The sequence below is a fragment of the Corynebacterium sp. NML120713 genome, assembly GCF_001875735.1.
Classification (GTDB): Bacteria; Actinomycetota; Actinomycetes; order Mycobacteriales; family Mycobacteriaceae; genus Corynebacterium; species Corynebacterium pseudogenitalium.
The window spans coordinates 342,863-400,533 of sequence record NZ_MLCR01000005.1; the positions used below are offsets into that span (position 1 = coordinate 342,863).

The 57,671-nt window shown below is 55.6% G+C and carries 57 protein-coding genes, 1 tRNA gene and 1 pseudogene (2 of these 59 running past the window's edge); 36 read left to right on the forward strand and 23 right to left on the reverse strand.

Annotated elements, in window-relative coordinates; all coding sequences use genetic code 11:
- From BJP06_RS01685 to secG, 18 genes and pseudogenes are all read left to right on the forward strand, one after another.
- A protein-coding gene (locus BJP06_RS01685; protein ID WP_071572593.1) for a primosomal protein N' crosses the window boundary here: on the forward strand, positions 1–528 show its final stretch. The gene continues 1,482 nt to the left of window position 1, outside the view; 528 of the gene's 2,010 nt are visible here — the last part of the coding sequence; its start codon lies off the left edge, out of view; its stop codon occupies positions 526–528.
- 42 nt (positions 529–570) lie between these two features.
- Positions 571–1,071: a peptide deformylase gene (gene def, locus BJP06_RS01690; RefSeq protein ID WP_071572594.1), complete on the forward strand. Its 501-nt coding sequence runs from the start codon at positions 571–573 to the stop codon at positions 1,069–1,071.
- Positions 1,071–2,003 carry a methionyl-tRNA formyltransferase gene (fmt, locus tag BJP06_RS01695; protein ID WP_071572595.1) on the forward strand — a complete coding sequence of 311 codons (933 nt, stop codon included), beginning with the start codon at positions 1,071–1,073 and terminating at the stop codon, positions 2,001–2,003. Before def ends, fmt begins: the two co-directional genes overlap by 1 nt.
- Positions 2,000–3,453, forward strand: a pseudogene (locus BJP06_RS01700) (RsmB/NOP family class I SAM-dependent RNA methyltransferase). Before fmt ends, BJP06_RS01700 begins: the two are co-directional and overlap by 4 nt.
- A 4-nt stretch (positions 3,454–3,457) precedes the next feature.
- Positions 3,458–4,123, forward strand: a complete 666-nt coding sequence (gene rpe / locus BJP06_RS01705; RefSeq protein WP_070362413.1) for a ribulose-phosphate 3-epimerase — start codon at positions 3,458–3,460, stop codon at positions 4,121–4,123.
- Positions 4,123–5,085 carry a bifunctional diaminohydroxyphosphoribosylaminopyrimidine deaminase/5-amino-6-(5-phosphoribosylamino)uracil reductase RibD gene (gene ribD, locus BJP06_RS01710; RefSeq protein ID WP_143110518.1) on the forward strand — a complete coding sequence of 321 codons (963 nt, stop codon included), beginning with the start codon at positions 4,123–4,125 and terminating at the stop codon, positions 5,083–5,085. Before rpe ends, ribD begins: the two co-directional genes overlap by 1 nt.
- Positions 5,085–5,672 (forward strand): riboflavin synthase, encoded by a 588-nt coding sequence (locus BJP06_RS01715; RefSeq protein ID WP_070362415.1) that lies wholly within the window; start codon positions 5,085–5,087, stop codon positions 5,670–5,672. The genes ribD and BJP06_RS01715 overlap by 1 nt, the downstream gene beginning before the upstream one ends.
- Before the next feature lie 11 nt (positions 5,673–5,683).
- Complete coding sequence (locus tag BJP06_RS01720) at positions 5,684–6,952, forward strand: bifunctional 3,4-dihydroxy-2-butanone-4-phosphate synthase/GTP cyclohydrolase II (RefSeq protein WP_071572674.1); 1,269 nt, start codon at positions 5,684–5,686, stop codon at positions 6,950–6,952.
- A complete protein-coding gene (gene ribH, locus BJP06_RS01725; protein WP_071572598.1) occupies positions 6,953–7,441 on the forward strand; it encodes a 6,7-dimethyl-8-ribityllumazine synthase in 489 nt (162 codons plus the stop codon).
- A 45-nt stretch (positions 7,442–7,486) separates the two neighbouring features.
- Positions 7,487–8,020: a PH domain-containing protein gene (locus tag BJP06_RS01730; protein WP_070362417.1), complete on the forward strand. Its 534-nt coding sequence runs from the start codon at positions 7,487–7,489 to the stop codon at positions 8,018–8,020.
- A 15-nt stretch (positions 8,021–8,035) separates the two neighbouring features.
- On the forward strand, positions 8,036–10,111 hold the full coding sequence (uvrC, locus tag BJP06_RS01735; protein WP_071572599.1) for an excinuclease ABC subunit UvrC: 2,076 nt from the start codon (positions 8,036–8,038) through the stop codon (positions 10,109–10,111).
- Between the two features lie 13 nt (positions 10,112–10,124).
- Positions 10,125–11,015: an RNase adapter RapZ gene (gene rapZ / locus BJP06_RS01740; protein WP_071572600.1), complete on the forward strand. Its 891-nt coding sequence runs from the start codon at positions 10,125–10,127 to the stop codon at positions 11,013–11,015.
- 37 nt (positions 11,016–11,052) lie between these two features.
- Positions 11,053–12,021 carry a uridine diphosphate-N-acetylglucosamine-binding protein YvcK gene (gene yvcK / locus BJP06_RS01745; RefSeq protein ID WP_070477072.1) on the forward strand — a complete coding sequence of 323 codons (969 nt, stop codon included), beginning with the start codon at positions 11,053–11,055 and terminating at the stop codon, positions 12,019–12,021.
- A 47-nt stretch (positions 12,022–12,068) separates the two neighbouring features.
- Positions 12,069–13,043 (forward strand): DNA-binding protein WhiA, encoded by a 975-nt coding sequence (gene whiA / locus BJP06_RS01750; RefSeq protein ID WP_070362421.1) that lies wholly within the window; start codon positions 12,069–12,071, stop codon positions 13,041–13,043.
- A gap of 381 nt (positions 13,044–13,424) precedes the next feature.
- A complete protein-coding gene (gene gap / locus BJP06_RS01755; protein ID WP_070976869.1) occupies positions 13,425–14,438 on the forward strand; it encodes a type I glyceraldehyde-3-phosphate dehydrogenase in 1,014 nt (337 codons plus the stop codon).
- 105 nt (positions 14,439–14,543) lie between these two features.
- On the forward strand, positions 14,544–15,761 hold the full coding sequence (gene pgk / locus BJP06_RS01760; protein ID WP_070362423.1) for a phosphoglycerate kinase: 1,218 nt from the start codon (positions 14,544–14,546) through the stop codon (positions 15,759–15,761).
- A gap of 24 nt (positions 15,762–15,785) precedes the next feature.
- Positions 15,786–16,568, forward strand: a complete 783-nt coding sequence (tpiA, locus tag BJP06_RS01765; RefSeq protein ID WP_070976872.1) for a triose-phosphate isomerase — start codon at positions 15,786–15,788, stop codon at positions 16,566–16,568.
- A 113-nt stretch (positions 16,569–16,681) separates the two neighbouring features.
- Positions 16,682–16,918 (forward strand): preprotein translocase subunit SecG, encoded by a 237-nt coding sequence (secG, locus tag BJP06_RS01770; protein WP_070362425.1) that lies wholly within the window; start codon positions 16,682–16,684, stop codon positions 16,916–16,918.
- A gap of 79 nt (positions 16,919–16,997) precedes the next feature.
- Here the strand turns inward: secG and pgl are convergent, their stop codons facing one another.
- The 5 genes from pgl to tkt all read right to left on the reverse strand — a co-directional run bounded on the left by pgl (position 16,998) and on the right by tkt (position 23,507).
- Positions 16,998–17,726, reverse strand: coding sequence for a 6-phosphogluconolactonase (gene pgl, locus BJP06_RS01775; RefSeq protein WP_071572601.1), 729 nt, complete (start codon positions 17,724–17,726; stop codon positions 16,998–17,000).
- 25 nt (positions 17,727–17,751) lie between these two features.
- On the reverse strand, positions 17,752–18,666 hold the full coding sequence (locus BJP06_RS01780; protein ID WP_071572602.1) for a glucose-6-phosphate dehydrogenase assembly protein OpcA: 915 nt from the start codon (positions 18,664–18,666) through the stop codon (positions 17,752–17,754).
- Between the two features lie 32 nt (positions 18,667–18,698).
- A complete protein-coding gene (gene zwf / locus BJP06_RS01785) occupies positions 18,699–20,237 on the reverse strand; it encodes a glucose-6-phosphate dehydrogenase (RefSeq protein ID WP_071572603.1) in 1,539 nt (512 codons plus the stop codon).
- Positions 20,238–20,249: 12 nt separating this feature from the next.
- Positions 20,250–21,335 carry a transaldolase gene (tal, locus tag BJP06_RS01790; RefSeq protein WP_071572604.1) on the reverse strand — a complete coding sequence of 362 codons (1,086 nt, stop codon included), beginning with the start codon at positions 21,333–21,335 and terminating at the stop codon, positions 20,250–20,252.
- A gap of 69 nt (positions 21,336–21,404) precedes the next feature.
- Positions 21,405–23,507, reverse strand: a complete 2,103-nt coding sequence (gene tkt / locus BJP06_RS01795; protein ID WP_071572605.1) for a transketolase — start codon at positions 23,505–23,507, stop codon at positions 21,405–21,407.
- A gap of 306 nt (positions 23,508–23,813) precedes the next feature.
- Between tkt and BJP06_RS01800 the strand changes: the two genes are divergently transcribed.
- A complete protein-coding gene (locus BJP06_RS01800) occupies positions 23,814–24,728 on the forward strand; it encodes a heme o synthase (RefSeq protein WP_071572606.1) in 915 nt (304 codons plus the stop codon).
- Here the strand turns inward: BJP06_RS01800 and BJP06_RS11790 are convergent.
- From BJP06_RS11790 to mptB, 5 genes are all read right to left on the reverse strand, one after another.
- On the reverse strand, positions 24,725–25,576 hold the full coding sequence (locus BJP06_RS11790; RefSeq protein WP_143110512.1) for a hypothetical protein: 852 nt from the start codon (positions 25,574–25,576) through the stop codon (positions 24,725–24,727). The genes BJP06_RS01800 and BJP06_RS11790 overlap by 4 nt on opposite strands.
- Positions 25,577–25,604: 28 nt before the next feature.
- The gene (locus tag BJP06_RS01815; protein ID WP_071572609.1) at positions 25,605–26,552 is read right to left on the reverse strand and encodes a heme A synthase; all 948 of its coding nucleotides are present in this window, start codon (positions 26,550–26,552) and stop codon (positions 25,605–25,607) included.
- 70 nt (positions 26,553–26,622) lie between these two features.
- Positions 26,623–27,384 (reverse strand): ABC transporter permease, encoded by a 762-nt coding sequence (locus BJP06_RS01820; protein ID WP_369822163.1) that lies wholly within the window; start codon positions 27,382–27,384, stop codon positions 26,623–26,625.
- Positions 27,385–27,386: 2 nt separating this feature from the next.
- A complete protein-coding gene (locus BJP06_RS01825) occupies positions 27,387–28,319 on the reverse strand; it encodes an ABC transporter ATP-binding protein (RefSeq protein ID WP_071572610.1) in 933 nt (310 codons plus the stop codon).
- A gap of 6 nt (positions 28,320–28,325) precedes the next feature.
- On the reverse strand, positions 28,326–29,972 hold the full coding sequence (gene mptB, locus BJP06_RS01830; protein WP_071572675.1) for a polyprenol phosphomannose-dependent alpha 1,6 mannosyltransferase MptB: 1,647 nt from the start codon (positions 29,970–29,972) through the stop codon (positions 28,326–28,328).
- A 141-nt stretch (positions 29,973–30,113) separates the two neighbouring features.
- Between mptB and BJP06_RS01835 the strand changes: the two genes are divergently transcribed.
- The 9 genes from BJP06_RS01835 (at position 30,114) to BJP06_RS01875 (ending at position 38,579) form a co-directional block, all read left to right on the forward strand.
- Entirely contained in the window at positions 30,114–30,821 is a 708-nt protein-coding gene (locus BJP06_RS01835; RefSeq protein ID WP_071572611.1) for a metalloregulator ArsR/SmtB family transcription factor, read from the forward strand.
- Positions 30,821–32,266 (forward strand): Fe-S cluster assembly protein SufB, encoded by a 1,446-nt coding sequence (gene sufB, locus BJP06_RS01840; RefSeq protein ID WP_070362436.1) that lies wholly within the window; start codon positions 30,821–30,823, stop codon positions 32,264–32,266. Before BJP06_RS01835 ends, sufB begins: the two co-directional genes overlap by 1 nt.
- Before the next feature lie 5 nt (positions 32,267–32,271).
- Positions 32,272–33,444: a Fe-S cluster assembly protein SufD gene (gene sufD / locus BJP06_RS01845; protein ID WP_071572612.1), complete on the forward strand. Its 1,173-nt coding sequence runs from the start codon at positions 32,272–32,274 to the stop codon at positions 33,442–33,444.
- A 23-nt stretch (positions 33,445–33,467) separates the two neighbouring features.
- A complete protein-coding gene (gene sufC / locus BJP06_RS01850; RefSeq protein WP_070362438.1) occupies positions 33,468–34,223 on the forward strand; it encodes a Fe-S cluster assembly ATPase SufC in 756 nt (251 codons plus the stop codon).
- Positions 34,223–35,494: a cysteine desulfurase gene (locus BJP06_RS01855; protein WP_070362439.1), complete on the forward strand. Its 1,272-nt coding sequence runs from the start codon at positions 34,223–34,225 to the stop codon at positions 35,492–35,494. Before sufC ends, BJP06_RS01855 begins: the two co-directional genes overlap by 1 nt.
- A 3-nt stretch (positions 35,495–35,497) precedes the next feature.
- Positions 35,498–35,941 (forward strand): Fe-S cluster assembly sulfur transfer protein SufU, encoded by a 444-nt coding sequence (gene sufU / locus BJP06_RS01860; RefSeq protein ID WP_071572613.1) that lies wholly within the window; start codon positions 35,498–35,500, stop codon positions 35,939–35,941.
- Positions 35,942–35,953: 12 nt separating this feature from the next.
- A complete protein-coding gene (locus tag BJP06_RS01865) occupies positions 35,954–36,346 on the forward strand; it encodes a metal-sulfur cluster assembly factor (protein WP_070362441.1) in 393 nt (130 codons plus the stop codon).
- A gap of 44 nt (positions 36,347–36,390) precedes the next feature.
- A complete protein-coding gene (locus tag BJP06_RS01870; RefSeq protein WP_070477088.1) occupies positions 36,391–38,019 on the forward strand; it encodes an ABC-F family ATP-binding cassette domain-containing protein in 1,629 nt (542 codons plus the stop codon).
- A gap of 317 nt (positions 38,020–38,336) precedes the next feature.
- Complete coding sequence (locus BJP06_RS01875) at positions 38,337–38,579, forward strand: PLDc N-terminal domain-containing protein (protein WP_070477090.1); 243 nt, start codon at positions 38,337–38,339, stop codon at positions 38,577–38,579.
- Here the strand turns inward: BJP06_RS01875 and BJP06_RS01880 are convergent.
- The 7 genes from BJP06_RS01880 to acnA all read right to left on the reverse strand — a co-directional run bounded on the left by BJP06_RS01880 (position 38,560) and on the right by acnA (position 45,810).
- Complete coding sequence (locus BJP06_RS01880; RefSeq protein WP_070477092.1) at positions 38,560–39,165, reverse strand: hypothetical protein; 606 nt, start codon at positions 39,163–39,165, stop codon at positions 38,560–38,562. The two genes, BJP06_RS01875 and BJP06_RS01880, sit on opposite strands and share 20 nt — an antisense overlap.
- Positions 39,158–39,856 (reverse strand): MerR family transcriptional regulator, encoded by a 699-nt coding sequence (locus tag BJP06_RS01885; RefSeq protein ID WP_071572614.1) that lies wholly within the window; start codon positions 39,854–39,856, stop codon positions 39,158–39,160. Before BJP06_RS01885 ends, BJP06_RS01880 begins: the two co-directional genes overlap by 8 nt.
- 49 nt (positions 39,857–39,905) lie before the next feature.
- A complete protein-coding gene (locus tag BJP06_RS01890) occupies positions 39,906–41,276 on the reverse strand; it encodes a PFL family protein (RefSeq protein WP_071572615.1) in 1,371 nt (456 codons plus the stop codon).
- Between the two features lie 12 nt (positions 41,277–41,288).
- Complete coding sequence (locus tag BJP06_RS01895; RefSeq protein WP_070477096.1) at positions 41,289–41,558, reverse strand: ACT domain-containing protein; 270 nt, start codon at positions 41,556–41,558, stop codon at positions 41,289–41,291.
- 39 nt (positions 41,559–41,597) lie between these two features.
- Positions 41,598–42,326, reverse strand: a complete 729-nt coding sequence (locus tag BJP06_RS01900; protein ID WP_070362445.1) for a glutamine amidotransferase — start codon at positions 42,324–42,326, stop codon at positions 41,598–41,600.
- A gap of 26 nt (positions 42,327–42,352) precedes the next feature.
- Positions 42,353–42,916 (reverse strand): TetR/AcrR family transcriptional regulator, encoded by a 564-nt coding sequence (locus BJP06_RS01905; protein ID WP_070362446.1) that lies wholly within the window; start codon positions 42,914–42,916, stop codon positions 42,353–42,355.
- Positions 42,917–43,029: 113 nt separating this feature from the next.
- Positions 43,030–45,810, reverse strand: coding sequence for an aconitate hydratase AcnA (acnA, locus tag BJP06_RS01910; protein WP_070477099.1), 2,781 nt, complete (start codon positions 45,808–45,810; stop codon positions 43,030–43,032).
- A gap of 288 nt (positions 45,811–46,098) precedes the next feature.
- Between acnA and BJP06_RS01915 the strand changes: the two genes are divergently transcribed.
- The 3 genes from BJP06_RS01915 (at position 46,099) to BJP06_RS01925 (ending at position 49,751) form a co-directional block, all read left to right on the forward strand.
- The gene (locus BJP06_RS01915) at positions 46,099–46,584 is read left to right on the forward strand and encodes a DUF6676 family protein (protein ID WP_141742142.1); all 486 of its coding nucleotides are present in this window, start codon (positions 46,099–46,101) and stop codon (positions 46,582–46,584) included.
- A 547-nt stretch (positions 46,585–47,131) separates the two neighbouring features.
- On the forward strand, positions 47,132–48,679 hold the full coding sequence (locus tag BJP06_RS01920; RefSeq protein ID WP_070477201.1) for an NlpC/P60 family protein: 1,548 nt from the start codon (positions 47,132–47,134) through the stop codon (positions 48,677–48,679).
- 19 nt (positions 48,680–48,698) lie between these two features.
- Positions 48,699–49,751 carry a ferrochelatase gene (locus tag BJP06_RS01925; protein ID WP_083433153.1) on the forward strand — a complete coding sequence of 351 codons (1,053 nt, stop codon included), beginning with the start codon at positions 48,699–48,701 and terminating at the stop codon, positions 49,749–49,751.
- Here BJP06_RS01925 and BJP06_RS01930 read toward each other — a convergent pair.
- Positions 49,741–50,490: a hypothetical protein gene (locus BJP06_RS01930; protein WP_071572617.1), complete on the reverse strand. Its 750-nt coding sequence runs from the start codon at positions 50,488–50,490 to the stop codon at positions 49,741–49,743. The two genes, BJP06_RS01925 and BJP06_RS01930, sit on opposite strands and share 11 nt — an antisense overlap.
- A gap of 33 nt (positions 50,491–50,523) precedes the next feature.
- Here BJP06_RS01930 and BJP06_RS01935 point away from each other — a divergent pair, with 33 nt between their 5' ends.
- From BJP06_RS01935 to BJP06_RS01945, 3 genes are read left to right on the forward strand one after another with little or no spacing between them, the layout of a single operon-like run.
- Positions 50,524–51,369 (forward strand): DUF3097 domain-containing protein, encoded by an 846-nt coding sequence (locus tag BJP06_RS01935; protein WP_070477105.1) that lies wholly within the window; start codon positions 50,524–50,526, stop codon positions 51,367–51,369.
- A gap of 26 nt (positions 51,370–51,395) precedes the next feature.
- Positions 51,396–51,827 carry an NfeD family protein gene (locus tag BJP06_RS01940; RefSeq protein WP_070477107.1) on the forward strand — a complete coding sequence of 144 codons (432 nt, stop codon included), beginning with the start codon at positions 51,396–51,398 and terminating at the stop codon, positions 51,825–51,827.
- Positions 51,827–53,032, forward strand: a complete 1,206-nt coding sequence (locus BJP06_RS01945; RefSeq protein ID WP_176754853.1) for an SPFH domain-containing protein — start codon at positions 51,827–51,829, stop codon at positions 53,030–53,032. The genes BJP06_RS01940 and BJP06_RS01945 overlap by 1 nt, the downstream gene beginning before the upstream one ends.
- On the opposite strand, the gene BJP06_RS01950 is transcribed toward BJP06_RS01945, so the two are convergent.
- The 5 genes from BJP06_RS01950 to BJP06_RS01970 form a co-directional block, all read right to left on the reverse strand.
- Positions 53,010–53,558, reverse strand: a complete 549-nt coding sequence (locus BJP06_RS01950; protein ID WP_070362453.1) for a MarR family transcriptional regulator — start codon at positions 53,556–53,558, stop codon at positions 53,010–53,012. The genes BJP06_RS01945 and BJP06_RS01950 overlap by 23 nt on opposite strands.
- 43 nt (positions 53,559–53,601) lie before the next feature.
- Positions 53,602–54,258, reverse strand: coding sequence for a TVP38/TMEM64 family protein (locus BJP06_RS01955; protein WP_070363517.1), 657 nt, complete (start codon positions 54,256–54,258; stop codon positions 53,602–53,604).
- A 68-nt stretch (positions 54,259–54,326) separates the two neighbouring features.
- A tRNA-Leu gene (locus BJP06_RS01960) sits at positions 54,327–54,412 on the reverse strand.
- 107 nt (positions 54,413–54,519) lie between these two features.
- Positions 54,520–55,629: a quinone-dependent dihydroorotate dehydrogenase gene (locus BJP06_RS01965; RefSeq protein WP_070362454.1), complete on the reverse strand. Its 1,110-nt coding sequence runs from the start codon at positions 55,627–55,629 to the stop codon at positions 54,520–54,522.
- A gap of 2 nt (positions 55,630–55,631) precedes the next feature.
- Positions 55,632–56,645, reverse strand: coding sequence for a hypothetical protein (locus BJP06_RS01970; protein WP_255365765.1), 1,014 nt, complete (start codon positions 56,643–56,645; stop codon positions 55,632–55,634).
- A 67-nt stretch (positions 56,646–56,712) separates the two neighbouring features.
- Here BJP06_RS01970 and BJP06_RS01975 point away from each other — a divergent pair, with 67 nt between their 5' ends.
- Positions 56,713–57,570: an undecaprenyl-diphosphate phosphatase gene (locus BJP06_RS01975; protein WP_071572676.1), complete on the forward strand. Its 858-nt coding sequence runs from the start codon at positions 56,713–56,715 to the stop codon at positions 57,568–57,570.
- Positions 57,571–57,634: 64 nt separating this feature from the next.
- A protein-coding gene (gene mshC, locus BJP06_RS01980) for a cysteine--1-D-myo-inosityl 2-amino-2-deoxy-alpha-D-glucopyranoside ligase (protein ID WP_071572677.1) crosses the window boundary here: on the forward strand, positions 57,635–57,671 show its start. 1,193 nt of this gene lie beyond the right edge of the window; only the first 37 of its 1,230 coding nucleotides appear in the window; its start codon is at positions 57,635–57,637; its stop codon lies off the right edge, out of view.

The following is a 57,671-nucleotide window of genomic DNA, read 5'->3' on the forward strand; positions in this document are numbered from 1 at the left end:
GTGCTGATGGATGCGTGGGCGCTGCTGCAACGTCCAGACTTGCGAGCGGCTGAAGAGACATATTCGAGATGGATAGCGGCTGCAGCGCTGGTTGAGCCCCATGAACGCGGCGGGGAGGTCGTCGTGACCGCTGATCCGGGAATTGCGGTTGTGCAGTTCTTCCTGCGCTGGGATCCGTCCGGCTATGCGGCGCTTGAGCTTGGACATCGAAGAGAGGTTTCGTTTCCGCCAGCTGCTCACGTAGCAGTGGTGGACGCACCACGTGTCGCTTTGGAAGATTTTTTCGCACATACGACGCTTCCTTTAGCTGCTGAGTTGTTGGGGCCTGTCGACTTACCGAGCGGGGTCTCATTACCTGGCACTTGGGACGAGCAGCAGTTCGGCCCTGCGCAGCGCATGCTGGTGAGGTGCGCAGTGCAAGAACGGAATGAGCTAGGTCGTGCTTTACGGGCTGGAGTGATCAGTAGAGCGACGCGCAAGCAGGATTTACCGCTGCGGGTGCAGGTTGACCCTCTGCATATTGGATAGTGTTGCGCCCGTGGAGCCGAGAGGTGGGTAGACTATCGATCCATGACAGTTCGCAGGCTTCGATTGCTCGGGGATCCTGTGCTCAATGAAGTAGCTCAAGAGGTTACTGAGTTTGGCGCTGGGATTCGCACGCTGGTCAATGACATGTTCGACACAATGGATAACGCAGGTGGTGTTGGCTTGGCTGCAAATCAGATTGGCCACAGCCTGAGGGTGTTCGTCTTCGATTGTCAGGGGCTTCGGGGACACATTGTGAACCCGTCGTGGTCGCCGCTTTCTGGGGATAGTCAGCTGGGTACTGAAGGGTGTCTGTCCATTCCCGGTATTAGGGCCGATGTGGAGCGATATCGCTCCGTAGTCTGCAACGGTGTCGACGCAGAGGGACATCCGTTGTCGATCCTGGGAACAGGACTCCTCGCGCGGTGCATTCAGCACGAGACTGACCACCTTGACGGCGTTGTGTTCTTGGAGCGTCTGTCTGCGGAAGAAAAGAAACAAGCTATGTCACAAGTTCGAACATCAACGTGGTGGAAGGAACGGTAATGCGTATTGTGTTTGCTGGGACGCCAGAACCTGCAGTCGTGGCGCTGGAGGCGTTGCTTCATTCAGAGCATGAAGTAGTTGCGGTGCTCACGCGCCCTGACGCGCCGAAGGGGAGAGGGCGGACGCTTCACCCGTCGCCGGTTAAGAAAGTTGCGCTTGAGCATGGCATTGAAGTACTTGAGCCGAGGACATTGCGTGGTAATGCAGAAATCGTCGAACGTCTACGTGCGATTGCTCCAGATGCGATTCCCGTAGTAGCGTACGGCAACCTTGTTCCACCTGAGCTGCTCGACTTGCCTCAGCACGGGTGGGTGAACCTCCACTTCTCGCTTCTGCCTGAGCTCCGGGGAGCAGCTCCAGTCCAGGCTGCAATCTTGTCGGGATTGACGGCGACCGGTGCCACGACATTCCGCATCGATGAGGGACTCGATACAGGTCCAGTTCTGGCTACGTTTGAGGAAGCGATTTTGCCTACCGATACCGCGGACGATCTCTTGACCAGGCTTGCGTACGAGGGTGCTGACTTGCTTGTTGCCACGATGGATGGTCTCGCCAGTGGCAGCATAGTACCGGAACCACAGCCCGTGGATGGCACATATGCCCCGAAAATTCAGAGCAAGGATGCTCGGATTCAGTGGGATTGTGACGCCGAAGTAGTTGATCGTACGATCCGCGCATACACGCCAGGACCTGGTGCGTGGACAATGCTCGGTGAGCAGCGTGTCAAAATCGGGCCGGTGTCGATTGGTGACTCGGATACGCTTGGCGCGGGCGAAGTGGCCGTCGAAAAGAATCGGGTGCGAGTTGGGACTGGGACAGTCGATGTGATCTTGCAAGAGATACAACCGCCTGGGAAGAAGCGTATGGCTGCAGATGCGTGGGGGCGCGGGCTCGCAACCGAGACTATTGAGGCAGGGGTGAAATTTGTATGAGCGGAGGGTTCCGATCCCGGTCTGCGGGGCGTCGTAAGCCTGCGACAGTAAGCAAGAAGACGGCGAAGGTTGCACAAAAGCGAACCAACCAGCAAGCGCCAAAGGTTGATATTGGTGACCCTGCTCGTGAGGCAGCGTGGTCGACGCTGATGCGCGTCGACATAGACGGGGCGTTCGCGAACTTGGTCTTGCCGGGAATACTCCGTGAACACAAGGTGCGTGGCAAGGATGCTGCATTTGCTACGGAGCTGACGTATGGAGCACTGCGATCGCTCGGTGTGATTGATGCGGTTCTTCAGGAGTGCTCGAGCCGCGCTATTGCTGATCTCGATGCTGAGGTACGCGCAGCTCTGCGATTAGGCGCTTACCAGTTGCTGTACACCAGAGTCGGGCAGCATGCCGCGGTTGATACTTCGGTGCGCTTGGTTATCGGCGCTGGGAAACAGGGCGCGAAAGGTTTTGTTAATGCGGTGCTGCGAACGATGAGCCGGCAACCCTCGAAGCACTGGATTGACACCTGCAAGCCCAATGAGCCACTGGAGCGCATCGCCTTCGAGCACGCGCACCCTGCTTGGATTGCTCGTTCTTTTGCAACGGCGTTAGGGGTTGAAGCAGATGATCCGGAGCTGGCCGAGGCCCTCGAAGCTGACTCGGAGCGTCCCATCGTGCATCTTGTCGCACGACCCGGCGAGATCTCCGCGGAGGAGTTGGCACTCATCACTGGTGGCGACATTGGCAAGTACTCCCCGTATGCCGTGTATTTGCCTGAGGGGAACCCAGGTGAGCTGCAACCGGTACGCGATGGTTTCGCCGCGGTACAAGACGAAGGCTCTCAGTTGATTGCGCGGGCGCTTGTCCAAGCGGCCGTCGCTGACGACCAGGGACGCTGGTTGGACCTCTGCGCAGGCCCGGGTGGCAAGGCTGCGTTCATCGGTTCCTTGGCGGCAATTGATGGTGCACGCGTTGATGCAGTCGAGGTTGCGCTCACCGTGCGGAGCTTGTGCAGAAGGCGACGAAAGGTTTGCCGGTCAGTGTTCGCACAGGGGACGCGACAACCATTGAGCTCGAGTCTGGATACGACCGAGTGCTTGTCGACGCCCCCTGTTCCGGCCTCGGATCGTTGAGGCGTCGGCCTGAAGCACGCTGGACGAAGCACGAGTCAGATATCGCTTCGCTCACCCAGCTACAGCTCAAGCTGCTCAACACAGCCATTACTGCGACAAAGCCTGGTGGCGTAATCGTGTACTCGACATGTTCGCCAGATGTTCGGGAGACCAGAGGCATCGTTGACGCTGTGCTGGCCACTGGCAAAGTCGAGGAGTGCGACGCACAGCAACTTGTTGCGCCAATGGAAAACGTCGGACCACATCGTAGTGTGCAGATGTGGCCACACCGCCACGGAACTGACGCGATGTTCTTCGCAGTTCTTCGCAAGAAAACACTAGGGTAGAGGCATGATTTATATTGCGCCGTCCATCCTCGCCGCGAACTATGCAGCTCTCGGCGAAGATGTTGAGAAAGTTCCGAACGCCGACATGCTCCACGTAGACATCATGGACGGTCATTTTGTGCCGAACCTTTCTTTTGGTCCGGATGTGACCAAAGCAGTCAACGGGGTGACCGACCAGTTTCTCGACATGCACCTCATGATCGAGGAACCTGAGCAGTGGTTCGAGACCTATGCCAACGCTGGTGGTGATCGAATGATTTTCCACGTCGAGGCAACGAATGACCACGTCGCTGCTGCGAAGCAGTGCCGTGAATTAGGCGTGCAGGCGGGATTTGCTATTAAACCGGGCACACCAATCGAGCCATACCTCGACGATCTTGAGCATTTCGAGGAAGTGCTCGTGATGAGTGTGGAGCCCGGTTTTGGCGGACAGAAGTTCATGCCGGAAGTGCTCTCGAAGGTGTTTACCCTGCGTGACCACATTCGCGCTGCTGGCTTGTCCACGGTAATTGGGATCGATGGTGGCATCGCCAACTCCACAATTGCTCAGGCGGCCGAGGCCGGTGTGGACGCCTTCGTGGCTGGATCCGCAGTATTCGGCGCAGATAATCCCGCTGAGGCAGTAGATACGCTGCGTCGGATGGCAAAGGAAGCGGCTGGCGTCGCGTGATCGAAGCAGCTATCGCAGCAGGGGATGCAGTCCGCGGGACTACGAGTCCCAATCCACCAGTTGGATGTGCGTTGTATAGCCCAGACGGAGTTCTAGTCGCTACCGGCGCGACGGCCCCCGTCGGCGGGCCACATGCGGAGGTTCAAGCACTTCGTAAGGCAGGAGCTCGTGCAGAAGGCGTTACAGCCGTTGTCACGTTGGAGCCGTGTAACCACACTGGACGAACTGGCCCGTGCACAGAGGCACTGATTTCTGCGGGTGTTGCCAAGGTTGTGTATCTCACGGCTGACCCGAATCCTCTCGCTACAGGCGGTGCTCAGCGGCTTGAAGCCGCGGGTATCGACGTCCGCTTCGAGCCTTACCGCGTTGAAGCCCTTCAGCCTTGGATTTCCTCCATACGCCACAATCGGGTCAGCGTGACCGCGAAGTTTGCGATGACGTTGGATGGGTTCACCGCAGCGATTGACGGCTCCAGCAAGTGGATTACCGGACCTGAGGCGCGCCAGTTCGTGCACCGTGACCGCGCTCAACGCGACGCCATCATCGTTGGGACCGGAACCGCGATCACTGACAATCCTTCGCTCACCGCGCGTAGACCGGATGGAAGCCTGTATCCGCACCAGCCTCGCCGCGTTGTAATCGGCACGAGAGAAGTGCCCGAAGGAAACTTACGCGAGCTAGGCTTTTTGCAGTATCCGACCCCTGAGGCAGCATGCGCAGAACTTTGGGAACTTGGCTGCCGTGACGTACTTGTTGAGGGTGGAGCGAATCTCCTCAGCAGCTTCTTTACCCGCGGTGTTGTCGACCGGGTGCAAGCATATATTGCGCCAAAACTGCTAGGCCAAGGTCGCTCGGTGCTGGACGTTGCACTGGCGCGTACGATAGGCGACGCATTCGAATTTAAGATCTGCGACGTGCACCAACTTGGCGAGGACGTATTGATAGAAATGGAGACTGCATAGTGTTTACAGGACTGGTTGAGGAAGTTGGTTCGGTGGCGTCAATCGAGCCACTCGACGACGCAGTTCGGATCCGTATCGGCGCAGAGACCGTACTTGCAGGAGTGGAACTTGGAGACTCGATTGCTGTCGACGGGGTGTGTCTCACAGTAGTTGAGGCCACAGAAAATTCTTTTACTGCAGACGTCATGCTTGAAACTTTGCGTCGTTCCCGTATCGGTGAATACAAGGAAGCAACCCTGGTCAATCTTGAGCGCGCACTAGCAGTGGGAGACCGACTTGGTGGTCACATTGTGCAGGGGCACGTCGATGCAGTGGCGACACTTCAACATCGCTCGCCTGGTGAGCACTGGGACGTACTGCGGTTTTCGCTCCCTGAAAAAGTACGAAAGTACGTGGTGGAAAAGGGCTCTATCACGATCAGCGGGATCTCGTTGACCGTCTCTGCAGTAGGAGATGGTTGGTTTGAAGTTTCGCTCATCCCTGCGACCCTACAGGCGACAACCGCAGGCTCATGGAAATCAGGTGATTCGGTCAACATCGAAGTCGATATCATTGCCAAATACGTTGAGAACATGGTGAGGCACTAACATTGGGTTCCATGAATGCTCCTCAGGACTCCGTTGGACGTAATTCGCAGCTAGACACCGTCGAAGATGCAGTAGCAGCTATTGCTCGCGGTGAAGCAGTCGTTGTTGTTGACAACGAGGATAGGGAGAACGAGGGGGACCTCATCTTCGCCGCCGAGTTCGCAACCCCAGAGCTCGTAGCGTTTATGGTGCGATACACCTCCGGATACATTTGCGTCCCGCTCGAGGACGAGCGCGCAGATGAACTGCAGTTGCCACCGATGGTGGCGCACAACGAAGATGCACGAGGTACCGCCTATACGGTCACTGTCGATGCAGCGACAGGATCGACAGGTATTTCCGCAACATCGAGAGCTGAGACTATTCGACGCCTCGTCGATACGAAGTACGGGCCGCACGACTTCACTCGTCCGGGCCATATCGTGCCTCTGCGCGCACGCAAGGGAGGGGTGCTCACGCGGGATGGACATACCGAGGCCTCAATCGATCTCGCGCGCTTGGCAGGACTTACTCCGTGCGGTGTGCTCTGCGAAATTGTGTCCGAGGAGGATCCGACGGATATGGCGCGGTTTGATGAACTGCGCAAGTTCAGCGACCGGCACGGTCTCAAGATGATCTCCATCGAGCAGCTTATTGCTTATCGACGCCGCCATGAGATGACAGTCGAGCGCACTGTCGAAACCAAGTTGCCGACCGAGTTCGGTACGTTTGCCGCGTACGGTTATCGCAATCGCATCGATGGTTCCGAGCACATCGCATTGGTAGTCGGGGACGTCGCGAACTGTGACGATGTACTTGTGCGGGTTCACTCCGAGTGCTTGACGGGGGATGCCTTTGCGTCGAAGCGGTGCGACTGTGGTCCGCAGCTCCACGAGTCGATGCGTCGGCTTCAAGAAAAGGGTTGTGGTGTGCTCGTGTATGTTCGCGGGCACGAAGGTCGCGGTATCGGTCTCCTCGCCAAGCTCGAGGCCTATCGCCTGCAAGACCAGGGCCTTGACACCGTTGATGCCAACCTTGAGCAGGGGCTGCCCGTCGATGCCCGCGAGTATTCGGTTGCCGGACAGATTTTGAAAGACCTTGGTATCATTTCGTTTACACTGTTATCCAATAATCCGGAAAAGGTGGAAGCGCTCAGCGGCTTCGGTCCGATCGTGAAAGAGCGGGCTCGAATCGAAATTGTGCCTACTCACGAGAACATCCGGTATTTACGAACCAAGCAGTTGCGCATGGGGCATGATCTCCCGTTGGCTGCTTCGTGGACTGAGCAGGAGGACGATTAGATGGCAAGTGTCGGTGCACCTGATGCGCAGACGATAAGTGGCGAGGGCTATACAGTCGCCATTGTTTCGACACTGTGGAACCAGAAAATCGTGGAGCGTCTCCGGGACCGGGCGATCTCGACTGCCCGAGAAATGGGTGCTAAGTATGCGGAATTTACCGTCGCTGGCGCGTTAGAATTGCCGGTTGTGGTGCAGGCCTGTGCTCAGCGTTACGACGCTGTCGTAGCGCTAGGGTGCGTAATTCGAGGTGAGACGGCGCACTTTGAGTACGTTTGTGACTCGGTGACCGCAGGGTTGACCCGCATCGCACTCGACGAATCAACGCCCGTCGGAAACGGAGTACTCACCGTCGAAGAAGAAGACCAGGCCTACGAGCGTGCTGGTGGAGAGGACGCGAAGGAAGACAAGGGCGCGGAAGCCGTGCAGGCAGCAATCGGTGCCCTCATCGAGCTTGAAAAAGTCCGAGCGACCCCGAAGAAAGATTCATAACTGAAAGAACGTAGCGTGTGCTACGGCAGCGAGGAGTAAAGAGTAGTGAGCGAAGAACAGTCGGTTGCACGCAAGATTGATGAAGCGGAGCTTGCATACCTCAACGCACTAGACCCACACGCTTCGATCTCGACTAAGCCGTGGGAGCTGACGATTCGGTCCCCATTTCTGAAGAAAGTCGCAGCTGTATGCATTCTTGTGCTGATGGCCGTGCACATCTTCATGGCCGCCGTCGTTGACGTGGAATTTTCGGGCCTCACAATTACGTGGCTCGACAAGTTTGCTTTCGTTGGAGTCGGTATCATCCTCTCGATTCTGACCTGGCTCGTGTTGACGCGGCCGTGCGTCCAGGTCAATGAGGATGGTGTCGAGGTAGCCAACATTATCGGGACGCGATTTTACCCCTGGCTAGTTATCTATGGGCTTTCGTTCCCAAAGGGCGCCCGAATGGCCAGGCTAGAGCTTCCGGACTTTGAATACGTTCCACTGTGGGCGATTCAGGCTGCAGATAAAGAGCTAGCGTTGCATGCAGTTGCGGAGTTCCGCGAGCTCGAAGCTAAGTACATGCCGTCAGAATAGGGAACGCGGAGCGTTTTGGCTGATCCCACTTCCTACCGTCCGGCTCCAGGGACGATCCCCACCGACCCAGGTGTTTATAAGTTTCGCGACCCTCATGGTCGCGTCGTCTACGTCGGTAAGGCGAAGAACCTGCGAGCTCGACTCAGCAACTATTTCCAGCCACCGGCGCAGCTCCATCCGCGAACGCGCCAGATGGTATTTACCGCCAGCTCCGTGGAGTGGACGGTTGTAGCGAGCGAAGTTGAGGCGCTGCAGCTTGAGTACACGTGGATCAAGAAATTCGATCCCTGGTTCAACGTCATGTACCGGGATGACAAGACGTATCCCATGCTCGCTGTGAGCGTGAAAGAGCGCTACCCCCGGGCATTCTTCTACCGGGGGCCGAAACGAAAAGGTGTCCGCTACTTTGGGCCGTTCTCGCACGCGTGGGCCGTACGCGAAACGCTTGATCTATTGACGAGAGTGTTTCCGATTCGTACCTGTTCGAACGGTGTGTTTAATCGACATGAGTCGCTCGGGAGACCATGCCTGTTGGGCTACATCGATAAGTGTTCGGCACCGTGCGTACAACGTGTTGATCAACAGGAATATGACGAGATTGTTGCCGGGTTCCTCTCGTTTATGGGCGGACGAACAGAGCACGTTGTCAGATCCCTCAAGCAGCAAATGGCTACTGCGGCAGAAGAACTCGAGTTTGAAAAGGCAGCGCGTCTTCGCGATGACCTTGGCGCACTGGACAAAGTGATGGAGCGCCAAGCCGTAGTGTTCAGCAGCGATACGGATGCTGACATCATTGCTATCGACAGCGATGAGCTGGAAGCAGCTGTGCAAATCTTTAACGTTCGTGGTGGTCGCATTCGTGCCCAGCGAGGCTGGGTCGTTGAGAAGACCGGCGACGAACCCGGCAGTTTGGACCGGTTAGAAGAGGGGGAAAAGGACCCTGCAGTTCCCACACTGATGCAGGACTTTCTGGTTCAGTACTACTCAGATGCCGTTGAGCGTGACGCCCAGGAGCGAAAAGAAGACCTACAGATTACAGAGCAATTCCGACGAAGGGGCGTCGATAAGCAATCGCATCGCGAAGCGGTGCCGAGTATTCCGGTGCCGCGTGAAATCCTTGTTGCGGAACTTCCAGAAGAGTTGGCCGACGTCTCTACGCTATTGACACAGCTTCGAGGTGCGCAGGTTGACATCCGCGTGCCGCAACGTGGCGACAAAGCAGCGTTGCTGGAGACAGTCCACCGCAATGCCGCTGAAGCACTCTATCAGCACAAGCTGAAACGCGTAGGCGATCTCACTGCCCGTTCACAGGCATTGCAGGATATTCAGTCGGCGCTTGGCATGGATGAAGCTCCGTTACGAATTGAGTGCACCGACATTTCTCATATTCAGGGCACAGACGTTGTGGCGTCGCTGGTTGTGTTTGAAGATGGTCTGCCGAAGAAGAACGATTACCGGCGATACCAAATTAAAGAAGCAGCCGGCGATGGGCGCTCCGATGATGTTGGATCGATAGCTGAGGTCACTCGACGGAGGTTTAAGCGCTACCACGAGGACAAACTCGCCAATCCCGACGAAGAAGTAAGCAAGATGATGTTTGCGGAGGAGGCGAGTGAGGTTGCTTCCACCGGCAATCAACGATTTGCCTATCCACCACAATTGTTTATCGTCGACGGCGGAAAACCACAGGTAAACGCAGCACAGGCGGTATTCGATGAGCTTGGTATCGTGGATGTACAGCTCATCGGGCTGGCAAAGCGACTAGAAGAAATCTGGGTTGCCGATGACGATGAACCAATCATTTTGCCCAGAAACTGCGAGGGTATGTACCTGCTGCAACAGATACGAGACGAGGCTCACCGCTTCGCGATCACCTATCACAGACAGCAGCGTTCGAAACGGATGAGAGCATCAGTACTGGACAACGTACCGGGGCTGGGGCCTGCTCGGCGAAAAGAACTGGTGAAGCATTTCGGCAGTGTCAAACAGATTCGCAAGGCTTCGCTTGAGCAATTGCAGGAGGTAGCGGGGGTCGGGCCGAAGTTGGCAGAGACGATTTACAAGCACCTACACAAGGACATCGAAGCCTAGCTAGTATGGGCCTATGACTTCGCCTTTATTACCTGCATCCGAATCTCGTCGCCCTGTGATAATCACCGGGCTTTCTGGTGGTGGTTTGTCGACTGCCGCGAAAGTTTTTGAAGATAAGGGATACTTCGTTTCCCAGAATCTGCCTCCGCAGCTCATTCTTGATCTTGTCGAGATGTCAACTGCGGACGATTCCCCCGTTGACCATCTTGCTGTAGTCACTGATGTACGTGCCAGGATGTTCAATGGCTCGTTAATGGAGACGATTGAGGCGATTGAGGCAAAAGGCCTATCTCCGTTCATCTTATTTCTCGACGCCCGCGATGAAGTCCTTATCCGCCGATTCGACAGTGTGCGACGTACGCACCCGTTGCAGGGCAATGACACGCTGAAAGAGGGGATCGAACGGGAGCGAAAGGAGATCGCCCCGGTTCGGGAGCGTGCAGATCTCATTATTGATACGACACACCTCTCAGTTCACGACCTGCGTCGGTCGATTGAGGCCTCTGTTGGCGACCTCTCTGCACCGAAACAGCACGTCACCGTGGAGTCGTTTGGGTTTAAACACGGGACCCCTCGTGATGCGGATTTAGTGTTGGACGTACGGTTTTTGCCAAATCCGTTTTGGATCCCCGAGCTTCGGGAGTTTCGAGGTATCGATGCACCAGTCGCAGACTATGTTCTGTCGCAGCCTGGAGCGAAGGCATTCGTCGATAACTTCTTGACAATGCTGAAGGATATGCTCAAGGGCTACCGTCATGAAGGTAAGGACTTTATCACTGTTGGGATCGGCTGTACTGGCGGGCACCACCGGTCAGTCGCAGTTTCGGAGGAGATTGTACGCAGGCTTCGGGAGTCCGATGACGTGGACGTCAACGTCTTGCACCGTGACTTGGAACGCAACTAGCTGCTCTTTATCGTTGGAAAGAAGCACTGATTAAATTATGGGACCTGCATTTACTTGCCTTGGGGGAGGGCACGGTTTATACCAAACACTATTGGCGGCGCGGGCGGCTGAGGCTCGAGCCATCCACGCCGTGGTAACAGTTGCTGACGACGGAGGCTCATCCGGTCGGCTACGCCGTGAGATGGATATCATTCCGCCTGGTGACCTGCGGATGGCGCTCTCAGCCCTGACCGCGGATGACGAAGATGGCGCTCTGTGGAGAGATACATTACAACACCGATTTGGCGGAAATGGAGCGATGGCAGGGCACGCAGTTGGCAATCTGCTCCTTGCCGGACTAAGCGAGGAACTCGGCGATATTCAGCAAGCGTTGGACGTCATCGGCTCATGGACAGGCGCACAGGGCAGGGTTGTTCCTATGAGTCCTATGCCTCTCGACATTGAGGCCGATGTCGCGGGGTTAGACGACGACCCCCGTGTTTTGCGTTCTGTTCGCGGTCAAGTTGCCGTTGCCACCACACCCGGAACTGTGCGACGCGTCCGCCTTTTGCCCCACAATCCTCCCGCAACCGACGAAGCAGTGCAGGCGATCATGGACGCAGAAGTGGTGACAATCGGGCCTGGATCGTGGTTTTCGTCGGTGATTCCGCATCTACTCGTTCCGGACATTGTCCGCGCGTTGAATGAGACGTCCGCGTTGGTAGTTGTAGTGCTGAATCTTTCTCCGGAGGCAGGAGAGACACCGGGATTTAGCACGGAACGCCATATTCATGTCTTCGAGCAGCACGCTCCGAACCTGCATGTTGATGTGTTCCTGGCTGATAACTCAATTAGCCCGACGGAGGGCGAACGCGTTCATCTTGGGCGCGCCGCGGATCGAGTTGGTGCAACTGTACTGTTCCGAGATATTCATGAAGTTGATGATCAGCACCGCAACACAAACCGGCATGATCCACGCAAGCTTGCACATGAGCTGCTATCTCTCGTTCGTGATTTTCACGCATAACGTGCGCTACACTAATCCACCGATGTTTTTGTAGAAAGGATCACTCGGTGTCGCTGACCGCCAAAACCAAAGAAGAGCTGCTTCGAACTCCAATAGGAGCGAAGTCTGCTGCGGCCGCCGAGGCATCCGCGTTAGTTCGGTTTGCAGGAAAACTTGACGCCTCAATCCACGGGGTAACTATGATTGCGGATTTCGCGGAAGAGGCGGTGGCACGTCGCTTAATCCTGATTCTTGAAACTCTTTTCATGAGCTCACCAAAGTTCGCCGTGGTTTCACCTGGCTCGGCGACAAAGGAAACGAAATACGAAGTACGTCTAGATACTGGTGTTGAAGCGCTGTATCGGCGTCTAAATCTTCGGACGCAGTCTGGTCATCTCGTGGTAGGTATGCCCCCGCAAATCGTTTCGGGAGAAATTGCTGAAGTTGAAGCCGCGTGGCGGGGTGCGTTCCTCGCTAGGGGAGCGCTCACAGAGCCGGGCCGAACTGCCGCTTTAGAGGTCGAGTGCCCATGCGAGGAAGCTGGGCTTGCCCTAGTGGGGTTAGCGCGTCGTCTTGGGTGCCACATCAGAATGCGGGAGACTCGCGGTGTTGAGCGTGTACATGTCCGTGATGCGGAGACGATAGGGGTGCTTCTCAGTCGAATGGGTGCGCCTCTTGCTCGCCTGGAGTGGGACGCAAAACTTCGGGAGAAGCAAGCGCAGATGCGTGGCGGTCAACGGTTGGCAACTTTTGACGACGCCAACACCCGCAGAAGCGTACATGCTGCGACGGTAGCCGCTCAGCGTGTGGAACGTGCGATGGAGATCCTCGGCGACGATGTGCCTGAGCATCTCGCCGAAGCCGGATACCTGCGTGTTGAGCACCGGCAAGCCTCGCTTGAAGAACTTGGCCGGTTGGCTGACCCACAGATGACGAAGGATGCGGTCGCTGGGCGAATTCGTCGGCTGTTGTCCCTTGCTGACAAGCGGGCTGCTGAGCTCGGTATAGCGAACACTCGCGGTAAAGACACGAAGGCAACATAGAGCGTTCTGGGGCGCTCCCAGACCGCCCTGTGTGCAACATCACAATTCCGGGGGATAGCGCACAAGCAGTTTCGCCAGATACGCCCCGCGGGGGTAAAAGAGATTACCTTTGTCGTTGTTTGAGTCGCATTAGGTGTGGCTTTGGCGGTAAACAGACATTCATGCTTGGTGAAATTATGAGACGATACCCCCGGTTTCGCCGTCTCTTTGGTGATGCACCTTTAGGGCGTCTCTTGCGGCATCGTGGCCATGCACATGTTGAAATCTCTCGCTAAACTGATGAGCAACGGGCTGAACCAAGGAGCTCACCGAGAACGGAAAGAGATTGGTACCGGCCCATCAGCAAGTCTCAACAATTTCCGACATAGAGGAGTAAAGACTGTGACTATTCGTATTGGCATTAATGGCTTTGGTCGTATCGGCCGCTCGGCATTCCGCATCATCCTGGATCAGTACTCGAGCGACCTTGAGGTCGTGAAGATTAATGACCTGACCGACAACAAGACTTTGGCCCACCTTGTCAAGTACGACACAGCGTATGGCCAGCTCGGCCGCGACGTTGAGTACGACGAGTCCTCCATCACCGTTGATGGTCACCGCATCGAGGTTACCGAAGAGAAGGACCCATCCAAGCTCGCATGGGGCGATGCAAACGTCGACATCGTCCTTGACTGCACCGGCCGCTTCACCGATGGCAATGACGCAAAGGCTCACATCGAGGCTGGCGCTAAGAAGGTCATCATCTCCGCACCGGGTAAGAACGTCGATGGCACCTACGTCTGGGGCGTCAACCACACCGACTACAGCAATGATCAGCAGATTATCTCCGCTGCATCTTGCACCACGAACTCCCTTGCACCAGTCGCGAAGATTCTGGAAGAGCAGTTCGGCATCAAGTCCGGTCTGATGACCACCATTCACGCTTACACTGGCGACCAGCGCATTCAGGACGCACCTCACAAGGACCTGCGTCGTGCCCGTGCAGCAGCTCAGAACATCGTCCCAACCACGACGGGTGCTGCTAAGGCAGTTGCCCTGGTTCTGCCTGCACTTGAGGGCAAGCTGGATGGCTTCGCAATGCGCGTGCCAACGATCACCGGTTCCGCAACCGACCTGACCGTCGAGCTGAACAAGGACGTCACCGTTGATGAGGTGAACGCAGCAATCAAGAAGGCTGCTCAGGACCCAGAGTTTGGCAAGGCGCTTGAGTACACCGAGGATCCAATCGTTTCCTCCGACATCATCGGCAACACCCATGGTTCCATCTTCGATGCTGGGATGACCCGCGTCATCGACGGCAACCTGGTCAAGCTGATTGCTTGGTACGACAACGAGTGGTCCTACACCTCTCAGTTCGTCCGCATGACGAAGCACGTCGCGGATAACTTGGCATAAGACCTAGAACGGCCCGGGTGTGCAGTACGCACACTTCGGGCCATTTCTTTCGCTACTGTTTGAAAAGAAAACTACTGCAAACAACAGTCAACTGAGGAGAGTCCCATGACAATGAAAACGCTGCAACAGCTTCTGGATGAAGGCGTCGAAGATCGCCACATCCTGGTCCGTTCTGACTTCAACGTTCCGCTTGATGAGGACGGCAATATTACCGATGCTGGTCGTATCGACGCATCACTGCCAACTTTGAAGGCGCTCTTGGAAGGTGGCGCGAAAGTCATTGTCATGGCTCACCTCGGCCGCCCAAAGGGGGAAGTGAACCCTAAGTTCTCCTTGAAGCCAGTGGCTGAAGCCCTAAGTGAGCGCCTAGGTCAGTTCGTAGCGCTCGCCGGTGATGTTTCTGGTGAGGATGCACATGAGCGGGCAAATGGGCTTACCGGTGGCGAGATTCTGCTTCTCGAGAATGTACGCTTTGACCCACGCGAGACCTCGAAGGACGAGGCTGAGCGCACTGAGTTCGCAGCTGAGCTTGTAGCACTAGCTGCGGACAACGGCGCGTTTGTTTCTGACGGTTTCGGTGTAGTACACCGCGCACAAACCTCCGTCTACGACGTTGCTAAGAAGCTTCCTGCCTACGCTGGTTACCTCGTCGAGAAGGAAGTCAAGACTCTGAGCAAGGTGAAGGATGCTCCAGATCATCCATACGTTGTTGTGCTTGGCGGTTCGAAGGTTTCCGACAAGTTGGGAGTCATCGAGGCACTTGCGGCGAAGGCCGACAAGGTAATTATCGGTGGCGGCATGTGCTACACCTTCCTGGCTGCACAGGGCTACAACGTTCAAAACTCTTTGTTGCAGGAAGACATGATTGAGACCTGCAAGGACCTCATCGGCCGTTTCGGCGACAAGCTGCTATTGCCTGAGGACCTGATCGCAGCGTCTGAGTTTGCAAAGGATGCAGAGAAGCAGACCGTCGCGGCCGACGCTATTCCGGAAGGCTGGATGTCTCTCGACATTGGCCCGAAGACTGCCGCGCGTTATGGTGAGGCGCTGAAGAGCTCGAAGACCGTGTTCTGGAACGGGCCAATGGGCGTCTTCGAGTTTCCAGCGTTCGCCTCTGGCACAAAAGCCGTTGCTGAAGCAATGATCGCTGCTACGAAGGACAACGGGTCCTTCACGGTGGTCGGTGGCGGCGATTCCGCAGCATCTGTTCGCATTCTGGGCCTCGATGAGGCTGGGTTCTCCCACATCTCTACGGGCGGTGGCGCATCGCTCGAGCTGATCGAGGGCAAAGAGCTGCCCGGCGTTGCTGTACTTGGACAGTAGTCGTTGTTGAAAAGGAGTATGAATATGTCTCGCAAACCACTGATTGCTGGTAACTGGAAGATGAACCACGACCATCTCGAAGCAATCGCTTCGGCCCAGAAACTGGCGTTCGCCTTCCCGAAGGACGGCTATGAGTTCGTGGACGTTGCATTGACCGTGCCGTTTACCGACCTTCGTTCTATCCAGACTCTCGTTGAAGGCGACAAGCTGCAGATCACATATGGTGCACAGGACGTGTCAGCGCACGATGCTGGTGCCTACACCGGCGAAGTTTCGGCCACAATGCTGGAGAAGCTTGGCTGCACGTGGGTAGTTGTCGGCCACTCCGAGCGCCGTGAGTACCACGGTGAGGATGATGAGCTAGTTTCCCGCAAGGCAAAGAAGGCACTTGAGCACGGCATGAACCCAATCGTGTGTGTCGGTGAGCCGCTAGACATTCGCGAACAAGGCACCCATGTCGACTACGTCGTAGAGCAGACGAAGAAATCCCTGGACGGTTTGAGCAACGAGGAGTTGGAGAAGACCGTCATTGCATATGAGCCGGTATGGGCTATCGGCACTGGCAAGGTTGCCTCTGCATCCGATGCGCAGGAAGTGTGCCAGGCTATTCGCGGCCTTATCCGTGACTTGGCCGGTGATGCGGTTGCTGATGGCATCCGTATTTTGTACGGCGGATCCGTAAAGACGGAAACTGTCGGTGAGATCATCGCTCAGCCTGATGTTGACGGTGGTCTTGTCGGCGGTGCGTCTCTTGACGGCCAGGATTTCGCGAAATTGGCTGCTGCGGCTGCCCAGGCAGTACAGTAGATTTGCAAGATATGTCGCTCGGACCAGAGCGCGTCGAATAACACCATTCGGTGACTTCGTGTAGTCTGGTCCGAGTTACATCAATGTAGGTTTTATAGTGAGGATTTACCACCATGACGTTGGCTCTTGAGATCGTGCTCGTAATCGCTGCGGTCTTGATGACAGTGTTCGTGCTGCTTCACAAAGGCAAGGGAGGCGGGCTTTCGAGCCTGTTCGGTGGTGGCGTGCAGGCTAACCTGTCCGGCTCCACTATCGTGGAGAAGAACCTCGACCGTTACACGGTTATCATTACGCTCATCTGGCTTGTATGCATCGTGGGCCTGAATCTTATTCAGACTTTTGCTGCTTAGCCGCTAGCAAAAGGCCCGCCTGGAGCAATAAGCTTCCGGCGGGCCTTTTCGTTTGTCAGAAATCCGAATCTGCGGGAATCTAACGTGGTGCCGCGTCCTCGGTGACCCACAAGATCGTTTCTTCCTTGCCGACAGCACCGGCCGCTGGCCAGTCAAGATACTCTGCCCGGTTTGCAACTGCGGACGCAGCTTCTGCCTTCTCTGCACCAGAAACAAGAAGCCAGACCTTTTGTGTTTTCCGAACAGCAGGTAGTGTCAACGAAACACGTTCCGGAGGTGGTTTTGGTGAATCCGTTACAGCAACAACCAGAGCCGCGTCCTCTCTCACAGCAGGCGTATGTGGGAATAGCGAATTAATGTGGCCTTCACCGCCCATTCCCAGTAGATGGAGGTCGAACCCCTCAGGCGCCTCAACTTTCAGGTGCGCTTCATAACGAGTGACAGCGGGCTCCATCGTCCCTCCGTCCAACCCATACCCGAAAATGTTTCCTTCTGGGATATCTATATGATCGAGCAACGCTGCCCGGGCCTGGCCTTCATTCGAATCAGGATGGCTGACGGCTACGTTGCGCTCGTCGCCAAAGAATAGCTTCACCCTGGACCAGTCGATATCTGATGAAACTAGGGCTGCAAGGAATCGGATTCCGGCTGTTCCGCCAGTAAGCACAACACGTGCGGTTCCGTCGCCGTTTACGCCACCGGTAGGGGAGCTGTGGATCTCTGAAATCAACGTTTGGAATGCGGAGGTGGAGACGTCGATAAGCTGTTCGAGGTCTGCAAATGTTTTGGTCTTGACTGTGTTGGACATCCGTCGACCCTCTTTCGGTACGAAGTTAAGGGAGGTTATGTAACAATGCCCGAGCATACATGGCGTCAGGATCGAGGTGGCGTAGCTCCTCAGCGAGGCATTCTGCGTCCGAGCGAGCACTCAGTGCAACAAACGCATCAGGGTATCCCGGTACGGAAACTCGCACGGTGTGCTCATCAACAATTTGTACCTGCACAGAGCCTTGTTCGCAGTCCAGCGATAGGTGTTGGATTGGGGAGCCAGGAATGGCGTCGGCGCCTGCTACGTTTTGCACGGTTACCTCAACGCCAAAGCAGGCATCGAGCCAAGAGGCTGCGATTTGTACGCTTGGATGCTCGGTAATACCGCTGAGCAAGATCCGGCGTGGTTGCTGTTTATAGCGGTCGAATGCTGAGGCGACAACGCCGCGCCATGGCGTGATTTTAGACCACATCATGTCCGAATCACCTGGGACGTACGCCTTAGCCAGCTGCTCTATGCATTCTGCCCCCATAGTGCGCCATGCATTCGTGATTCTGCGGTGTGCGATATTACCCAGCTCTGCTTCTGCAGGAACATCTGGCACAGTTGTGGGCCACCAAGCAACGATAGGGGTATCGGGCAGCAACAGCGGGGTGACCACCGCGTCAAGATGCTGGGTAAGTTCACCGTGGAGAGTCATGACAACCATCTCAGAGGCGCCAGCGTCCGCCGCGACGATTACCTCTGCATCCATCCAGGTTTGGTCGCTCTGGCAGTCGAGCAACAAGACGAGAACTCGAGCCGGGTGCTCCATGGTCGCGTTCCGGACCGTCTCCAGAATAGAATCGACATCATCCTCGGCATGTGCAGCAACCAAGAGCGTGAGCACGCGCCCAGTCGCTAACGAATAATTTTCACGAGCCTCTAGGAGCGCTGTGGACACATCGCGTGTGGTCGTGTCGGGAAGAGTGACAATCAAGGATTAAGCCTCACGTTCGTTGTTTGCACACATTATGGACGACGCCATTGGCGGCCATCCTTGGCCAGCATCGCGTCTGCTGATGCGGGCCCCCAAGTGCCCGCACGGTATTCATCTGGATGTCCGTGCGACTCCCAGTAGTTGAGAATTGGATCGAGGATTTCCCAGCTCCGCTCGACTTCCGCATTGGTTGGAAACAAGCTGGATTCGTCGAGTAGCGCATCGAGGATGAGCCGCTCGTATGCTTCGGGAGACTGTTCCGTAAATGCCTCTGCGTACGAGAAATCCATGTTGACATCCCTAACTTCAAATGCAGTTCCAGGCACCTTGGAACCAAAGCGCATCAGCACGCCTTCGTCCGGCTGTACGCGGATAACGACTGCATTGTTCGTAAGTAGTTTTGTCTGGTCGTCTTCGAACGGCTGGTACGGTGGACGCTTAAAGACCAGGGCAATCTCGGTCACCCGACGCCCGAGGCGCTTACCAGTGCGGAGGTAGAAAGGAACACCTGCCCAGCGACGCGAGTTTATCTCTAACGTACAGGCCGCATAGGTTTCGGTTGCAGAGTTGGGGTCAAACCCGGACTCCTCCCGGAGCCCGATTACGCGTTCAGAACCTTGCCAGCCCGCTACGTATTGGCCGCGTGCGGTTGTCTCATCGAATGGCTCGACGGGAGTCGTAGCGCGGAGGACCTTGAGCTTCTCCGCACGAAGACGCCCCGGGGAGAACGACGTCGGCTCCTCCATGGCGATCAAGGCGAGCAGCTGAATCAGGTGGTTTTGGATGACGTCTCGTGCTGCACCAATACCGTCGTAATAGCCCGCGCGGCCGCCGAGCCCAATATCTTCAGCCATCGTGATTTGTACGTGGTCGATGTAGTGCGAATTCCACACTGGTTCAAACATCTGGTTTGCGAAACGCAGCGCCATAATGTTCTGTACGGTTTCTTTGCCGAGATAGTGATCGATTCGGAATACGGATCGCTCAGGGAACACTGAATTCACTACTCGGTTTAGCTCTTTGGCGGATTCCAGATCATGCCCGAATGGCTTCTCGATGATCACTCGGCGCCAGCCGTGGTCGTGAGGCTGTGCCATTCCGCTGCGGTCCAGCTGGTGGACAACGCTCGAAAAGTGCTCGGGCGGCACAGAAAGGTAGAAGGCCCAGTTTCCGTTCGTCCCCCGTGTTTCATCGGTCGAGCGCAGTGTATTGGCTAAGGCGTCGAACGCGGCGTCGTCATTGAACGAGCCCGAGACGAACTGCATACCTTCTGCGAGCCGGTCCCAAACGTTCGTATTAAACGCGGTGCGGGAAGATGCTTCAACGGCTTCACGCACATAGTCCTCAAAATCTTGTTTAGACCAGTTTCGACGCCCAAACCCGACGAGAGCAAAGCCCGGTGGGAGGAGACCCCGGTTCGCGAGGTCGTAAATTGCCGGCAGGAGCTTTTTCCGAGCTAGATCTCCAGTTACACCGAAGATCACCATCCCAGACGGACCCGCAATGCGGGGAAGCCGCTTATCCTCGGGAGACCGAAGCGGGTTCACCCAATGCGTGCTCTCGTCACTCACATGTACTCCTTTTTATTGCAGCTTTTCCGACATGGAATTTAGCAATTCTTGCCACGCATCAACAAACTTATCGACGCCCTCCTGCTCGAGGACTCGCACGACATCAGACAAGTCGATCCCTGCAGCGGTGATAGCGTCAAACGTCTTCTGCGCGTCGTCAGCACTGGCAGACAAAGTATCGCCGTGAAGACTGTCGCTAGCCAGGGTGGCGTCGATAGTTGATTCCGGCATGGTGTTGACCGTGTTTGGGCCAGCCAGCTCAGACACATACAACGTGGCAGGGTACTCAGGGTTCTTTACACCAGTCGAGGCCCACAGCGGGCGTTGAACGTTGGCACCAGCTGGAAGGTCATCCAACGAAGAAAATTCCTCAAGGAACAAGCGGTATGCCAGTTGAGCGTTTGCCACGCCTGCTTTGCCTCGCAACGCAAGTGCTTCAGAAGTAGCAATTTGCTCAAGGCGAGCATCGACTTCGGTGTCCATGCGAGACACGAAGAATGAGGCAACAGAATGAATGGTTGAGACATCGTGGCCGTTGGCTGCAGCCTGCCGAATACCTTCCTTGTACGCGCGAATGACCTCGCGGTAGCGCTCCACGGAGAAGATCAGCGTGACATTCACTGAAATACCAGCTGCCAGTGCTGCTGTGACTGCTGGCAACGAGGCGTCTGTGGCTGGAATCTTGATCATTGCATTCGGTTTACCCACGCGTGCCCACAGCTCTTTCGCTTGAGCGATCGTCTTCGCTTCGTCGTGCGCATAGCGGGGGTCAACCTCGATGGAAACGCGACCATCAAGGCCGTCGGTCGCATCGTAGATGTCCCGGAAGATGTCGCACGCGTCGCGGACGTCGTCAATGCTCATCGCGTAAACCGCCTCGTCGGGGCTGGCACCTGACGCTCTCAACTGTTGGATTTGCTCGTTGTACGCGCTTCCAGTCGACATTGCTGAAGCAAAAATTGCAGGGTTGGTTGTCACGCCAACGACCGACTTCTCACGTTTGACAGCTTCTAGATTGCCAGTGGCGATGCGCTGGCGAGAGAGATCATCCAGCCAAGTGGACGTGCCGAGCTCCCGAAGCTTTTCAACTGTGTTCATGCTCAGATTCCTTTCTAAAAAATGGACCTGGCCAAGCTAGGGGAGGGCTTGACCAGGACAACTCTTCAACTATCGCTGCACCGCTGCTACAGACGCGCGTCCGGCTGCTGCAACGTTGTCTGCTGTAAAGTCGAACCGCTCGAAGAGCTCTGGACCTGGTGCGGAGGCACCAAAGTGCTCCAAGGAAACACACTGACCGGCGTCGCCTACAAAACGATGCCATGGCATGGACAGACCGGCCTCGACAGAGACCCTTGCTCGAACCTCTGCAGGAAGTACCGATTCAATGTACTCCGGCGATTGCTGTGTAAACCACTCCATGCAAGGCACCGAGACAACTCGAGTTCCGATACCTTCGGTTTCCAAGGTCTTCGCGGCCTCAACAGCAAGCTGCACTTCCGAGCCAGAAGCCATCAGAATCAAATCAGGCGTCGGGGTAGAGGAGTCCACGAGTACGTACGCACCGCGAGCAACACCTTCGAATGCCTTTTCCTTTGTGCCCTCAAGCACAGGGAGGTTCTGACGGGAAAGCGCCAGTGCCTTCGGCATCGGCTTAGCCTCCAGCGCAGACTTCCACGCAGCAGACGTTTCATTCGCGTCGGCCGGTCGGATCACCGCCATATCCGGGATGGCTCGAAGCGCAGTGAGTGTTTCAACCGGCTGGTGGGTCGGACCGTCTTCGCCCAGGCCGATCGAGTCGTGCGTGAAGACGTAGTAGCCGTCGATACCTGAAAGTGCTGCGACGCGAATTGCCGGGTAGAGATACTCGGAGAAGATCAGGAACGTACCGCCGTAAACTCGTGTGTTGCCGTGCAGTGCAATGCCGTTCATGATCGCGCCCATGGCATGTTCGCGGATGCCGAAGTGCAAATTGCGACCGTACGGCTCAGCGCTGAACATATCGGTAGAAATCGCCTGAGGCCCGAACGATGCAGCCCCCGTGATAAGGGTGTTATTGGAGCCTGCAAGGTCTGCGGAGCCACCCCAAAGCTCTGGAAGGGCCGCAGCCGCAGCCTGGATTACTGCTTCAGAAGCCTTACGGGTAGCAAGGCCCTTTTCGTCAGCGTCCCAAGTTGGGAAGTCCTGCGACCAGTTGGATGGGAGCTCTCGAGCCGTCAATCGGTCAAACAGGGCCTTCTTCTCTGGGTTGGCCTCAGCCCAAACAGCAAACGTCTCGTCCCACTGTTTACGCTTCGCAGCACCACGGTCCCGGAGGTTTCGAGTATGGGTGATAACGGACTCTTCCTCCGGGAAGTGAATCTCCGGATCAAAGCCGAGAATGTTTTTGACAGCTGCGATTTCTTCCGCGCCGAGAGCTGCGCCGTGTACTGCACCCGTGTTTTGCAGTGTAGGAGCAGGGAAGCCGATGACCGTCTTTACCTGAATGATCGTTGGGCGATTGGTGTCGGACTGTGCTTCCTTGATCGCTTTCTCAATCGCGACGACGTCCTCGCCGGACTCAACCGTTAGTGTTTGCCAGCCGTAGGCCTCGTAGCGCTTCATAACGTCTTCAGTGAACGCGATCTGGGTATCATCCTCGATCGAAATCCTGTTGTCATCCCAGAATACAATCAGGTTTCCGAGCTGCTGCGTCCCTGCGAGAGATGAAGCCTCCGAAGTGACACCTTCTTGAAGGCAACCGTCTCCAGCCACGACGTAGATGAAATGATCGAACGGCGATTCGCCAGCCGGAGCCTCAGGGTCAAACAGGCCACGTTCCCGGCGCGAAGCCATCGCCATACCAACTGCTGATGCCAACCCCTGGCCGAGTGGGCCAGTTGTAATCTCTACGTGGTCCGTGTGGTTGTACTCAGGGTGGCCGGGAGTCTTAGCACCCCAGGTACGAAGCTGCTGGAGGTCTTTGAGCTCAAGTCCCATGCCCCCCAGGTAGAGCTGAACATACTGTGTCAGGGAAGAGTGGCCGTTTGACAATACGAAGCGATCGCGCCCTGCCCAATGTGGGTCAGCGGGGTCTACATTCATCACCCGCTGGTAGAGCGTATATGCAAGAGGGGCGAGCGACATCGCGGTGCCTGGGTGCCCAGAGCCGCAGTTTTCCACGGCGTCAGCCGCGAGGATTCGGGCCGTATCAACTGCCCGCGTATCCACGTCGGTCCAGTCTTCGGGATAGTTACGTACAGTTTTTGCTTGAAGTTCAGCTGAAAGCGTCACAGAATCCTCGATTCATGCTATGGAAACAGAACAGGACCCAGCCTAGTGTAAAACTCGCTTTGTGGTGGTGACACCCAACGGTGTTGTGCGAAGAAAACTCGCGGGTGTAGCCGCCACGTTAATTCTGACAAATTGGTGAGCGGAGGCTAACATCACCGGGAGGGTCAAAGTATTAAGAGGGCTGAAAAGATCATCGTGTAATGCGTTGCGGTACCATATCAGCCGAAATGCTCGACACCTGAACGCGAACCTATGTTGCGTAAGAGTTCTAGCCGAACGGTTGAAGTTTGATGTGGAGGAGAAGTATTGGAGACCATCAAGGCATACTTCGCGCTTACGAAGCCCAGGGTCATTGAACTTCTTCTAGTAGCAGCTATCCCCGCAATGTTGCAAGCAGACCGTGGCACTGTGCACGTGTGGCTCATTCTTGCAACGCTGTTCGGTGGTTGGATGGGGGCCGGTGCGGCAAATGCATTTAACATGGTCGCCGACTACGACATTGACCAGAAAATGGGGCGAACGCGTGCACGGCCACTTGTCCGGGCAAAGGTCACCAAACAGAAAGCCGCCGTATTTGCTTGGGCGCTTCTCGTCGCGAGTGTGCTTTGGCTTGGATTCCTGTGTAAGTCGTGGCTCGCGGCGTTCTTTATCATTCTGACCAACTTCTTCTATATCTATGTGTATACAAAGTGGCTGAAGAGGCGAACTTGGCAGAACGTCATCTGGGGCGGCGCAGCAGGTTGTATGCCCGTGATGGTCGGTTGGGCGGCAATTAGAGACAATGTCACCGACGGCTCCAAGGATGCGTGGTGGCAGGCGATCGTGATGTTCATGATCATCTTCTTCTGGACGCCACCGCACACCTGGGCGCTGGCAATGAAGTACCGAGCGGATTACGCCCGCGCTAATGTCCCGATGCTGCCGGTGGTAGCTTCCCCGGCGGAGACAACCCGCCAGATTCTCATTTACTCATGGTGGACCGTCGGGGTGTCCCTGCTCCTGGTTCCCGCCACCTCGTGGATCTATCTTGCAACCGCGGTGATTTCGGGTGCATTGTTCCTCGCCGTTGCCACACAGCTGCATGCTGGGGTAAAGCGCGGGGAGAAGGTGAAACCCCTCAAGCTGTTTATCCTCTCCAACAACTATCTTGCGGCGTTGTTCTTGGGGCTTTCCGTTGATGCGGTACTCGGTTGGACTCCACTATTCGCTACCTTCTTCTAGCTCGTTGATCCTTGGAGCTTGATGGCTCCAAGGTCATTGTCACAAACCTCCGAAGTTTCGGAACCCAGTAGCGAGCTGGCGTCATCTATTGATTCACACACGTGAACTGGCGGTTCCCATCGTGTTTCTTCGAGCACTCTGGTAACAGTCTGTGCATGCTTACGGAAGCCGTTGGCATCCATTCGTATCGACGCCAAGTCCTCATAGCAACACGTACGCGCAGAGCTGCGCCCAACTTCGTGCGCAAAGCCATTTTTGAAGTCAGAGCGTGCCAGCACAACTGCATCCACCCCGATCCCATCATTGAGCGCTTTGATCTGTGCAGCAGTACCTGGCTGGCCACTGAATACGGCTGTGGCTCCAGCCTCATCTGCTGCTACTCGGCCTTCCTCGCTATCCGAAACGGCATACACGATGATGTCCTTCTCTCGAGCGATTGCAATCATGTACAACCCAATTGCGGAACCTGCATTCGTGACGACGACAGCTTCACCTTGCACAAGCTTCAAAATTTCGAATAGCGAATAACTTGCGGCCATTCCCGGCCGCAACATTGAAGCACCAATATGTGGGGCGATCAGGTCCGATACAGCGACTACCCGGCTTCGGTCAACGACAACCTGCTCGGCGATGGGGCCGGTGGCATCGCTCCACGCAACCACAGTTCCTGGCGCAACCTCGTCGAGGGGGTCTTTCAGGACACGACCGCATCCTTGGTTGCCGAAGGAGGTGTCGTGAAGAAAAAACCCAGCGTAGAGGACTTCGACTAGAAGTTCTCTATCGCTGGGGAACGGTGAAGCGATATCAATGCAACGCACCTGCTGCGCGTCGAACCCAATCGCTTTCATACTTTCTCAGGCTACATGGTGTTTGCGTCTAGCGATACAGCAACTCACGACGCACAGCGTGCGCGTACAAGAACGCCGTGAACGCTACAACTAGAGAAGACAGCCCAATATGGATCGGAATCGTCCAACGCGGCACGCCCATGTAGTACTGGCTTAAACCTACTGCCCACTGAACCACGATGAGTCCAAGAAGAATCCAGGACGTTTTCTGCGCCGCATGCGGGGCCTTCGCTCTACGTAGCAGGAAAAATGTGAACACTGTAAGAAGTAGATACGCGTACATGCACCCTGCGTGAATATATGCCAACAACGCTGTGTCAATCGCAAGCCGGCCTTCCATACCGACGCTTGCGTCACCCGAGTGCGGGCCGGACCCTGTCACCATCGTTCCTGTCACAAGTACACAGCTCAACGCAACGGCAGCGATCACGGCGATCACTCGGATGTGCCCGGGGTAGCGGTCTTGAGCAACCGTGGACTCGTCTTCTGCCAAACGCATGTACAGCAATGCAGCGACCCACACGAGCACCATCGAAGGCAAGAAGTGCACGGCGACCGCCCACCACTGCAAATCAAGGCGAACAGAAATACCGCCGATAATCGCCTGGACAACCACGCCGACGAGGGAGAACCATGCCAAGAATTGGGCATCTCGACCGCGGGATGCGCGGTAGACAGCCCAAAGCACGGCGATCGCGGCAGCCGCGACCACGAAAGCAAGCAGGCGGTTTCCAAACTCAATGGCTTGGTGAATCCAAGGTGCGGCACCAGCGACGGGGACAAGCGAACCTTCATGGCAAAGTGGCCACGTATTGCAACCAAGCCCCGAACCGGTCACTCGCACCAACGACCCTGTTACGGTGATCCCGCCTTGGCAGAGCAAGAGAATCATGGCTAGAGTTCGTTGCAACTTCAGACTGGGGGCTTGCTTTTTATCCTGATGCGTCATCGGCGCACCGGTCTGTTGTAAAGTCATGCACTTTCCTTGGACGTATAAAACACGTTCGACTATTCAGGCTCGAATCTTAGTCGATGAGCGCATGGCCTTAATCATCGAAACGGAAGAAGCGAACGCTTGAGCCAACGCCGACGATGAGCCACGCTAGCAAGCTAAGCAACGCAGGACCATTGGCAGTCAGCGCGAGTGCATCAGAAATACCAGCTGCCAGCGAAACCGTGGGTACTAGGTTCCACCAACCAGCGTGGCTAAGGTCGCCAGAATAGACGACCCAACCCACGATTCCCATCATGATTACCCACATTAAATTCGAAATGGCAAGGACCATCTCGGAACTTAGCGAGCCGCCCATGAGCAAGCCCAAGGAAGTAAAGCAAGCAACCCCCAGGAACAAGACGCAGGCACCAAGCACCGCGCCAACGACTGAGGGGCGCCAGCCAAGGAAACCTGCAACGGCTCCTAGCACCGCAATCTGGACGCAGACCATCGCGACCACGCCAAGGATTTTTCCGACGATGATCGTCCACGGTGGGACTCCGGAAGCACCGGTCCGCTTCAGCGCACCGTATCGGCGGTCAAAGGCGAGCGAAATCGCCTGGCCCGTAAATCCAGAGCTGGTCGCCGCGACGGCAAACACCATCGGCACCAGGGTGTCGAGGCTGTAGTCATCCCCAAAAACAGGCAAATATACTGATGCGATGAGCAACGCTGCCGGGATGAAGATGCTGAGCACCAACTGTTCGCCGTGACGGAGCATCAGCTTGCTTTCGATGAGTCCCTGAGCGCTGGCCATCGCAAACTTCGACGACCGTTGCGGGGCGGGCGTAAAGGTTCCTTCCTTGATGTGCACCGCTAGCTCCTTAATTCCTTACCGGTGATGTTCAAAAACACTTCTTCCAACGCCATGTGGCTTACTTGCATATCCCGAATCAGCACGGATTGGCGAAGTGCTTCTTCGGTAATACAGGCGACGAGTTCAGGAGAAACCGAACCGTTGACTACGTAGCGCATTGGGCGAACTTGGGTCACAGCTGTATCGATCTGACACAAAGCCACGTGCTGCTTCAGCTTCTCGACGTCGAGTGGTCGCGCCGTACCGAACGTGATTTGCTGCTCAAATGATCCGCTGGTCAGGTCCGCCGGTGTACCCGCGGCGACTACCTTTCCATGATCCATAATCACGATGTCATCGGCGAGCGACTCCGCCTCGTCCATCAGGTGAGTAGTTAGGACGATCGTGGTTCCGTCACGTTTTAGCGCAGAAACAATATCCCACATAGCGTTGCGTGACTGTGCGTCCATGCCAGCGGTTGGCTCATCAAGAAAAACCAGCTCCGGACGACCTATAAGTGCAAGCGCCAGGGACAAGCGTTGCTTTTGCCCTCCGGAGAGGCGTCGATACGTGGTATTGGCGACTCCCTCGAGCCCTAGGAGGGCCATGAGCCACTCAGGGTCGTGAGGATTTGCGTTGTATGAAGCCGAAAGCTTCAGCATTTCTCTGACTTTGACGCCCGAATATGATCCGCCACCCTGCAGCATGATCCCAATTCGGTCGCGCACACGCTGAGGGTGGGTTGCAGGGTTTTCGCCTAGTACCGTGATTGTCCCTGAGGTTGGCCGGGTGAATCCTTCACACATCTCGATGGTCGTTGTCTTGCCGGCTCCATTCGGACCGAGCAAAGCCAGCACGGTTCCTTCTTTTGCGGCAAACGATGCTCCATCTACAGCAGTAACGTCCCCAAAAGTTTTCTTCACATTGTCAACTGAAAGAACAGGCGCGTTCATGGATAGCTAGTGTAGCCTGCCGGCACCAAAGCGCCGATACAACAGGAAACTGAGCCCAACAAATACGACAAAACAACAGGCTGCGACACCGTAAATAGTGAAAACTGTCTTTGCTTGCAGGCCGAGACCACGCGGTAGCACCAGAAAACTAAATACAGCAGAATACACAGCCACCCCGGCGCGGAAAAAGAACCTATTTGCCCATGCAGCAAGGGGATAAATAGCCCACAGAGGGTACCAAGGGTGTACGACTGGGAAGAATATAACAAGCACGAGCGTTGCGACGCCAAGTCCACCTGCAGGGTGAATGGCTCCCCGCAACGTAGCCCACAGCAGGCGAACCAGAAACGCCACCGCGATGACCACTCCAATCCCGCGGGTGACAATGAGAACTGCGTCAATGTGGTCGCCGAGACCTAGGAGCATTCCTAGAAAGCCGCTGATTACGCCCACGTCTGTTGAAATCGAAAGCCAGCTACGAATCGACGCTGCTCCGCCTTGACCAGTGACCCATCCGAGCCCAATGCCTGTCATAAGTGAAACGGTGGCAGTAGTGACAATGAGCATAAATGTCTGAAAAAGCACCGCGATGCTAAGAGCTTTAGCTTTTCGCTGGCGTTGCCCAAGCACACGAGCGATTGCCATGCCTATAAAACCGAGACCGAGAAAGCCTGTCACTTTGACTAGTCCTCCACAGGTAATGGTGATCGCGGAGAGAGCCAGGTAACCCCACGCTTGCGCTGAACTGATGGTCCTTAACCTGTCGGCCCCGCGAAGTCCCAGTTCAAACCCGACTAACACCAATCCGAGCATGATCGCTTCATTATGGATGCCACCAATGAGATGCAGAATCGTTAGCGGATTGAGCACCCCGAGCCACAGCGCGGCAGTCTCTGGTACGCCACAGCGGCCGGCAATCTTTCGGATTCCCCACGCTGCGGCGAGCACTCCGACGAGTGATACGACGCGGTGCGCAATCACCCCGAGCACAATAGAGTCGGAGGTAATACGAGAAATTGCCGCTGCAATACCTAACGCGACAGGCCCGTAGGGGCTTGGAGAATGCGCCCAAATAAACGGGACCGAGCGCGCTAGATGGTGTTCTGGCCCGAGAAGCTCGACTGGTCCAGCGGAGTACGGGTCAAGACCAAACCGGACAATTGCACCATTAGCTAAGTATGAATAGATGTCTTGGGTAAAGAGGGGAGCGGTAATCACCAGAGGAGCAACCCATACAACGAATGTTCGCATGAGAAGCGGCGTCGAAACGCGGGGCCTCTGGCCACTTACGCCAACGAAGGGGCCCATACACAGCCAAGCGGAGACCAAGAGTCCTACTCCGAACAGAACTATGGAAGACGACGCTTGCATCATTCGGCCAAGCAAGGCCCCGCCAGGCAGAGAGAACCAAGGATTATCGACGACCGGCAAGGCCCCGCCCCCGAGGCCTCCCAAGCCAATGAGAAGTGTGCCGACCAAACCCAGCCATCGAAGTACGGCGAACCGGTTCTGCTCAGCGTAGTTGGTTGAACGAAAGTCTTGTCCTCGCCAAACCTCTTTAGAGACTCGGTGCAGCCCAGCCGACCGTGATCCAGGCTTGCCGATGCGAGGAAACGCATCAAGCAAAGACTTTATCGGTGAATCCTGGAACAACACAGGCAAGATTGTAGCCGAACGACCGGGTTAAACGTGCACATTGAATTAGGACACAGTAGTGTTGTGTAAAGGCCGGTCGGTGTACAGCCAATCGGTTGGAAAGTCAGAGATCAAAGCAGATCGAAGCGAGGTGAGCCAGTGTTGAACCAAGCGCGGTCAGTTGACGGTGGCACTCGCAAGCGAGTGATGGCGCTCTTGCTGAAAAGCGGACCGGTGACTGCATCAACGCTTGGTGAGCAAACTGGAATTTCAGCTGCCGGTATCCGTCGGCACCTGGATAAGCTCACTGAGGCTGGACTCATTGAGACGTGTGAGCCACTGCCGGTTGCTGGAGAAGAGCCACCGCGAGGCCGTCCCGCGAAGCACTACTGCTTGACGGAAGAAGGCCGAGAAAGCTTCGGTAGCAACTATGAGAATATGGCGCTTGATGCAATCGAAGCTCTTGAAGAACTTGGCGGCCATGAAGCAGTCAAAGAGTTCGCCAAAACTAGGATTGAACGCATCCTTGAAGAAGTGGAGCCGATTTCGGAGCGATCAAGCAGTGGCGACCTTGAATCAGTCGTGCTCGAAGTCGTGTCCGTTTTAGAGCGTCACGGCTATGTTGCCTCGGTGACTCAGGCAGGAACTGGAATTCAAATTTGTCAGCATCACTGCCCGGTGTCACAAGTAGCGTCTGCGCATCCCGAAATTTGCGAAGCAGAGCAAGAAATGATCGCTAAGATCGTAGGCCGACATATCCAACCACTTGCCTCCATTACAGAGGGCAATGGTGTCTGCACAACAAACATTCCACTCGCTGCTGTTCACGGGCCGAAAAATAACGTATCTGAAAGGAGCGGAAAATAATGACGAAAGCTAATCCCGCACCCGGTTTAGAGAAACCAATGAACGACGAAGAGATTATCGAGTCAATCGGTAGCTACAACTACGGGTGGCACGACCCAGACGCTGCCGGGCAGGCAGCAAAGCGTGGTCTTAACGCTGGGGTAGTCAAGGACATTTCTGGCATTAAGGAAGAGCCAGAATGGATGCTGGAACAGCGCCTCAAGGCTTTGGACATTTTTGAAAAGAAGCCACTGCCGACTTGGGGTGCAGACCTGAGTGGCATCGACTTTGACAACATTAAGTACTATGTCCGCTCTACGGAGCAACCAGCTACGAGCTGGGATGACCTTCCTGAAGACATTAAGAATACGTACGACAAGCTTGGCATTCCTGAGGCAGAAAAGCAGCGCCTAGTTGCTGGTGTTGCTGCGCAGTACGAATCTGAGGTTGTCTACCACCAGATTCGTGAGGATCTCGAAAAGAAGGGTGTCATCTTCGTAGACACTGACACCGCGCTTCGCGAGCACGAGGACATCTTTAAGGAGTACTTCGGCTCGGTCATCCCCGCTGGCGATAACAAGTTCTCAGCTCTGAATACGGCAGTATGGTCAGGCGGTTCGTTTATCTATGTTCCGCCGGGCGTCCACGTCGATATCCCGCTCCAGGCATACTTCCGTATTAATACCGAGAACATGGGCCAGTTCGAGCGCACGCTCATCATCGTTGATGAGGACGCCTACGTCCACTACGTAGAAGGATGCACCGCCCCGATTTACAAGTCCGACTCGCTTCACTCCGCGGTCGTTGAAATCATCGTGAAGAAAGGTGGCCGCTGCCGGTACACCACGATCCAGAACTGGTCGAACAACGTTTACAACCTCGTCACCAAGCGCGCTAAGGCCGAAGAGGGCGCAGTGATGGAGTGGGTCGACGGCAATATCGGTTCAAAGGTGACGATGAAGTACCCAGCAGTCTGGATGACTGGCGAGTATGCCCGTGGCGAAGTGCTTTCCGTCGCATTTGCTGGTGAAGGACAGTTCCAGGACACCGGTGCCAAGATGACACACATGGCTCCGCACACCTCGAGTTCAATCGTTTCAAAGTCAGTTGCGCGCAGTGGCGGACGCGCGGCCTACCGTGGCCTGGTACAGATCAACGCAAACGCGCATGATTCCGCCTCGAACGTTGAGTGCGACGCGTTGCTTGTCGATGACATTTCTCGTTCTGACACTTACCCGTACAACGACATTAGGAACGATCGGGTTACGCTCGGACACGAGGCGAAAGTCTCCAAGGTCTCTGAAGAGCAGCTGTTCTACCTGATGTCCCGCGGTATTGCCGAAGAAGAAGCTATGGCGATGATTGTCCGTGGCTTCGTCGAGCCTATTGCCAAGGAGCTCCCGATGGAGTACGCCCTGGAGCTCAACCGTCTGATTGAATTGCAAATGGAAGGATCAGTGGGCTAATCACCATGACTTCAACGATTAATCCCGTATCGAATGCAACTCCTCACAACAACAAGGGAGATCTGTTTTCGTCGTTCAATGTTGAGGATTTTCCCGTTCCACGTGGACGTGACGAAGTCTGGCGGTTCATTCCACTTCGCCGCATCCGAGGTCTGCACAACGGGGAGTTCCCGCAACAGGCTGACGCCCAGATCACGATTGATGCGCCAGATGAGGTCGTCGTCACGGAGCTTGACGCAGCTGACGATCAGCTCAAAGTAGCCGGCGCGCCCGTAGACCGCGTTGCTGCACAAGCATGGTCGAGCGCGAAAACCGGCACCTTGATTACCGTGCCTGGTAACAGCAAGTTGTCCAAGCCCATCACCGTCACCATCACTGGTGCCGGCGCCGACGTGACATCCTTTGCAACGATCCTTTTTGAAGTTGGGACCCATGCAGAGGCTGACATCGTTGTCAAGTACACCGGCACAGGTGTGCATGCAGACAACGTCAATTGGCATATCGGCGCAGGCGCGCACGTACGCGCAGTCGTAGATACGGACTGGGACTTGGACGCAGTACACATTGGTCAACAGTCCATCTTGATGGAGCGCGATTCGGTACTGCGCCACAACGTAGCAGCGTTTGGTGGCGAGATCGTGCGCATCACGCCACGAGTCAAATTCACGGCCCCAGGGGCAGACGTCGAGCTCAACGGCGTTTACTTTGCGGATGCGGGTCAGTACATCGAAAACCGTATGCTGGTCGACCACAGCGTTCCGAACTGCCGGTCGAACGTGCTGTACAAGGGTGCGTTGCAAGGCGACAAGGCGTCGGATCTGCCAGAAGCACGAACCTGCTGGGTCGGTGATGTGCTGATTCGCGCAGGCGCGCACGGCACAGATACATATGAAACGAACCGGAACCTGGTCTTGACGGATGGTGCTCGCGCTGACGCAATTCCAAACCTCGAGATCGAGACTGGTGAAATCGCTGGAGCCGGCCATGCCGCAACCGTTGGTCGGTTCGATGACGAGCAAGTGTTTTATCTCCGGTCCAGGGGCATCCCTGAGGACGAAGCCACGCGCTTGATCATTCGCGGATTCTTTAACGAGGTCCTCAATCAGGTCCCGCTCGAAGACCTCCGTGAAGAACTCGTTGCACGTGTGGCCGGAGAGCTCGAGCAAACGAACCAGTAAAACGAAAAGGAATCAGTAAAACAATGTCTACCCTGGAAATCAAGAACCTCCACGCAAACGTCCTGCCGACCGAGGAAGGTCAAGAGCCAACGCCGATTCTCAAGGGCGTAAACCTCACTATTAAGGGCGGAGAGACTCACGCCATCATGGGGCCGAATGGTTCCGGTAAGTCCACGCTTGCCTACACGCTCGCTGGTCATCCACGCTACGAAGTTACTGAAGGCGAAGTACTCCTCGATGGTGAGAACATCCTCGAGATGGATATCGACGAACGCGCTCGCGCCGGACTCTTCCTGGCAATGCAGTACCCAGTTGAGGTGCCGGGCGTCTCTTCTTCGAACTTTATGCGCTCTGCTGTGACTGCTGTTCGTGGGGAAGCGCCGAAGCTTCGCGATTGGGTTCGTGAACTCAATGATGCTCGCGACTTGTTGAAGATGGACTCTTCCTTCACTGAGCGTTCGGTCAACGAAGGCTTTTCTGGCGGTGAGAAGAAGCGACATGAGGTCATGCAGTTGTCGTTGCTCAAGCCGAAGTTTGCTGTGATGGACGAAACGGACTCCGGCCTTGACGTCGATGCGCTGCGAATCGTATCCGAGGGGATCAACCGCTACCAGGAAGAAACCAACGGCGGTGTCCTAATGATCACCCACTACAAGCGGATCCTGGAGTATGTGAAGCCTGACTTCATTCACATCTTCTCGGATGGCAAGGTCATCCAGACTGGCGACGCCTCGTTGGCTGATGTTCTCGAGGCAGAGGGATACGAAAAGTTCATCTAATGGGATACTTACATTCCGATGGAACACTGAACACAGACGCGATTCGCGCAGAGTTCCCGATCCTGAGTCGGACCGTGCGCGATGGGAAGCCCCTCGTCTATTTGGACTCCGGGGCTACGTCCCAGCGTCCGCAGTCTGTGTGGAACGCTGAGCAAGAATTCGTCCTGAACACATTTGCACCAGTCCATCGTGGCTCCTACCAACTGGCTGAGGAGGCGACAGACGCTTATGAAACTGCCCGTGAGCGTATCGCTAACTTTGTTGGTGCTGACGGGGAGGAGATTGCATTCACGAAGAACGCTACTGAGGCTCTGAACCTCGTCGCATATGTTCTTGGTGATGATCGTGCCGGTAAGCACCAGATCAAACGCGGAGACACGATTGTTGTCACTGAACTGGAGCACCACGCGAACCTCGTGCCTTGGCAAGAACTGGCCCGCCGCACTGGAGCAACGCTCAAGTGGTACTCGATGACTGCTAATGGACGCATCGACCTTGACAGCTTGGAACTCGACGATACTGTAAAAGTTGTTGCGTTCACGCACCAATCAAACGTAACTGGTGCAGTAGCGGACGTCGATGAAATCGTGAGGCGTGCTCGCGCAGTAGGAGCACTCACGGTCCTTGATGCGTGCCAATCTGTTCCGCATATGCCTGTTAACTTTCACGAGCTTGACGTCGACTTTGCAGCGTTCTCAGGGCATAAGATGTGTGGACCTTCTGGTGTGGGCGCCGTATACGCGAGAAAGTCGATCTTCAGGGAACTTCCACCATTTTTGACAGGTGGATCCATGATCGAGATCGTCAAGATGGACTCTTCGACGTATGCGCCGACGCCCCAACGGTTCGAAGCTGGCACGCAGATGACAAGCCAGGTCGTTGGCCTTGGTGCTGCCGTCGAGTTCTTGGAATCCATCGGAATGGAAAATGTCCAACGCCACGAGCATATGTTGACGGAGTATGCCCTGGAAAGAATGCAAGAGATTCCAGGATTAGTTATCGCTGGTCCTGCGGTGGCTGAACAGCGCGGCGGTGCGATCGCTTTTACCGTCGATGGCGTGCATCCGCATGATTTAGGACAGGTGCTTGATGCTCACGGTGTCGCTATCCGCACCGGCCACCACTGCGCGTGGCCCGCTCACAGAGAACTCGAGGTGCAGGCAACCTCTCGAGCAAGTTTCTACCTGTACAACACCAAAGAGGAAGTAGACGCCTTGGTTGAAGCCATTCGCGAAGCGCGCCGCTTCTTCGGAGTCGAGGAGGATTCCTAGACGATGAACCTAGAGTCGATGTACCAAGAAGTAATCTTGGACCATTACAAGAACCCACGGCATAAGGGGTTGCGCGAACCGTACGAAGCGGAGGTGCACCACGTCAACCCATCTTGCGGTGATGAGCTGACGCTGCGTGTGCACCTGTCTGCCGACGGAAAGACGGTTGAAGACGTCTCTTACGATGCTCAAGGTTGCTCGATCTCCCAAGCCTCAACCAGTGTGATGACAGAAGAACTGGTGGGGCTACCTGTTGCGGATGCGATGGAAAAGTTGCACTCGTTTGAGGAAATGATCACCTCTCGCGGGACCAAAGAAGGGGATCCGGAAGCCATCGGCGATGGCATTGCGTTCGCAGGTGTTTCTAAGTTCCCAGCTCGCGTCAAGTGTGCGTTGTTGGGCTGGAAAGCATTTGAAGCCGCCACGTCCGAGGCGATAGACAAATAGAAAGGCGAAAATATGGTGGATAACGATCACACTTCGAACCTTGGCGATGGCGACGAGCGGCCAGCACAGACCGAGGAACAGCTCAAAATCTGTGGTGAAGTAGAGGAGTACCTACACGACGTCATTGACCCCGAGTTGGGTATCAATGTTGTTGACCTTGGACTTGTCTATGACGTGTGGGTAGAAACTAACGATAATGTCCACCGAGCAGTCGTCAACATGACGTTGACTTCGCCGGCTTGCCCGCTTACCGATGTCATCGAAGAACAAGCTGATCACGCTATCACGACGAATACTGTGTGTGATGAAGTCGTCATCAATTGGGTGTGGATGCCACCATGGGGACCGCAGATGATTACGGAAGAAGGGCGCGAGCAGTTGCGTGCACTAGGTTTCGCTGTTTAGACCACGTTTTCGTCTACTCACGCGGCCTTGTAGAGTAACCCTTTGTGATTGTTACTAATGATCTCGAAGTCCGTGTAGGAGCCCGGACGCTTCTCGAAGCGCCTGGGCAGCATCTCCGTGTTCAACCTGGTGACAGAATCGGTCTCGTCGGCCGAAATGGTGCCGGGAAGACCACTACGATGCGAATCCTCGCAGGAGAAACAGAACCCTACGCGGGCACGGTTACTCGTACTGGCGAGATCGGATACCTGCCACAAGACTCCAAAGAAGGCAATATCGAGCAGAGTGCCCGAGATCGCGTTCTTTCGGCGCGAGGCCTTGATCAGATCCAACGCTCGATGGATCGGCAGCGTTCCATCATGGAAGAGTCAGATGGTGCGACCCGTGATAAAGCAATCGAGAAGTTTTCCCGGCTCGAAGAGCAGTACCACGCGCTAGGCGGTTACGAGGCGAACGCAGAGGCTGCGCAGATTTGTGACAACCTCGGGCTTCCAGCACGAGTGCTCGACCAACAGCTCAGTACCCTCAGCGGTGGTCAACGCCGTCGCGTGGAGTTGGCACAGATCCTTTTCGCCTCTCGGGCGGGTTCTGGAAAGTCCCAAACCACACTGCTTCTCGACGAGCCCACTAACCACCTCGACGCGGACTCTATTACATGGCTGCGTTCGTTCTTGAGCAAGCACGATGGTGGCTTGATCATGATTTCGCACGATGTTGAGTTGCTTGAGGCAGTATGCAATAAGATTTGGTTCCTTGATGCAGTGCGCGCTGAGGCTGATGTCTACAACATGGGCTTCAAGAAGTACCAGGATGCCAGGGCACTCGATGAAGCACGACGCCGCCGTGAACGCGCTAATGCGGAAAAGAAAGCTTCCGCACTGCAAAAACAGGCGGCCAAACTCGGAGCGAAGGCGACGAAGGCTGCAGCTGCTAAACAGATGCTTGCTCGCGCTGAGCGCATGATGGGTGAACTTGATGATATCCGTGTGGCGGATAAGTTCGCCTCCATTAAGTTCCCAGAGCCCGCCCCCTGTGGGAAGACCCCGCTCTACGGCAAGGGACTAACCAAGATGTACGGTTCTCTTGAGGTGTTTGCCGGCGTTGACCTGGCTGTAGACAAAGGCTCCCGCGTCGTAGTACTCGGCACCAACGGTGCTGGCAAAACTACGCTGTTGAAGCTACTCGCTGGCGTCGAACGTACTGATGGGGAAGGCGGTTTGGTCACCGGTCACGGACTTCGCATCGGCTACTTCGCGCAGGAGCATGACACCATCGACGGTGCCAAAACGGTGTGGGAAAACACGATCGAGGCATGCCCTGATGCCGGGCAGCAAGATTTACGCGGGCTGCTTGGCGCGTTCATGTTCTCGGGCGACAAGCTAGACCAACCGGCCGGAACGCTATCGGGTGGTGAGAAAACGAGGCTGGCATTGGCAACGCTTGTTTCCTCACGGGCGAATGTCCTTCTTCTTGACGAGCCGACGAACAACTTGGACCCGCAGTCCCGACAACAGGTGTTGGATGCACTGAAAACCTATTCCGGCGCTGTCGTCCTTGTCACGCATGACCCTGGAGCCGTCGAAGCGCTTGAGCCTGAGCGAGTGATTATCATGCCTGAAGGCGATGAAGATCTATGGAGCGACGAGTATATGGAGATCGTCGAATTGGCTTAAAACTACCTGCAAAATGTTAGTGGTCTTGTTGTCCACCAGCTACGAGATCGAGGACTAAAACGGAGATTCGAGTTACCAGATTACCGCTAATGCGCCCTCGATCGGCCGCAAAATATTTATGGACGAAGAATCGCCGACAATCAATCAGTGAGGCTGCTGGAGCACGTGATAACACCAGGCAGCTCGCTTATTGAGGCGCCGCCTGACTCCGAAAGCACTGTGGTTACGCTTGTCCTGACTAGCGTGTGACTCAACGGTGTGGTGATCGGCACACCGCGCAATAACGTACTGTTCTAACCGACGCGTAGACTGACCACATGGCCAACAACGAAAACCTGAAGTTCCTGCGTGACGCATGGAATAGCATGTCAACAGACCAAAAAACTATCGTAGGAGTGCTTGCGGCGATGGATACAGTCGGCAAAGCAGTTGCGCTGCGCGACCTCGCAAGGGCCGAAGACAGCAAATTGCGTGGCCCCAAGTGGCTGTGGACGCCGATCATCGGCGTGGTAAACACCTTTGGCTGGGTGTCTTACTTCCTTATCGGGAAGAAGCGCTAGATTCACGTGCACCCCCGGCGTAGTAACGGATTTGAGTCACTGGTTGCATCCGGGGTCGCTGCCAGGGGTAGCGATCACCGGCGACGTCGATCGCCTCGCTGAGATCTAGAAGCGTGTCGGTGCCACCTGCCCCGCCTACAGTGAGCGTCTCGCCGTCAATAGACACCTCGGACGCAAACGTTCGTTGGTGGTGTTTTTGCTTGATGAGCGAGGACGGGATTTCGGCAAACACTAGCTTGCCGCGGCGCAGTACTGTTACGTCATCGGCAACGTAGCTCGGCCGAATGCGTTCGCTGCCGATCAGCGAGGCGACGTACACAACGCCCCAGATGGACAGCAGCAGCGCAATTAACCGCACCGTGCTTTCGGGTAGGAGCAGGTGAACCACCACCATCTCAATGCACAAGACCGAAACCACGCTCACGAGCATCTGCAATCGCCCTGGCGGGTGGGGGAGGACCTCCGCATCCTCTGGCACGAGCCGGTGGCCGCGAATCCACCGCAGTAAATCGAGGTACAGTTCGAGCTCGTAGCGTGCAAGACGGAAGCCTGGATGCCTCTTCCACAGTGAGAGGACCTTATCCATCGAAGCCCTCCGCCAACGCCTGCAGCACGACTCGTTGCGCGCCACGGGTCGGCACATCGTGTACACCGAGTGGTACGTCACCAGGCTGGAGGGTAGAGAGAACGCCCCGGAGCAGCCCGTGGGGGAGGAGCTCGCGAAAGCGCGCGGCGGTTTCGGCTACGTTGCTGTCCCGCGGCCGCATTTCCCCCAGGTCGTCCCAGAGTTTCTCGGCGGCGCGGGCTGCCTTGACGCACTCCGGATCGTTGAGGTTTGTACGTAGCTGGTCCCACGTGGCGGCAGTGGTAACCCCGGTCAGCGCCATGAGATCCCACGCGTCCAGCTCGCGCTGGAGCGCCTGCGGGTCGGTGAATACTCCACCCAGTGCTTGGCGGATATCCTCCGGCGCGCCAGAAGGATTGGACGCAAGCCTGGCCAGCCTTTTTCGCTGCTGCTGCAGGTGGGCAATGCGGCTATCCAGCTGGTCTAGAGCATGCTCGACCACAAGCGCTGTGTCTTTTGCTGCGACGTCGGCGATGGGCACGCCGGCGTCGATAAGCGCACGAGCCCGGACCACAGCAGCGAGGTCGCTGATCGTGTACTCCCGGTAGTTGCTACTCGTGCGAGCGGGCTCTGCTACGGCTCCGCTTTGGTGCAGGTGGCGCACTGAACGTACGGAGCAACCTGCGGCCACGGCAACATCTGAAATCTTCACGCCTTCAAACCTAAACCCTCACACAATGTGAGGGTCAAGGAAAGCACGCCTAGTTCCTAAACCCGTGCACAGGTGCCGGAATGAAGCCGCCGCGCTGGATCATCTCCGCGCTGCTCTTCGTATTGACCGGGATGACCGGCGCGTAGCCGAGCAGGCCGCCGAAGTTTACCTCGTCACCTGGCTTGGTGTCGGGGACGGGGATGAGGCGCGCTGCGGTGGTCTTATGGTTCATGACGCCGATTGCAGCCTCATCAGCGATCATCCCCGCGATGGTCTCCGCGGAGGTGTCGCCAGGAATGGCGATCATGTCAAACCCGACAGAGCAGATCGACGTCATCGCTTCGAGCTTGTCCATACTGATGGATCCAGCGCGGACCGCATCAATCATGCCCTTATCTTCCGAAACCGGAATAAAGGATCCAGAAAGCCCTCCGACACGGGAGCATGCCATCATGCCGCCCTTTTTGACGGCGTCGTTAAGAAGCGCGAGCGCAGCCGTCGTGCCGTGCGTGCCGACCTGCTCTAGCCCCATGTGCTCGAGGATATGCGCAACGGAGTCACCAACCTCAGCAGTCGGCGCCAAGGAGAGATCGACGATGCCAAATGGCACTCCGAGACGTTCTGAAGCAAGGTTGCCAACCAGCTGGCCTGCGCGGGTGATCTTGAACGCAGCCTTCTTGATCTCTTCAGCTACCTCGTTCAAGCTGGCTTTTCCGAGCCGCTGGATCGCATTGTCGACGACACCAGGGCCTGATACACCAACTGAAACAACCGCGTCAGGCTCCTCAATGCCATGGAACGCTCCGGCCATAAATGGGTTATCACCCACAGCATTTGCGAACACAACAAGCTTTGCGCACGCAATCGAAGAACGGTCTTTGGTCAGCTCCGCTGCCTCTTTCACGACGCGCCCCATCTTCGCGACAGCATCCATGTTGATACCAGCACGGGAAGTAGCGATGTTCACCGAGCCACACACGTTCTCCGTGACGGTCAATGCCTCCGGAATGGACTCGATGAGACGCATATCAGAGGTGGTTGCCCCCTTTTCAACGAGCGCCGAGTAACCACCTACGAAGTTGACTCCCAGCTCACCCGCCGCTTTGTCAAGCGCTTTTGCAATGTCGACCGGATTGCCGTCCACCCCAGCTGCGACCAAAGCAATGGGAGAAACGGAGACTCGCTTGTTCACAATGGGAATACCGAGCTCGCGTTCAATGTCCTGGCAAACTTCTACCAGACGGGCTGCCTTCGTCGTCACTCTGTCGTAGACCGCCTGGCACGTTGCATCCATAGTGGGACGTGTACAACCGATGAGTGAGATTCCCATTGTTACAGTACGAATGTCCAGCCGGTAGTCCTCAATCATCTTGATGACGTCAAGAATGTGTTGGGACTTGAAATCAAAATCAACAGCCACAGCAACCCCTCCCTAGATTTCGTTCATGGCGGTGAAAAGGTCCTCGGACTGGATCCGAACAATGACCCCCAAAGATTCACCAGCTGCTGAAAGGTGAGTTTGCAGTAATTCCATGTTTACATCGCCTTCGGGAAGTTCCACACGCATGATCATGGTGAAGAAGTCATCCATGAGAGTTTGGGAAACATCTACGATATTGAGGTTTACCTCAGCCGCGGCGATCGCAACTCCTGCGATGATGCCTACACGGTCTTTACCTGTGGTTGTGATGATTGCATGCATAAGTAGGAATTCTAGCTACCAGAAACAAGTTGTTTCTACTCAACCCACGCAGTATTGCGTAAATGATTGTAAAATTCTGTTTGCCCACGAAACATCGTGAAGAGGCAGCCCCTTTACGATCTTGTCGTAGTCTTCCGGAGAGAAGTACCCATAGTTAGCGAAGAAGTCCATACGAGTCTGCATTGCTTTGGCATCCATCTCCGCATGAAATTGCGTCGCCCAAACATGATCACCGTACCGAATCATCTGAACCGGACAACTATTCCCAACTGCCAATATCTCAAGTGAGGGCGGGAGGGTGGACTCGTCAGGATTCTCGGTATGTCCGGTCAGCGCTGTGAAGTTCCCTGGGAACCCCTGAAGCAGTACGTCACGTTTACCGGCGTCTGAAAGCGAAACCTGTGTCGGGCCAGAGTCCTCTGGATGCGTGTGAACGATGTTTCCTCCGAGGTAGTGCACCAGCCAGCTCGTTCCGAAACAAACGAAGAACACGGGTTTTCCAGATTCCACAACCTCAGTGAGCACAGCATCTACATGCTGCGCCCACGCTGAGGTATGTGCATCTGAAACGTTTAAAGAACAACCTCCAACGATCACGCCTTCAACTGAATCCAGTGACTTCAGCTGGGCGTGCTCGTCAGAGATATGACAGAGCTCTATAGCTGTCTGATCCATCTTCGTCGCTTTGAGTACGTCGTTGTACTCGGCGTGAGCAACGTCAGCACCGATCTCACCATTTCGCAGCGACACCATAAGCAACTTAGACATGACGAACAGTCTATATCGCCCGGTAGCTAGCTAGAAACCGAAGATCGAACAGACTGCTCGACAACGTCTAGCATTGCTTCCAGCTGCTCTGGTGGCTCACCTGCGGCCAATTTGATTATGAACCCTTCCAGAACTGTCTCTAGATAGGTCTGCATTACTTCAATTGGCACATCTTGCCGCATCGCCGTATTCGATTCCAGCCGTTTCCGCACAGCCTCATCAAGTACTTCCTGGTGCTTCCTCCACCGAGCTTCAAATGCAGGATCTGTGCGGAGCTTTCGAACAATCTCAGAACGCGTCACGAACCAGTCATTTTCTTCCGGATGTTGCAAGAGGTCGTGCATAACTTCTACGAGCCCCTGTCGGCTAACTACCTCAGCTTGGCGTTCAGCGTCCTCGCTGGCGATGGCGAGAAACAACGTTTCCTTGTCTACGAAGTGATGAAAAATAGCACCACGCGTTTTGCCAGTGGCCTTTTCCAAACGAGCTACGGTAGCTCCTTCAAACCCATACTTGGCGAAGCATGCTCTCGACGCATCCAAGATTTCTTTGCGACGCCGCGCGAGCTCTGCATCACTAATGATCGGCATAGTCAGGCGCCCAACCTTTCGAGCTACTTAATAATTGCATTGGAGAAAAAGAAAGACTTAAGGGGTCACCACATACCGCGGAGACCCCTCAAGCGTGTTACGTAACTACGGTGTTAGTTCTTGACCATCTGGCGAAGAACATACTGCAAAATACCACCGTGACGGTAGTATTCAGCCTCACCTGGTGTATCTACGCGGACTACAGCGTCGAATTCTACGGTCTCGCCGGAATCCTTCGTTGCGGATACACGGACGGTCTCAGGGATCGTTCCGTTCTCATTGAACGCTGTGATGCCGCTAATGGAGATCGTCTCTGTGCCGTCGAGCCCGAGCGATGCGTGAGACTTTCCTTCTGGGAACTGCAGTGGAAGCACGCCCATGCCGATGAGGTTCGAACGGTGAATACGCTCGAAGGACTCAGCGATGACAGCGCGGACGCCGAGCAGCTTCGTGCCCTTTGCAGCCCAGTCGCGGGAAGAACCAGTGCCGTATTCCTTGCCTGCCAGGACGACAAGCGGAATACCAGCGGCCTGGTAGTTCTGTGCAGCATCGTAGATGAATGCCTGCGGTGCACCTTCCTGGGTGAAGTCGCGAGTGTAGCCACCAGCGTCTTCAACAAGCTCGTTGCGGAGACGGATGTTGGCAAAGGTACCGCGAACCATGACCTCGTGGTTACCACGACGTGAGCCGAAGGAGTTGTAGTCCTGACGCTTGACGCCGTTTGCATCGAGGTAGTTTGCTGCCGGCGTACCTGGCTTGATGGACGAAGCAGGGGAGATGTGGTCCGTCGTCACAGAGTCACCCAACTTGGCAAGTACGCGAGCACCATCGATGTCCGAAACGTCGTTTGGCTCAGCTGGCATTCCGTCAAAGTACGGGGCCTTGCGGATGTACGTGGAATCGTCGTTCCACTCGAATGTCTTGCCGGTTGGGATATCCAGATCCTGCCACTGCTTGTCACCCTTGAAGACGTCGGCGTAGTCAGCCTCGTACATTTCACGGGAGATTGTGCCAGCAATGGTGGATTCAATTTCCTCAGTTGATGGCCATACATCCTTCAGGAAGACGTCGTTGCCATCCTGGTCCAGACCAAGTGGCTGGGTCTCGAAATCGAAGTCCATCGTGCCAGCGATGGAGTAGGCGATGACGAGCAGAGGCGAAGCCAAGTAGTTCATCTTGACGTCAGGAGAAATGCGGCCCTCGAAGTTACGGTTGCCAGACAGGACTGCGGTCGCGGTCAGGTCGTATTCGTTGATAGCGTCGGAGACCTCTGTTGGCAGAGGACCAGAGTTACCGATGCAGGATGCACAGCCGAAGCCGGTGAGGTAGAAGCCAACAGCCTCGAGGTCCTTCCAGAGATCGGCGCGTTCGTAGTAGCCGTCGACAACCTGGGAACCCGGTGCCATGATTGTCTTAACCCATGGCTTCGCCTTCAGACCCTTTTCCGCAGCCTTGCGTGCGAGCAGAGCAGCGCCAACCATGACCGATGGGTTGGAAGTGTTGGTGCAGGAAGTAATAGCTGCAATCGCAACCATGCCGTGATCCAGGGTGTACTCGCCACCCTGCGGCGACTCAACGATAACGGGCTTCGAAGCACGACCCTCTGCGCCGACCGCTGCAGATTCTCCATTTGCAGGCCAGGACTGATTGAAGTCAACTGTCTCAACCTTCGCCGCACGAACTGGCTCGAAGGTCTCGTTGCCAGCATCGTTGTAGTCCGGCAGCTGCTTACGGAAGGTGTCCTTGGATTCGGACAGGAGGATGCGGTCCTGCGGACGCTTCGGGCCAGCGATTGACGGAACGACCGTTGAGAGATCAAGCTCCAAGTATTCGGAGTACTTCGCCTCTGGAGCGTCCTGCTCAAGCCACATGCCCTGAGCCTTCGCGTATGCCTCCACACGGTCGATGTCCTCCTGGGAACGACCGGTAAGGTGCAGGTAGTTGATGGTCTCTTCATCGATTGGGAAGATCGCACAGGTGGAGCCGAACTCAGGCGACATGTTGCCGATCGTCGCACGGTTTGCAAGTGGGATCTGCTTTACACCATTGCCGTAGAACTCGACGAACTTCTGAACCACGCCGTGCTCGCGCAGCATCTCGGTAATCGTCAACACAACATCGGTAGCGGTGACGCCGGCAGGAATCTCACCGGTGAGCTTGAATCCGACAACGCGTGGGATCAACATCGAAACTGGCTGGCCAAGCATTGCAGCCTCAGCCTCAATACCGCCAACGCCCCAGCCCAGGATGCCAAGGCCATTTTCCATGGTGGTGTGGGAGTCGGTACCAATACAGGTGTCTGGGTATGCAACTCCATCGTTATCGAATACAACGCGGGAGAGGTACTCAATGTTGACCTGGTGAACGATACCGGTCCCCGGTGGCACAACGCGGAAGTTCGAGAAGTTCTCAGCACCCCATCGCAGGAACTGGTAGCGCTCCTCGTTGCGTTGGTACTCGATTGCGACGTTCTTGTCGAGAGCGTTGGTGGAACCGAACGCCTCGATGATCACAGAGTGGTCGATGACCATCTCGGCTGGGTTCAGCGGGTTGACCTGATCAGGATCACCGCCGAGTGTGGAAACTGCCTCACGCATCGTGGCCAGGTCCACGACACAAGGAACACCAGTAAAGTCCTGCATAAGGACGCGGGCAGGGGTGAACTGAATTTCTACAGATGGCTCGGCATCTGGATCCCAGTTCGCGATAGCCTCGATGTGTTTCTTGGTCACGTTCTTGCCGTCCTCAGTGCGGAGGAGGTTTTCACCAAGAACCTTGAGGGAGTATGGAAGTTTCTCCATGCCTTCAACCGCATCAAGTGCGAAGTAGTCATAAGACTTCTCGCCGACCTGAAGCGACTTCTTGGCGTTAAAGGAGTTCTTGCTTTCGGTCACAGTAAGCTCCGTTTCTCGTCGTAAACCAGATAAATTGGAACAAGGTCCAAACGGTCAACCTCAAAGATATGCGATTAACCGCCTATGCGTAGCAATGATAACAGTACGGATGTAATGTTTGTTGTCCAACAGGGAAGATTTGAGAAAAAATGGAGCTAAACCCCCCATTTGGGGCACAACCCAACAATCTCCGCAGTTAAGGCGAACCGTACGGGGGAGTACAAGGCGGTTATCGCCATACAGGATAGAATGAGGGGCCCATCGACCGCAGAGGAATGTAGCCGCGACATGCAATACCAAAATCCAGATCCACGATTCGATAGCCTTGTAGATCAGCTCAATATTGACGGTATCGCATTCGAGACTGTCAATGAAGGCACCGGCAGCCTAGAACAGTCACTATCTTCCACCTTGTCGAGCGCGCATGATCATTCTGGCCTTAATGTGGGGCTCGTTTTTCTCGACTCGACGCCTCCCCGCATTCCTGAGTTAAGAGATCTGGCGCAAGACCTCAATCTTGCCACCGGAATCGAAACTATCTATATCCGAACGCCCAATGTCGCCATTGCTACATCAGAAAAGTTTCCACGTTCCTCAATCGAGGCTGGCCAGCTCGCCTCTGTACGGGCCTCAAGCTACGAAGATGGGGTGGCGCAGTTTCTGCAAGAGGCAACCTCTAGGCAGCTTGATTGGATTTCGGTATTGATTGCGGTTGCAGTAGTCCTCATCGTCACGTGTGGAGCCACCGCTATCCAGAATTGGCGTCAGGCGTAGAGACTTGACATTTCGATTAGCAACTTTTAAGTGACGATAATCACACTGCTACTTTTGTGCCTACATAATCCAAGGTTAGAGCTCTCGTCGTCAAGTGAAAATCCTTAACTTCTGTTACTGAAGATAAAGTTTGTGTAACAAATCAGTTAAGTGTCGTATGGTTTGTTTGTTGCCTCATGAGCTGAGGTGTGTTGCAAACGTGCCAGAGCTTTCCTCTAGTCAAGGAAGTTGCACTGACTTTTGACACGTGTGGTCCAGTCAAACCACGTCTATGTTTGCGTCGTACACAACCGTGAGGCTGTTTTCAGTAGTCGATTTAACAGAGCCGTACTCGTCTCAGCACGCGGAGTCTTCACAGGTCGGGTTTGCCTGACAGCGAGCTAGTCACTCGCTTGCTTGCCCGGCGTGAGACTTTGCATGAGTTGATGTTGGGTGCGGCGTGAGGAGCACCTTCGTGGTTACCCCGTCGAAGAGCACGCGAACGCGTGCTCGCCAGGTTTGGTCCAGCACCCTTGCTTGTTCAACCAGTTTCGCGTTGGCTTTTTCATTGAGCTCTCCTGTGGGCCCTGCTGTTGCTGCTCCCGCAGCGCAGTCAACTGCGTCTGCTCTAGTAGCCAAGCTTTCAGCATCGCAAGCTGAGATCGCCGAACTAGACCTGAAAATTGGTCAACTACGGGAAGCGGCAAATCGTGCTTTTGTAGACCTCCATGATGCTCAGTCTCGTTCTGAGCAGGCACGCCGCGGTGCTGAGGAGGCGAAGCGTCGTCTGGAGGAATCGCAGGCGGCAGTTGAGAAAGCTCGTGCTGAGCTATCCGCAGTGACTCGGTCGCAGTATCGCAACTCCGCTGGTGGAAGCCCGATTCAGGCACTCGGTGGAGAGCAATCGCAAAAGGATGTACTTGACCGTTCACTCTTTCTCCGTCAACGAAGCGAGGAAAAACAGCAAAAGCTTGCCGAAGTTGAGCAAGCTCGCCTCGAGGCTGCGAACGATGAATCTCTGCAGCGCCAGGCCAGTGAAGTTGCGCAGCAGGCTGCGGATGAAGCTGTGGCCGCTGAAACCGCTACGCGTGATGAGCTTGCCTCTCTGTCTTCACAGCTAGACGATGTCATTGAGCAGCGTGAGGCTGCATCTGCGGAGTTGAACAGCATCGAGAGCGACGTCGCGCAGGAACGTGGCATCTCAAATAGCCCTGCGCCGCAGTCAGCTGAGGTTCACGAGACTCCAGCTGAAACGTATGAGGTTTCGCCTGAGCTTCTTGACGCCGTCGAAGAACGAGTGAACGAAATTGCTCCCGGAGCTGACGTTCCAAATGAGCAAGCACTAGTACAAGCCGTGAATACGGCGCAGCGTACAGGTGGATATGTGGAGGTCTCCAACCAGGCAGATACGCCGCGGCTGGAGTACTCCGAGGGGAGCGATGTCACTGACTTGCTGACCCAAGCAGCAACCATCGTCGCTTCTGAAGCCCTCGTTGGTTCCTCTCAGCCTGATCACAGCGAAACAGCGAACCCCTATGGAGGCTCGAGCACAAGTGAAGTCATTGCTGCTTTCGCACAGGGACTCAATAGTGTTCTGGCTGCTGATTCCTCCGCTGGTCAGCCTGAGTCTGCTACTTCCGATCTGTCACAGGTCGTTCCTGCAGTTGGCACCTTCGAGTCGATTACGAATGAAGTTCGGTCTGCCTTAGCACCGTCGGCAAATTCTTCGTCTGTAGAGACAGTAATCGCACGTGCCGAAGCGATGATCGGTACGCCGTATGTTTGGGGCGGTGGTGACGCGAATGGTCCAACTGTGGGTGTGAATGGCGGGAGCATGTCTGGATTCGATTGCTCTGGGCTTGTGCTCTACGCCTTTGCTGGCGTAGGAATTTCGCTGCCGCACTACACGGGCTACCAGTACCAGCGAGGAACTCCAGTTGCGCCGAGTGAAGCACAGCGTGGCGATCTCTTGTTCTGGGGCCCTGGCGGCAGTCAGCACGTGGCAATTTATCTCGGCGACGGCATGATGATCGAGGCTCCTCAAGCTGGCCAGAATGTTCAGATTGCTCCAGTTCGTTGGTCTGGTATGTCAGCGAATGCAGTCCGTCTGCTTTAGTTCATTAGAATCATTCCCCATGGCATTCAAAAACTTCGATGCGTTGTTCCTGCTCTCTTTCGGTGGACCAGAAGGGGAAGACGAAGTAATTCCATTCCTCGAAAATGTCACACGCGGCAGGGGCATCCCGAAAGAGCGGTTGAAAGTAGTTGGTGAGCACTATTTCCACTTCGGTGGAGTGAGCCCAATTAATGGCCAAAATCTAGAAATCATCGAGCAGCTTCGTGCCGAGCTGAGTAGGCGGGGGCATAATCTTCCGGTCTATTTCGGAAATCGGAATTGGCATCCTTTCGCAGAAGATACCGCACGCGAAATCTCAGAAGCTGGGCATCGGAACATCCTCGTTTTCGCTACGAGCGCTTGGGGCGGTTACTCCGCTTGCCGTCAGTATGATGAGGATATTGCTCGGTTGCACCAGGCACACCCTGAGCTGCATTTCACAAAACTGTGGCAGTTCTACGGGCACCCAACGTTTGTCCGGCTCATGGGTGATTCGTTGAAGCAAGCAATGGAGTCACTTGATGACAAGGCTTTGCGAACGACCCGGATCCTCTTCTCGGCGCACTCAATTCCCACAGCTGCAGATGCCGCCGCTGGCGGCCACGAGGACGCACATCTTTACTCGCGACAGGTCCTTGAGGCTTCGCGCCTCGTCGCAGAGCATGCAGGAGTAGAGACTTACGAAAACGTTTGGCAATCGCGTTCCGGCAACCCGCAGACTCCGTGGCTAGAGCCCGATATCATCGACCGCGTCAAGGAGCTCCACCAACAGGGAGTCACTCACATCGTTTGCGTGCCGATCGGGTTCTTGACTGACCATATGGAGGTTGTGTGGGATCTCGATACCGAATTGAAGGCTGAGTGCGACAAGCTCGGCGTTGAATTCACCAGGGTCCCGACTATCGGTCTCGAGCCGCGGTTCGCATCGATGATCGTTGACATTGCAGAATGCATTAGCCGCGGCGCGACGCCTCCTACGCTGTCCACGATTTCGGTGCAGGGCTGCACCGAAAATGGTGTTCCTTGCCACACTGATTGCTGCGCTCCGATTCGTCCGCGCGTTACCGAGTAGCCCGAAAATCGCGAACGGCTTCCGCAACGCCTGCTGTTCGCGCTCTTCGGATGCTCCTTCCCAATACGAGCAAGTGTTGATCAAAAGAGTGATCTCCCAGCCGGTCTGTCACCGTCTCGACGATCGCCGAGACTCTATCCGCGCGCGCAAAAATCTGAGCTGCCCTTGGCGTGGTGGCAATTGGCAATCCTGGGGTGTCATAGAAATCGGTGATATGGCCGACCGTCAGTCGGGGTGAGGACAGCGTTTCGTTGGGCTGGGCGACGGCCTCAATCATCATCGCAGCTTGATCTGTTGCGTTTCTCAGCATTTGGTCGGCCTGACCAGGAGAAAGCCAGTCTGGTTCGGGTGGGCGTCGATAATCCTCGAACCAACGCCAGTGCACGCCGTCTGTTTCGAAGCTCGGAATGAGAATGTGATAGAGCCCTTCTGCACCGATGATGATCAAGGCTCCTGCATCCGTCATTGCTTCCGCCGCTGCTGTGTGAGCCCACAGCGCCGGAGTGTCGCCCGCTCCACCTAGGACTAGCCGCACGACCGGCTCGCGGGACTCAAGATGAGCCACCCTGCGAATTTCGGTGAGTAATTCTACGCCCCCACCGGTGACATAATGGTGGCCTCCACCGAGCTCGTCAAGTGCTGCGAGCGTTTCGTCTGTCGACGTCACGTGATACAACCACGCTGCGATCCACACCGCAGTGTTTTGCAGTGGCGAGTAAACATGCGCGCGAAGATTCATTCGTCTGATGGTAACCGATAGACTAGTGCCACTATGACACCGGATAATCGTTACAGCGGAGATATTTTCCAAGGGCATTCGCGCAACAAGAAGCCCAAGTATCCCAGCATCCCCGCAGAGCCGGGCATCATCGTTGAGATTGTGGGCGACGAATTCGTGGGAGCCGTAGTTGGTTTTGAGCGTACGTACGACGGTGATTTCGTTCGTCTTGAGGACAGGCACGGGCAACAACGCCTTTTTAAGATGCTTCCCGGAGCCTTCGAAGTAGAGGGACAGCGAGTCTCCTTACACCGCTATGTCGCTCCGCAGCAGGAATCGAGCACCCACTCAAACTCCGGTTCACGGAAAGTAGCTAACGCGAAAGCGAAAGTTGCGCAGCCAAGCCGAATTTGGGTGGAAGGTATTCACGACGCCGCTATCGTACAGAAGGTATGGGGGCACGACCTCAAAGTCGAAGGTGTCGTCGTTGAGTATCTTGAGGGGCTTGACAACTTGAGCGACAGGCTGGAGGAGTTCCACCCGGGACCGGGGCGACGCATCGGTGTGCTTGCTGACCACCTCATCGAAGGCACAAAAGAGTCCCGCCTCGTCGAGGGGGTAGGTCCACACGTACTTGTCACAGGCCACCCATACATCGACATCTGGGAAGCCGTAAAGCCGGAACGAGTTGGGTTGAAGAACTGGCCAAAGGTGCCTTACGGAGAGGATTGGAAGACAGGGGTATGCCAACGTGCCGGGTGGGGCAGTCCGAAGGATGGCTGGCGGCGTGTCTATGATGCTGTCGAGACATACCGAGATCTTGATTCCACCCTTATCGGCGCAGTTGAGCGACTCGTGGATTTTGTCACCAATCCGCAGCTTAAGAAATCCGACTGCTGACCGAATCATTTTTGTATAGTGAAGCCGTGGGTAGTCTTATTTGGCTAGGCATTGCCGTAGCATTCGCAGTTGCTGAACTCGCCGTAGGGGAGTTTACGTTCCTCATGATTGCAGCAGGGGCGCTTACTACGTCTGCTATTGCGCTTGCCGGGGTGCCTTTGGGGGTTGAAATCGGGGCGTTTGTAGTTGCTTCGGCCGGTTTCTGGTTCCTCCTCCGGCCTTACTTGCACAGGCGCTTGCGCCGCCCATCTACGGTGGGGGAGCTTGGCCAATCACTCATTGGCACGAGTGCACAAGTGGTTGAGGAGATCACGCCGAGCAGCGGTCAGATTCAACTGGACGGATCGCTTTGGTCCGCGAGAGCAATTGATCCAAGCCACACCATTAAGTCTGGTTCCACAGTCATCGTTTCAGATATTGACGGCCCAATCGCCGTCGTATGGAAGGAGTCGCCATAATGGCCTTGGTAATACTGGGGCTGCTGCTCATCTTGGTAATCGCGGTGCTGCTCGCATCTGTGAAGCTAATCCCGCAAGGTGAGTCAGCAGTTATTGAACGTCTGGGGTCCTATACACGGACCGTTTCCGGTGGGCTAACACTACTAGTGCCGTTTATTGATCGTGTTAGAGCGCGCGTTGATACGCGCGAGAGGGTCGTTTCGTTTCCTCCGCAGGCAGTAATTACGCAGGACAACCTCACCGTCGCAATTGATATTGTGGTGACGTTTCAGATTAACGATCCGGCAAAGGCTATTTACGGCGTCGATAATTATTTGGTAGGTGTTGAGCAAATATCCGTCGCGACGTTGCGTGATGTCGTCGGCGGGATGACACTTGAGGAAACGCTAACCTCGAGAGAAACTATTAACAGGCGTCTGAGGGGTGAGCTTGACGCTGCTACCGCCAAGTGGGGACTGCGTATTAGCCGCGTTGAGCTGAAAGCGATTGATCCGCCACCATCTATTCAGCAATCGATGGAAATGCAGATGAAAGCCGACCGCGAAAAGCGCGCCATGATCCTTACCGCTGAAGGTAAGCGCGAGTCGGACATCAAGACTGCCGAAGGTGAAAAGCAGGCACGAATCCTCTCTGCTGAAGGCGAGAAGCACGCCGCTATTCTCGCGGCTGAAGCTGAGCGCCAGGCGATGATTCTACGCGCGGAAGGCGAGCGTGCGGCGAAATATCTTGAGTCGCAAGGTGAAGCGCGAGCCATTCAGAAAGTCAACGCGGCGATCAAGTCCTCAGAGGTGACGCCGGAGATGCTTGCGTACCAGTACCTGGAGAAGCTGCCTAAGATCGCGGCCAATGAAGCATCAACGATGTGGATGATTCCGAACAGCTTTGGCGATTCTTTGGAGCAGTTCGCCAAGGCGTTCGCTGGCAAGGACAGCGACGGAGTGTTCCGCTACGAACCCCAGCGTGCAGATTCACAAACGCGCGCTATGGCCGGCGAAGACGACAGCACGGACCAGTGGTTTGATACCTCCACTGATCCTGAACTTGCTCGGGCACTTGCAGAGGCGCGTGCCGTCGCGAACAAGCACGTCGACGACCCGGATCCGACAAGCGCATTCGACGAAGTCTCTACCCCGACCGAAACGCCGCAAGTTGCCCAAAAGGGCGAGCACCGGGCAATTGAATCTAATGACTCGCGCGACGCATAAGGTGTAGCGCGAGTTTCCAGCCAGCCTGCTCGGCCTGCCACCCGGCGGCCTGCAGGCGCTGGCTCATTGCCTGTTTAGAAATACCTAGTTGCGCTGCGGCTTCATTTTGGTTGAGCCCAGAGCGCACGAGCGATGTGGCTTCGCGGCCTTCAAACGTTCGCTTATGCAGAATGTGCGCCAGCAGGGCAAACGTCGCTGAGATATCTTCTGCCTCGGTGTCAGGCGCATGAGCATCCGTGATAACTTTCACTTGCGCTGCACGTGTGCCGACAGCCTCAGTGGCGGCAAACTCTGCTCGTCGCCTGCGCGTGATTCCCAGGCCGACAGCCCAATTACCATCTGACAGCAGCGCCATAATGAGGTTAAGTGCTGTCTCCGGCCCATCCACTGTTGTGCGGATATCCTCAACGCCAATGACTTCGAACGGCGAAACACCCGGAAGCGTCGAGAGCGCGTGAGCCGAGGACTCGACGAACGCGGCGCGCCCCTTTTCTCGACCACGGTAACGTGCATGCACAGCAATCATGCGTACATACTAGCGTGCTTCAAGAAAGTACACGCTCGAGCCTTTACTCTTCTATTCGACGCGGCTTCGCCGGGTGGCGCGCGTCGATAATCAGTCCTGTCACGCCAAGAACCGACAGTGCAAACACTGCGCCGAGAAGTACTGGGTTTGCATCTCCGCTCAACGTGTCTCCGAACAATGCAACGAGAATCGTGTTAGGAGCCGAGCCGATGAGCGTTGCCCCCATGAACGGCAAAAGCCGGACTCGACTTAGCGCTGAAGCGTAGTTCATGACCGAGAAAGGGATACCGGGGATGAGTCGCAGGCTCATTACAGCCAGCCAACCGCGCTGTTCCAACCGCTCATTAATCATGTGAAGCTTGGGGTGAGAAATTTTGCTCTCAACCCAGTCACGTAAAAGAAACCGCACAACAGTTAGCGAAAGACCTGCTGAGGCCGTCGTTGCGGTGATAGCGAGCAGAATCCCAAACCAACCACCGAACAGAACACCGGAGGAAATGGTGAGCAACGTACGGGGGATCGGGAACTGTGTGATGAGTACGTAGAGCAACCAGAAAACGACTGGGAACCAGGCTCCCGTACTATCAGCCCACTCGCGAAACGTCGACAGCGAAGGTATTTCAAAGAAGCGCCACACCCACAGTGCAATTGCGAGAAGTACCAAAATGACCATCACGCGTAGTGGTGACTGTTGGCGCATCCGTTTGCCCTTCGTCTTTAAGTGCGGCCTAAACAAAAAACCGGCTTCCTGGAGGAAGCCGGTCATTGTGCCCGGAGGGGGACTTGAACCCCCACGTCCGTTAATAGGACACTAGCACCTCAAGCTAGCGCGTCTGCCATTCCGCCACCCGGGCTGGGTGTTTTGCTTTCAACCTCTCGGCTGGGCACTTGCACTACTATAGAGTGACGTTGATTCAAGATGCAAATCGCCAGTACAAGTGCCCAAACGTAGGCCACCAAGCTAGTCGGAGTTCAAGGCGATCCAGGGGAGTTCGGAGCCAACAGCATCTGTAATATTGGAAAGTCCATGGGCTTTAAGTTGCTTCTGTAAGTCCTTGTGAATTCGGTAGATCCACCCCGGACCACCGTAAATAAACGGCGTATACCCCTGGAGAAGGCTTGCGCCGGATGTAATACGCTCCCATGCCTGCTCTGGTGTCGAAATGCCACCGGAACTGACCAGTACGAGTTGGTCGCCGACTCGCGCATGGAGACGCCGCAAAACCTCCAGCGCGCGGCTGTTGAGCGGCGCGCCGGAAATACCACCCGCCCCCATGGCTTCCACTTCGGCAGCATCGGTTCGAAGGCCTTCGCGGGAGATGGTCGTATTGGTCGCCACGATGCCGGCAAGGTTCATTTCGACGGCCAGATCTGCAACTGCATCGATATCCTCGTCGCTGAGATCAGGAGCAATTTTTACCAGCACAGGCGTCGTAGTTGCCGTAGTAACCACGTCAAGGATTGGCCTCAACGATTCAACTGACTGAAGGTTGCGAAGCCCAGGGGTGTTTGGGGAAGAAACATTGACCACGAGGTAGTCCGCCAGAGGGCCGAGCACAGTCGCGGTAGCTCGGTAGTCGCCAACCGCGTCCTCGGAGAGCTTATTTTTCCCGATGTTGATTCCAACGATCTCAGGAGTCTTCCGGGCTCGGAGACGCTCTGCAATGCTCAGCGCGCCATCGTTGTTGAAGCCCATTCGGTTGAGGATCGCTTTGTCCTTCGGCAAGCGATAGAGCCGTGGACGTTCGTTTCCGGGCTGCGCCTTCGGGGTCACAGTTCCTAATTCCGCATAACCGAAACCGATCGCCGACCACGTGTCCGGAGCTTCCGCGTTCTTATCGAATCCTGCAGCGAGACCCACCGGGGCGGGGAAACGCACGCCGAACAACGTCTGCTCGAGAAGCGGGCCGTCGACACGTACGACACGAGTCATAGCTCGGGTGAGGGGAGTTAGGCGTTGTAGGGTTTTCAGCCCGCCCATGATGATGTCGTGGATGCGCTCAGGCGGAATTGTAAACATTCCCCGAAGTGCGAGCCCATATACCGTGTCGTACAAATTGCGTTGATTCATTTCTATTTGGCCTCAATGCTTTCAGTGGAAACTATTTGCAGGCCACTACCTGACGCAGATCCGATAATGAGTGTTCCGTCAGAGAGCGCTGCAATACTTTGTGCATCTGGAACTGTACTGACCTGAGCACGTTCAACGGGGACGCCGTGGGAAATGTCATAGGCAGTCGCCAGGTTCCTTTCGGTTGAAGTCACCCACGCGAGCTTATTAGCGCTATCCCACGCGACGTCCCACGCTCCGGAGGGCACCGGCACACTCTGCTGGAGACGAATGACTTCATTGGTGGTGTACACGAGTAGCTGGTTACCCGTCGCGTCCGCAGCGAGCACCATACCGTGCTCTCCAGCAGCAACCTTGCCGACGCCAAGCCCAGCACGCAACGTTGCCCCCTGACGTCCTGTGCCCCAATCAAGGTCCTGAATGGTGGTGTCAAATGTGTTCACGCGCACAACGGAATCGGCACCACCATCTACCGGAACAGCCTGCAGCTGGTCAGTTTCGCGCGCGACAGAAAACTCCTTTTTGAGCTCACCGTTGCTATACAACCACACTGACTTCGCACTGTCGCTTCCGGCTAAAACACTGCCGTCCGAGGCGACTGTTGCCACAGTTACCGGGTGGTCGGTAGCAACTTTTTGAAGCCCCTCTTTGTTAATGATGGCAATGAAATCTCCGCACCCTACCGCAAACTGGCCAGCGTTTGCCGAGACTTCACCGCAAGCATCCTCCAACTTAAACTCTTCTACTCGGTTTTCTTCGAATTGTGCGCTGGTCCCAACGTAAAGCGCATCCGGGGTGCGCACACCAATCAAGTCGTTCGTTTGATCCACATCGACGATGGTGCCAAATTGAAGCAACTGGCCGTCAGGATGTGCCGAAGGGGGTGACGCAACTGGTTCAGCGCTACCCATACTTATGGCGTCATTTGGGTCAACGACATCAGGAGTACACGCCGCAACAGCCAAAGCTACGGCCATAATGGGCAGCATTAAGGCGACTTTTCGTTTTGTTCTCACGGAGGTCAACCTTATCAATGCTGTACGCATGTGGGGATTTTTCTCCGCACGGGTAAGGTTTTCCAACATGATTGCCGCCTCTCAGTTAGCAGAGTCAATGACATGGGCTCAAGTGATTGTTCTCTCGGTCGTCCAAGGCTTAACCGAGTTCCTTCCAGTCTCATCGTCAGGCCACCTCCGCATTGTGTCCGAGCTTTTGTGGGGCGAGGACGCTGGCGCGAGTTTTACCGCTGTCATTCAGCTCGGCACCGAACTCGCTGTGCTGGTCTTCTTTGCGAAGGACATTTGGAGGTTCCTCTCTGGATGGTGTGTCGGACTGTTTGATAAGACGAAGCGCGGGTTCGATTACCGGATGGGGTGGATGGTCATCGCTGGCACTATTCCAGTCGGGGTGCTTGGCTTTGCTCTGAAAGACTTGATCCGTGAGAACTTCCGTAACCTTTGGATTACTGCAACGGTTCTCATTTTGTTTTCGTTCGTGTTCATCTTGGCGGAAAAGCGCGGGACGAAAAAGCGTAGCTTCGAGCAGCTGACAGTCAAAGATGCCATCGTGATGGGCCTGTGGCAGTGTCTAGCTCTCATTCCGGGTGTTTCGCGTTCGGGCGGCACTATTTCGGGCGGTCTCTTTTTGAACCTTGAGCGGGAAGTAGCAACTCGTTTTTCGTTCCTCTTAGCTATCCCGGCTGTGCTCGCATCAGGCCTCTTCTCACTACCGGATGCGTTTGATCCGCAAGCAGGGCAAGCAGCAACAGGTCTGCAGTTGCTCGTCGGAAGCGCTATCGCATTTGTTTTGGGATATATTTCCATTGCTTGGCTGCTGAAGTTTGTTTCGCACCACTCATTTTCCTGGTTTGCTGCGTACCGCATACCTCTTGGCATCATCGTGATGGTGCTGCTGGCTACCGGAGTTATGCAACCGGTGTAGGCAACACTTGCCTTTGAACGCCGGTAACCGCGCATGATGAGCGTGCCGCGGTATGGTGGTCACTATGCATTCTTGGCCACAACCTGTAGTCCCTGCTGTCT

Excerpts from the sequence above, each read along its gene's own strand:
- sufU (WP_071572613.1), top strand. The coding sequence starts at position 35,498 with ATGAACCTAGAGTCGATGTACCAAGAAGTAATCTTGGACCATTACAAG.
- BJP06_RS01900 (WP_070362445.1), bottom strand. The coding sequence starts at position 42,326 with ATGTCTAAGTTGCTTATGGTGTCGCTGCGAAATGGTGAGATCGGTGCT.
- BJP06_RS01855 (WP_070362439.1), top strand. The coding sequence starts at position 34,223 with ATGGGATACTTACATTCCGATGGAACACTGAACACAGACGCGATTCGC.
- BJP06_RS01865 (WP_070362441.1), top strand. The coding sequence starts at position 35,954 with ATGGTGGATAACGATCACACTTCGAACCTTGGCGATGGCGACGAGCGG.
- rapZ (WP_071572600.1), top strand. The coding sequence starts at position 10,125 with ATGACTTCGCCTTTATTACCTGCATCCGAATCTCGTCGCCCTGTGATA.
- BJP06_RS01915 (WP_141742142.1), top strand. The coding sequence starts at position 46,099 with ATGCAATACCAAAATCCAGATCCACGATTCGATAGCCTTGTAGATCAG.
- ribH (WP_071572598.1), top strand. The coding sequence starts at position 6,953 with ATGGCAAGTGTCGGTGCACCTGATGCGCAGACGATAAGTGGCGAGGGC.
- secG (WP_070362425.1), top strand. The coding sequence starts at position 16,682 with ATGACGTTGGCTCTTGAGATCGTGCTCGTAATCGCTGCGGTCTTGATG.
- BJP06_RS11790 (WP_143110512.1), bottom strand. The coding sequence starts at position 25,576 with ATGAAAGCGATTGGGTTCGACGCGCAGCAGGTGCGTTGCATTGATATC.
- BJP06_RS01825 (WP_071572610.1), bottom strand. The coding sequence starts at position 28,319 with ATGAACGCGCCTGTTCTTTCAGTTGACAATGTGAAGAAAACTTTTGGG.
- tpiA (WP_070976872.1), top strand. The coding sequence starts at position 15,786 with ATGTCTCGCAAACCACTGATTGCTGGTAACTGGAAGATGAACCACGAC.
- BJP06_RS01935 (WP_070477105.1), top strand. The coding sequence starts at position 50,524 with ATGACACCGGATAATCGTTACAGCGGAGATATTTTCCAAGGGCATTCG.
- BJP06_RS01975 (WP_071572676.1), top strand. The coding sequence starts at position 56,713 with ATGATTGCCGCCTCTCAGTTAGCAGAGTCAATGACATGGGCTCAAGTG.
- sufB (WP_070362436.1), top strand. The coding sequence starts at position 30,821 with ATGACGAAAGCTAATCCCGCACCCGGTTTAGAGAAACCAATGAACGAC.
- def (WP_071572594.1), top strand. The coding sequence starts at position 571 with ATGACAGTTCGCAGGCTTCGATTGCTCGGGGATCCTGTGCTCAATGAA.
- BJP06_RS01950 (WP_070362453.1), bottom strand. The coding sequence starts at position 53,558 with ATGATTGCTGTGCATGCACGTTACCGTGGTCGAGAAAAGGGGCGCGCC.
- BJP06_RS01930 (WP_071572617.1), bottom strand. The coding sequence starts at position 50,490 with ATGAATCTTCGCGCGCATGTTTACTCGCCACTGCAAAACACTGCGGTG.
- BJP06_RS01880 (WP_070477092.1), bottom strand. The coding sequence starts at position 39,165 with ATGGATAAGGTCCTCTCACTGTGGAAGAGGCATCCAGGCTTCCGTCTT.
- BJP06_RS01925 (WP_083433153.1), top strand. The coding sequence starts at position 48,699 with ATGGCATTCAAAAACTTCGATGCGTTGTTCCTGCTCTCTTTCGGTGGA.
- BJP06_RS01875 (WP_070477090.1), top strand. The coding sequence starts at position 38,337 with ATGGCCAACAACGAAAACCTGAAGTTCCTGCGTGACGCATGGAATAGC.
- pgl (WP_071572601.1), bottom strand. The coding sequence starts at position 17,726 with ATGTCCAACACAGTCAAGACCAAAACATTTGCAGACCTCGAACAGCTT.
- pgk (WP_070362423.1), top strand. The coding sequence starts at position 14,544 with ATGACAATGAAAACGCTGCAACAGCTTCTGGATGAAGGCGTCGAAGAT.
- BJP06_RS01905 (WP_070362446.1), bottom strand. The coding sequence starts at position 42,916 with ATGCCGATCATTAGTGATGCAGAGCTCGCGCGGCGTCGCAAAGAAATC.
- yvcK (WP_070477072.1), top strand. The coding sequence starts at position 11,053 with ATGGGACCTGCATTTACTTGCCTTGGGGGAGGGCACGGTTTATACCAA.
- fmt (WP_071572595.1), top strand. The coding sequence starts at position 1,071 with ATGCGTATTGTGTTTGCTGGGACGCCAGAACCTGCAGTCGTGGCGCTG.
- sufC (WP_070362438.1), top strand. The coding sequence starts at position 33,468 with ATGTCTACCCTGGAAATCAAGAACCTCCACGCAAACGTCCTGCCGACC.
- rpe (WP_070362413.1), top strand. The coding sequence starts at position 3,458 with ATGATTTATATTGCGCCGTCCATCCTCGCCGCGAACTATGCAGCTCTC.
- sufD (WP_071572612.1), top strand. The coding sequence starts at position 32,272 with ATGACTTCAACGATTAATCCCGTATCGAATGCAACTCCTCACAACAAC.
- tal (WP_071572604.1), bottom strand. The coding sequence starts at position 21,335 with ATGAACACAGTTGAAAAGCTTCGGGAGCTCGGCACGTCCACTTGGCTG.
- BJP06_RS01895 (WP_070477096.1), bottom strand. The coding sequence starts at position 41,558 with ATGCATGCAATCATCACAACCACAGGTAAAGACCGTGTAGGCATCATC.
- BJP06_RS01720 (WP_071572674.1), top strand. The coding sequence starts at position 5,684 with ATGAATGCTCCTCAGGACTCCGTTGGACGTAATTCGCAGCTAGACACC.
- BJP06_RS01815 (WP_071572609.1), bottom strand. The coding sequence starts at position 26,552 with ATGACTTTACAACAGACCGGTGCGCCGATGACGCATCAGGATAAAAAG.
- BJP06_RS01955 (WP_070363517.1), bottom strand. The coding sequence starts at position 54,258 with ATGCGCCAACAGTCACCACTACGCGTGATGGTCATTTTGGTACTTCTC.
- BJP06_RS01945 (WP_176754853.1), top strand. The coding sequence starts at position 51,827 with ATGGCCTTGGTAATACTGGGGCTGCTGCTCATCTTGGTAATCGCGGTG.
- BJP06_RS01965 (WP_070362454.1), bottom strand. The coding sequence starts at position 55,629 with ATGAATCAACGCAATTTGTACGACACGGTATATGGGCTCGCACTTCGG.